The 56,902-nt window shown below is 60.8% G+C and carries 51 protein-coding genes and 2 pseudogenes; 19 read left to right on the forward strand and 34 right to left on the reverse strand.

Annotated features, from left to right (window positions below; translation table 11 throughout):
- Nucleotides 1-231: 231 nt before the first annotated feature.
- The gene (locus tag BLT00_RS25805) at nucleotides 232-1,578 is read right to left on the reverse strand and encodes a DEAD/DEAH box helicase (protein WP_092150853.1); all 1,347 of its coding nucleotides are present in this window, start codon (nucleotides 1,576-1,578) and stop codon (nucleotides 232-234) included.
- A gap of 193 nt (nucleotides 1,579-1,771) precedes the next feature.
- Here BLT00_RS25805 and BLT00_RS25810 point away from each other — a divergent pair, with 193 nt between their 5' ends.
- Entirely contained in the window at nucleotides 1,772-3,070 is a 1,299-nt protein-coding gene (locus tag BLT00_RS25810; RefSeq protein WP_092150850.1) for a mechanosensitive ion channel family protein, read from the forward strand.
- Between the two features lie 109 nt (nucleotides 3,071-3,179).
- On the opposite strand, the gene BLT00_RS25815 is transcribed toward BLT00_RS25810, so the two are convergent.
- From BLT00_RS25815 to BLT00_RS25830, 4 genes are all read right to left on the reverse strand, one after another.
- The gene (locus BLT00_RS25815) at nucleotides 3,180-4,046 is read right to left on the reverse strand and encodes a carboxylate/amino acid/amine transporter (RefSeq protein ID WP_092150847.1); all 867 of its coding nucleotides are present in this window, start codon (nucleotides 4,044-4,046) and stop codon (nucleotides 3,180-3,182) included.
- Between the two features lie 137 nt (nucleotides 4,047-4,183).
- Nucleotides 4,184-6,052, reverse strand: a complete 1,869-nt coding sequence (locus tag BLT00_RS25820; protein ID WP_092150844.1) for an ATP-binding protein — start codon at nucleotides 6,050-6,052, stop codon at nucleotides 4,184-4,186.
- A 302-nt stretch (nucleotides 6,053-6,354) separates the two neighbouring features.
- Complete coding sequence (locus BLT00_RS25825) at nucleotides 6,355-6,954, reverse strand: FMN-dependent NADH-azoreductase (protein WP_072341417.1); 600 nt, start codon at nucleotides 6,952-6,954, stop codon at nucleotides 6,355-6,357.
- 150 nt (nucleotides 6,955-7,104) lie between these two features.
- Nucleotides 7,105-7,419 carry a hypothetical protein gene (locus BLT00_RS25830; protein WP_063322469.1) on the reverse strand — a complete coding sequence of 105 codons (315 nt, stop codon included), beginning with the start codon at nucleotides 7,417-7,419 and terminating at the stop codon, nucleotides 7,105-7,107.
- Between the two features lie 50 nt (nucleotides 7,420-7,469).
- Here BLT00_RS25830 and BLT00_RS25835 point away from each other — a divergent pair, with 50 nt between their 5' ends.
- The 5 genes from BLT00_RS25835 to aqpZ all read left to right on the forward strand — a co-directional run bounded on the left by BLT00_RS25835 (nucleotide 7,470) and on the right by aqpZ (nucleotide 12,809).
- Nucleotides 7,470-8,393: a PA3225 family LysR-type transcriptional regulator gene (locus BLT00_RS25835; protein WP_060738713.1), complete on the forward strand. Its 924-nt coding sequence runs from the start codon at nucleotides 7,470-7,472 to the stop codon at nucleotides 8,391-8,393.
- Nucleotides 8,394-8,407: 14 nt separating this feature from the next.
- Nucleotides 8,408-9,211, forward strand: coding sequence for an alpha/beta fold hydrolase (locus tag BLT00_RS25840; RefSeq protein WP_092150841.1), 804 nt, complete (start codon nucleotides 8,408-8,410; stop codon nucleotides 9,209-9,211).
- A 4-nt stretch (nucleotides 9,212-9,215) separates the two neighbouring features.
- Nucleotides 9,216-9,779 (forward strand): peptidylprolyl isomerase, encoded by a 564-nt coding sequence (locus BLT00_RS25845; RefSeq protein ID WP_092150838.1) that lies wholly within the window; start codon nucleotides 9,216-9,218, stop codon nucleotides 9,777-9,779.
- Between the two features lie 85 nt (nucleotides 9,780-9,864).
- Nucleotides 9,865-11,697, forward strand: coding sequence for an ABC transporter ATP-binding protein (locus tag BLT00_RS25850; RefSeq protein ID WP_092150835.1), 1,833 nt, complete (start codon nucleotides 9,865-9,867; stop codon nucleotides 11,695-11,697).
- Nucleotides 11,698-12,119: 422 nt separating this feature from the next.
- Nucleotides 12,120-12,809, forward strand: coding sequence for an aquaporin Z (gene aqpZ / locus BLT00_RS25855; RefSeq protein WP_092150831.1), 690 nt, complete (start codon nucleotides 12,120-12,122; stop codon nucleotides 12,807-12,809).
- A gap of 17 nt (nucleotides 12,810-12,826) precedes the next feature.
- Here the strand turns inward: aqpZ and BLT00_RS25860 are convergent, their stop codons facing one another.
- The 10 genes and pseudogenes from BLT00_RS25860 to aceK form a co-directional block, all read right to left on the reverse strand.
- Entirely contained in the window at nucleotides 12,827-13,951 is a 1,125-nt protein-coding gene (locus BLT00_RS25860; protein WP_092150828.1) for a GNAT family N-acetyltransferase, read from the reverse strand.
- Nucleotides 13,952-14,127: 176 nt separating this feature from the next.
- On the reverse strand, nucleotides 14,128-15,171 hold the full coding sequence (locus tag BLT00_RS25865) for an RHS repeat-associated core domain-containing protein (protein ID WP_092150825.1): 1,044 nt from the start codon (nucleotides 15,169-15,171) through the stop codon (nucleotides 14,128-14,130).
- A 205-nt stretch (nucleotides 15,172-15,376) separates the two neighbouring features.
- A pseudogene (locus BLT00_RS25870) lies at nucleotides 15,377-16,043 on the reverse strand (peptidogalycan biosysnthesis protein); the annotation flags it as partial.
- Between the two features lie 66 nt (nucleotides 16,044-16,109).
- Complete coding sequence (locus tag BLT00_RS25875; protein WP_158265804.1) at nucleotides 16,110-17,174, reverse strand: RHS repeat-associated core domain-containing protein; 1,065 nt, start codon at nucleotides 17,172-17,174, stop codon at nucleotides 16,110-16,112.
- 194 nt (nucleotides 17,175-17,368) lie between these two features.
- The gene (locus tag BLT00_RS25880; RefSeq protein ID WP_063322477.1) at nucleotides 17,369-18,679 is read right to left on the reverse strand and encodes an OprO/OprP family phosphate-selective porin; all 1,311 of its coding nucleotides are present in this window, start codon (nucleotides 18,677-18,679) and stop codon (nucleotides 17,369-17,371) included.
- 222 nt (nucleotides 18,680-18,901) lie between these two features.
- Nucleotides 18,902-19,138 carry an anti-sigma factor family protein gene (locus tag BLT00_RS25885; protein WP_063322478.1) on the reverse strand — a complete coding sequence of 79 codons (237 nt, stop codon included), beginning with the start codon at nucleotides 19,136-19,138 and terminating at the stop codon, nucleotides 18,902-18,904.
- Complete coding sequence (locus BLT00_RS25890; protein ID WP_072341392.1) at nucleotides 19,132-19,743, reverse strand: RNA polymerase sigma factor; 612 nt, start codon at nucleotides 19,741-19,743, stop codon at nucleotides 19,132-19,134. The genes BLT00_RS25885 and BLT00_RS25890 overlap by 7 nt, the downstream gene beginning before the upstream one ends.
- 197 nt (nucleotides 19,744-19,940) lie before the next feature.
- Nucleotides 19,941-21,062: a beta-ketoacyl-ACP synthase III gene (locus BLT00_RS25895; protein WP_092150819.1), complete on the reverse strand. Its 1,122-nt coding sequence runs from the start codon at nucleotides 21,060-21,062 to the stop codon at nucleotides 19,941-19,943.
- A gap of 248 nt (nucleotides 21,063-21,310) precedes the next feature.
- Nucleotides 21,311-25,222 carry an ATP-dependent RNA helicase HrpA gene (gene hrpA / locus BLT00_RS25900; protein ID WP_092150816.1) on the reverse strand — a complete coding sequence of 1,304 codons (3,912 nt, stop codon included), beginning with the start codon at nucleotides 25,220-25,222 and terminating at the stop codon, nucleotides 21,311-21,313.
- A 638-nt stretch (nucleotides 25,223-25,860) separates the two neighbouring features.
- Nucleotides 25,861-27,582 carry a bifunctional isocitrate dehydrogenase kinase/phosphatase gene (gene aceK / locus BLT00_RS25905; RefSeq protein WP_092150813.1) on the reverse strand — a complete coding sequence of 574 codons (1,722 nt, stop codon included), beginning with the start codon at nucleotides 27,580-27,582 and terminating at the stop codon, nucleotides 25,861-25,863.
- A gap of 130 nt (nucleotides 27,583-27,712) precedes the next feature.
- On the opposite strand from aceK, the gene BLT00_RS25910 reads away from it, so the two are divergent.
- Nucleotides 27,713-28,621, forward strand: coding sequence for a DMT family transporter (locus tag BLT00_RS25910; protein ID WP_092150810.1), 909 nt, complete (start codon nucleotides 27,713-27,715; stop codon nucleotides 28,619-28,621).
- A 119-nt stretch (nucleotides 28,622-28,740) separates the two neighbouring features.
- Here the strand turns inward: BLT00_RS25910 and BLT00_RS25915 are convergent, their stop codons facing one another.
- From BLT00_RS25915 to cysK, 3 genes are all read right to left on the reverse strand, one after another.
- Nucleotides 28,741-29,604 (reverse strand): DMT family transporter, encoded by an 864-nt coding sequence (locus BLT00_RS25915; protein ID WP_092150807.1) that lies wholly within the window; start codon nucleotides 29,602-29,604, stop codon nucleotides 28,741-28,743.
- A 338-nt stretch (nucleotides 29,605-29,942) separates the two neighbouring features.
- Entirely contained in the window at nucleotides 29,943-30,881 is a 939-nt protein-coding gene (locus tag BLT00_RS25920) for an aspartyl/asparaginyl beta-hydroxylase domain-containing protein (protein WP_092150804.1), read from the reverse strand.
- A 353-nt stretch (nucleotides 30,882-31,234) separates the two neighbouring features.
- Nucleotides 31,235-32,209 (reverse strand): cysteine synthase A, encoded by a 975-nt coding sequence (cysK, locus tag BLT00_RS25925; protein WP_092150801.1) that lies wholly within the window; start codon nucleotides 32,207-32,209, stop codon nucleotides 31,235-31,237.
- 147 nt (nucleotides 32,210-32,356) lie between these two features.
- On the opposite strand from cysK, the gene BLT00_RS25930 reads away from it, so the two are divergent.
- Nucleotides 32,357-33,433: a DUF748 domain-containing protein gene (locus BLT00_RS25930; protein WP_092150798.1), complete on the forward strand. Its 1,077-nt coding sequence runs from the start codon at nucleotides 32,357-32,359 to the stop codon at nucleotides 33,431-33,433.
- Here the strand turns inward: BLT00_RS25930 and BLT00_RS25935 are convergent.
- Complete coding sequence (locus BLT00_RS25935; RefSeq protein WP_092150795.1) at nucleotides 33,430-33,930, reverse strand: DUF2442 domain-containing protein; 501 nt, start codon at nucleotides 33,928-33,930, stop codon at nucleotides 33,430-33,432. The two genes, BLT00_RS25930 and BLT00_RS25935, sit on opposite strands and share 4 nt — an antisense overlap.
- Nucleotides 33,918-34,149 (reverse strand): annotated as a pseudogene (locus tag BLT00_RS32255) (DUF4160 domain-containing protein). Before BLT00_RS32255 ends, BLT00_RS25935 begins: the two are co-directional and overlap by 13 nt.
- A gap of 199 nt (nucleotides 34,150-34,348) precedes the next feature.
- Here BLT00_RS32255 and BLT00_RS25945 point away from each other — a divergent pair.
- Both BLT00_RS25945 and BLT00_RS25950 read left to right on the forward strand, forming a co-directional pair.
- On the forward strand, nucleotides 34,349-35,194 hold the full coding sequence (locus tag BLT00_RS25945) for an AAA family ATPase (protein WP_003184225.1): 846 nt from the start codon (nucleotides 34,349-34,351) through the stop codon (nucleotides 35,192-35,194).
- A gap of 34 nt (nucleotides 35,195-35,228) precedes the next feature.
- A complete protein-coding gene (locus tag BLT00_RS25950; RefSeq protein WP_003198888.1) occupies nucleotides 35,229-36,407 on the forward strand; it encodes a vWA domain-containing protein in 1,179 nt (392 codons plus the stop codon).
- Between the two features lie 102 nt (nucleotides 36,408-36,509).
- Here the strand turns inward: BLT00_RS25950 and BLT00_RS25955 are convergent, their stop codons facing one another.
- From BLT00_RS25955 to BLT00_RS25985, 7 genes are all read right to left on the reverse strand, one after another.
- Entirely contained in the window at nucleotides 36,510-37,430 is a 921-nt protein-coding gene (locus tag BLT00_RS25955) for a 5-oxoprolinase subunit C family protein (RefSeq protein ID WP_092150793.1), read from the reverse strand.
- Nucleotides 37,427-38,131: a 5-oxoprolinase subunit PxpB gene (gene pxpB / locus BLT00_RS25960; RefSeq protein WP_092150790.1), complete on the reverse strand. Its 705-nt coding sequence runs from the start codon at nucleotides 38,129-38,131 to the stop codon at nucleotides 37,427-37,429. Before pxpB ends, BLT00_RS25955 begins: the two co-directional genes overlap by 4 nt.
- Nucleotides 38,128-38,880: a 5-oxoprolinase subunit PxpA gene (locus BLT00_RS25965; RefSeq protein ID WP_092150787.1), complete on the reverse strand. Its 753-nt coding sequence runs from the start codon at nucleotides 38,878-38,880 to the stop codon at nucleotides 38,128-38,130. Before BLT00_RS25965 ends, pxpB begins: the two co-directional genes overlap by 4 nt.
- A gap of 64 nt (nucleotides 38,881-38,944) precedes the next feature.
- A complete protein-coding gene (locus BLT00_RS25970; protein WP_092150784.1) occupies nucleotides 38,945-40,231 on the reverse strand; it encodes an MFS transporter in 1,287 nt (428 codons plus the stop codon).
- A gap of 746 nt (nucleotides 40,232-40,977) precedes the next feature.
- Nucleotides 40,978-41,520 carry a DUF2937 family protein gene (locus BLT00_RS25975; RefSeq protein ID WP_063322493.1) on the reverse strand — a complete coding sequence of 181 codons (543 nt, stop codon included), beginning with the start codon at nucleotides 41,518-41,520 and terminating at the stop codon, nucleotides 40,978-40,980.
- 12 nt (nucleotides 41,521-41,532) lie between these two features.
- The gene (locus BLT00_RS25980; protein ID WP_003198875.1) at nucleotides 41,533-42,309 is read right to left on the reverse strand and encodes a class II glutamine amidotransferase; all 777 of its coding nucleotides are present in this window, start codon (nucleotides 42,307-42,309) and stop codon (nucleotides 41,533-41,535) included.
- 32 nt (nucleotides 42,310-42,341) lie between these two features.
- Entirely contained in the window at nucleotides 42,342-42,839 is a 498-nt protein-coding gene (locus BLT00_RS25985; protein WP_092148533.1) for an MFS transporter, read from the reverse strand.
- A gap of 135 nt (nucleotides 42,840-42,974) precedes the next feature.
- Between BLT00_RS25985 and BLT00_RS25990 the strand changes: the two genes are divergently transcribed.
- On the forward strand, nucleotides 42,975-45,029 hold the full coding sequence (locus BLT00_RS25990; protein ID WP_092148536.1) for a S9 family peptidase: 2,055 nt from the start codon (nucleotides 42,975-42,977) through the stop codon (nucleotides 45,027-45,029).
- 160 nt (nucleotides 45,030-45,189) lie between these two features.
- Nucleotides 45,190-45,663, forward strand: coding sequence for a cyclic nucleotide-binding domain-containing protein (locus BLT00_RS25995; protein WP_092148539.1), 474 nt, complete (start codon nucleotides 45,190-45,192; stop codon nucleotides 45,661-45,663).
- Nucleotides 45,664-45,795: 132 nt separating this feature from the next.
- Here BLT00_RS25995 and BLT00_RS26000 read toward each other — a convergent pair whose 3' ends face one another.
- On the reverse strand, nucleotides 45,796-46,083 hold the full coding sequence (locus tag BLT00_RS26000; protein ID WP_063322496.1) for a hypothetical protein: 288 nt from the start codon (nucleotides 46,081-46,083) through the stop codon (nucleotides 45,796-45,798).
- Between the two features lie 72 nt (nucleotides 46,084-46,155).
- On the opposite strand from BLT00_RS26000, the gene BLT00_RS26005 reads away from it, so the two are divergent.
- The 4 genes from BLT00_RS26005 (at nucleotide 46,156) to BLT00_RS26025 (ending at nucleotide 49,992) form a co-directional block, all read left to right on the forward strand.
- Nucleotides 46,156-46,842, forward strand: a complete 687-nt coding sequence (locus BLT00_RS26005; RefSeq protein WP_003184244.1) for a spermidine synthase — start codon at nucleotides 46,156-46,158, stop codon at nucleotides 46,840-46,842.
- A gap of 48 nt (nucleotides 46,843-46,890) precedes the next feature.
- Nucleotides 46,891-47,265 carry a YajD family HNH nuclease gene (locus BLT00_RS26010; RefSeq protein ID WP_003184246.1) on the forward strand — a complete coding sequence of 125 codons (375 nt, stop codon included), beginning with the start codon at nucleotides 46,891-46,893 and terminating at the stop codon, nucleotides 47,263-47,265.
- A gap of 304 nt (nucleotides 47,266-47,569) precedes the next feature.
- On the forward strand, nucleotides 47,570-47,830 hold the full coding sequence (locus BLT00_RS26020; RefSeq protein WP_092148545.1) for a DUF2933 domain-containing protein: 261 nt from the start codon (nucleotides 47,570-47,572) through the stop codon (nucleotides 47,828-47,830).
- A gap of 2 nt (nucleotides 47,831-47,832) precedes the next feature.
- On the forward strand, nucleotides 47,833-49,992 hold the full coding sequence (locus BLT00_RS26025) for a copper-transporting P-type ATPase (protein WP_092148548.1): 2,160 nt from the start codon (nucleotides 47,833-47,835) through the stop codon (nucleotides 49,990-49,992).
- 77 nt (nucleotides 49,993-50,069) lie between these two features.
- Here the strand turns inward: BLT00_RS26025 and BLT00_RS26030 are convergent, their stop codons facing one another.
- Nucleotides 50,070-50,402 carry a DUF2790 domain-containing protein gene (locus tag BLT00_RS26030; RefSeq protein WP_063322500.1) on the reverse strand — a complete coding sequence of 111 codons (333 nt, stop codon included), beginning with the start codon at nucleotides 50,400-50,402 and terminating at the stop codon, nucleotides 50,070-50,072.
- A 185-nt stretch (nucleotides 50,403-50,587) separates the two neighbouring features.
- On the opposite strand from BLT00_RS26030, the gene BLT00_RS26035 reads away from it, so the two are divergent.
- Nucleotides 50,588-51,058, forward strand: coding sequence for an RNA methyltransferase (locus BLT00_RS26035; RefSeq protein WP_003198862.1), 471 nt, complete (start codon nucleotides 50,588-50,590; stop codon nucleotides 51,056-51,058).
- A 77-nt stretch (nucleotides 51,059-51,135) separates the two neighbouring features.
- Entirely contained in the window at nucleotides 51,136-51,513 is a 378-nt protein-coding gene (locus BLT00_RS26040) for a YgaP family membrane protein (protein ID WP_003198860.1), read from the forward strand.
- A 103-nt stretch (nucleotides 51,514-51,616) separates the two neighbouring features.
- On the opposite strand, the gene BLT00_RS26045 is transcribed toward BLT00_RS26040, so the two are convergent.
- Nucleotides 51,617-52,846 (reverse strand): hypothetical protein, encoded by a 1,230-nt coding sequence (locus tag BLT00_RS26045; RefSeq protein ID WP_092148551.1) that lies wholly within the window; start codon nucleotides 52,844-52,846, stop codon nucleotides 51,617-51,619.
- A 31-nt stretch (nucleotides 52,847-52,877) separates the two neighbouring features.
- Nucleotides 52,878-53,327: a YcgN family cysteine cluster protein gene (locus BLT00_RS26050; RefSeq protein ID WP_063322504.1), complete on the reverse strand. Its 450-nt coding sequence runs from the start codon at nucleotides 53,325-53,327 to the stop codon at nucleotides 52,878-52,880.
- A 160-nt stretch (nucleotides 53,328-53,487) separates the two neighbouring features.
- Between BLT00_RS26050 and BLT00_RS26055 the strand changes: the two genes are divergently transcribed.
- Nucleotides 53,488-54,081: a nitroreductase family protein gene (locus BLT00_RS26055; protein ID WP_092148554.1), complete on the forward strand. Its 594-nt coding sequence runs from the start codon at nucleotides 53,488-53,490 to the stop codon at nucleotides 54,079-54,081.
- A 235-nt stretch (nucleotides 54,082-54,316) separates the two neighbouring features.
- On the opposite strand, the gene BLT00_RS26060 is transcribed toward BLT00_RS26055, so the two are convergent.
- The 3 genes from BLT00_RS26060 to rnd form a co-directional block, all read right to left on the reverse strand.
- Nucleotides 54,317-55,249, reverse strand: coding sequence for a D-2-hydroxyacid dehydrogenase (locus BLT00_RS26060; protein WP_092148557.1), 933 nt, complete (start codon nucleotides 55,247-55,249; stop codon nucleotides 54,317-54,319).
- Between the two features lie 126 nt (nucleotides 55,250-55,375).
- Nucleotides 55,376-55,669: a YcgL domain-containing protein gene (locus BLT00_RS26065; protein WP_003198853.1), complete on the reverse strand. Its 294-nt coding sequence runs from the start codon at nucleotides 55,667-55,669 to the stop codon at nucleotides 55,376-55,378.
- Entirely contained in the window at nucleotides 55,666-56,799 is a 1,134-nt protein-coding gene (rnd, locus tag BLT00_RS26070; RefSeq protein ID WP_092148560.1) for a ribonuclease D, read from the reverse strand. Before rnd ends, BLT00_RS26065 begins: the two co-directional genes overlap by 4 nt.
- Nucleotides 56,800-56,902 lie beyond the last annotated feature (103 nt).

The raw sequence follows: 56,902 nt of genomic DNA on the forward strand, positions 1-56,902 counted from the left end.
CACCGCTTCGCTTTTGTGGCGAGGGAGCTTGCTCCCGCTGGGGTGCGAAGCGCCCCCCCAATAAACAAGTCTCGCCGCGCAATAATGGGTGAACACGCAACTTTGGGGCTGCTGCGCAGCCCAGCGGGAGCAAGCTCCCTCGCCACAGGTTCTGCATCGAACTTAAGGTCGAGTTTCACCCATAAAAAACCGGACCTTGGGTCCGGTTTTTCATGAGGCACTAGCGCCGCTTCACTCAGCCGCAGGCGCTTCTGGCTTGCGGCGCTTGAGCGGGGCCATGCCGTCCTTGCTGACCAGCGACGGGGCGTCGGCCTTCGGGCGGTTGGCGGTCTTGCGCTTGGTCGGGGCCTTGGAGCCGGTTTTCTTCTTGTCGCCCTTGGCGTCGACCTTTTTCTTCTTCACGCCAACGGCCTTGCCCGAGGCCTTGACCTTCTTCGGTCCGCCGTAGGTGCCTTTGACTTCCTTGATGGTGCGGCGCTCGAAGCTCTGCTTGAGGTAGCGCTCGATGCTCGACATCAGGTTCCAGTCGCCATGGCAGATCAACGAGATCGCCAGGCCGTCGTTGCCGGCGCGGCCGGTACGACCGATGCGGTGCACGTATTCGTCGCCGCTGCGGGGCATGTCGAAGTTGATGACCATGTCCAGGCCTTCCACGTCCAGGCCGCGGGCGGCGACGTCGGTGGCGACGAGGATTTTCACGCCGCCCTGCTTGAGGCGGTCGATGGCCAGCTTGCGGTCCTTCTGGTCTTTCTCGCCGTGCAGCACGAACGCTTTGTATTCCTGAGCCACCAGGCGACCGTAGATGCGGTCGGCCATGGCCCGGGTGTTAGTGAATACGATGGCTTTTTCGTAGGTTTCGTTGGCCAGCAACCAGTTCACGATCTGTTCTTTGTGCTGGTTGTGATCAGCAGTGATGATCTGCTGGCGGGTGGTGGAGTTCAGTTGGCTGACCGCGTTGAGCTGCAAGTGCTCAGGGTTGTTCAGCACCTTGGCGATCATCTCGCGCAGGCCCGAGCCGCCAGTGGTGGCAGAGAACAGCATGGTCTGCTGGCGATTGACGCATTCGTCCACCAGGCGCTGCACGTCTTCGGCAAAACCCATGTCGAGCATGCGGTCGGCTTCGTCCAGCACCAGTACTTCGACTTCCTTGAGGTCGAGGTTGCCGGCGTTCAACTGCTCGATCATCCGCCCCGGCGTGCCGATCAGGATGTCCGGCACCTTGCGCAGCATGGCGGCCTGGACCTTGAAGTCTTCGCCGCCGGTGATCAGGCCGGACTTGATGAAGGTGAATTGCGAGAAGCGCTCCACTTCCTTCAAGGTCTGCTGGGCCAGTTCGCGGGTCGGCAGCAGGATCAGGGTCTTGATGCTGACGCGCACCTTGGCCGGGCCGATCAGGCGGTTGAGGATCGGCAGCACGAACGCGGCGGTCTTGCCGCTGCCGGTTTGCGCCGTCACCCGCAGGTCACGCCCCTGGAGCGCGAGCGGAATAGCCGCTGCCTGCACCGGCGTTGGCTCGACAAATTTAAGCTCGGCCACGGCTTTGAGCAGGCGTTCGTGCAGGGCGAATTGGGAAAACACGGGTGCTACCTCGAAGAAATGCAAAAAAACAGCTGCATAGGGTAACGGTTTCGAGCGCGAAGGCCGAGTTTCTTTATACAAACGGCGGCAAATCAGTGCATTTTTATCAGCCGTTATTGCATCAACGGTCACTTGACCGGGCTTAAATGCTCTAATCGTCCCGTCGCGTCTTTATAGAAGAACCGTTTCGTCCATGGACATCAAACAACTCTGGGTCAACCTCCAAGACCTCTGGGGTGCCCTTGACCAGCACCCGCTCCTGCATTCCAGCCTCGCCCTGATGTTGCTGCTGGTCATCGCCCTGGTGCTTGGCCGTGTGGCGCGCTACCTGATCCTGCACGCCGCCAAGTTGCTGGGGCGCCAACCGGCCTTGAACTGGGTCAACGACCTGCGCCAGAACAAGGTCTTCCATCGCCTGGCGCAGATGACACCGTCGCTGATCATCCAGTTCGGCCTGCACCTGGTGCCGGAACTGAGCAAGACCAGCCTGGTTTTCCTCGGCAATGTCGCCCTGGCTTTCACCATTTTGTTCCTGGTGCTGGCTCTCAGTGCCTTGCTCAGCGCCCTGCTGGACGTCTATGCGCGCACCGAGCACGCCCGTACCCGCTCGATCAAAGGCTATGTGCAACTGACGAAGATGGTGCTGTATGTATTCGGCGCGATCATCATCGTCGCCACCCTGATCGACCGTTCGCCGCTGTTACTGCTGTCGGGCCTGGGAGCGATGTCGGCGGTGATCCTGCTGGTCTACAAGGACACCCTGCTGTCGTTCGTCGCCAGCGTGCAGCTGACCAGCAACGACATGTTGCGGGTCGGCGACTGGATCGAGATGCCCCAGGTCGGCGCCGACGGTGATGTGGTGGACATCACGCTGCACACGGTCAAGGTGCAGAATTTCGACAAGACCATCGTCTCGATCCCGACCTGGCGACTGATGTCCGAGTCGTTCAAGAACTGGCGTGGCATGCAGCAATCCGGCGGGCGGCGGATCAAGCGCAGCCTGTTCATCGACGCCAGCGGCGTGCGTTTCCTGCATGACGAGGAAGAACAACGCCTGACCCAGGTGCGCCTGCTGACCGACTACATCGGCCGCAAGCAGGCCGAACTCAAGGCCTGGAACGAGGCACAGGGCAACGTCGCGGCGATGTCGGCCAACCGTCGGCGGATGACCAACCTGGGCACCTTCCGCGCTTATGCACTGGCGTATTTGAAAAGCCACGCGGAGATCCAGCCGAACATGACCTGCATGGTCCGGCAGTTGCAGACCACCGCCCAAGGCATCCCGCTGGAAATCTACTGCTTCACCCGCACCACCGCGTGGACCGACTACGAGCGCATCCAGGGGGATATTTTCGATTACCTGCTGGCGGTGATGCCGGAGTTTGGGTTGAACCTGTATCAGCAGCCCAGCGGCACGGATTTGCGTTCAGGGTTGTTGCCGGCGGTGCTGGGGGCAAGCCACCTGCCGGAGCCGCAGAAGCAGGTGATCTGAAACCACCACAGATCCCCTGTGGGAGCGAGCTTGCTCGCGATAGCGGTGTATCAGAAACATAGATGCTGACTGACACTCCGCCATCGCGAGCAAGCTCCCACAGGGGTTTTCAGCGTGCAGGTAGCGGCTGGCGGATCCCCAACCGACTGATCCACACCGCCGCCAATATCACCGATCCCCCCAACAGCAACCGCCCCAACGCCTCGTGCTGGTTCCAGATGAGCAGGTTCACCAGCAGCCCCACCGGCACATGCAGGTTGTTCATCACCGCCAGCGTCCCGCCATTGACCAGGCACGCGCCTTTGTTCCACCAGTACAGCCCCAGCGCGGTGGAGACCAGGCCGAGGAACACCAACACGCCCCATTGCAGCGGCGCTTCAGGCCAGAAGTTGGCCTTGCCGAACAGCAGGAAAGCCGGCAACGCCACCATCAGCGCCCCAACATAGAAATAACCGAAACGCCGGTAATGCGGCAGGTCGCTCGGGTGGCGGGCCACCAGATGCTTGTACAGCACCTGCCCGGCTGCATAGGTGAAGTTGGCCAGTTGCAGCAGCAAGAAGCCCATGAAGAAATCCGGGTTGATCCGGTCGTAGCGAATCACCGCCGCGCCGGCCACGGCCACCAGCGCCGCGATCAGCGCCCAGGGGTTGAAGCGACGGTTCAGCGCGTCTTCGATCAAGGTCACGTGCAGGGGCGTCAGGATGGTGAAAAGCAGCACCTCGGGCACCGTCAGCACTCGGAAGCTCAGATACAGGCAGACGTAGGTCACGCCAAACTGCAAGGCACCGATCAACAACATGCCGCGCATGAACGCCGGCTCCACCTGGCGCCAGCGCGTCAGCGGAATGAACACCAGCCCGGCCAGCAACACCCGCACCAGCACCGCGAAATAACTGTCCACATGCCCAGCCAGGTACTCGCCGATCAGGCTGAAGGAAAACGCCTGGATCAATGTCACAAAAAGTAGATAGCCCATACCGCCCTCGTTTCGAATGGCGGCGAAGATAGCGCTTTTGAACGGTGGGAGCGAGCTTGCTCACGATAGCGGCGTGTCAGTCAGCATCTGTATTTCTGACCCTCCGCCATCGCGAGCAAGCTCCCACAGATACTCCACTAACTTGAAAGTTCATCCACGACCCAAGGAGTGGCCTGACGCTGGTGCCGATGGCTGGCGGCACGCTGAAGCACTCGGGTCAGCGCCTGGAAGTTTGCCGGTTTGGTCAGGACGTCATCGGCACCCCCGGCCCTGAAACGCTCTATCTCGCTGGAAAAAACACTCGCGGTGAAAGCAACGATGTAGCAAGTATCGCCCTGGGGTAACTCGCGAATTCTACGCACAGCCTCCATCCCATCCATCACGGGCATGTTGATATCCATCAGAATAATCTCTGGCGTCGAAGCCATGCAACGATTGACCGCTTCCAGGCCATCTGACGCAAGGTCGGGTGTATAACCCAACTCTTGTAGCATCGCCATGGCCACTTTCTGACTCACCGGATGGTTCTCCACCAGAAGGATATCGAGCGGATAATCCTCGGCAAAAGACGAGTCGAAGCCAACCGCCGCATGATCATCCTTGATGGGTATTTCCGAGACTGAAAAAAGCGCCAGGGGCAGAGAGAAGGAGAATGTCGAGCCTAAACCTGGCTGACTGGTGAACGTTAAAGTCCCCTGCTGCGCCTCGAGCAGATTCTTGCAGATAGAAAGACCCAACCCGCTCCCAGTGAAGCGTTGGCTAGCCGCCTCTTTAAACTGGACAAAGGGTTTGAACAGATTGTCTTGCCGTTCCGTGGGGATACCGATGCCGGTATCGCGTATGGAGAAGTCGAGCCACGCTTGAGAGCCGTAACCGCTGGTGGTGACCAGGAGCGATATTTTTCCGGCTTCGGTAAATTTGACCGCATTGCCCAGCAAGTTGATCAATATCTGGCGAAGGCAATCCATATCGGTCTTGACCAAAGGCGGTACGTCTGGGGAAAACTGCGCCTCCAGCACGATGGGTTTGTCCTGGATATTTTGCCGGATGAGTTCCATACAGGATGAAACCAGTGCTCTCACTTCGAAAACACGAGGTTTCAATTCAAGTTTGCCCGCTTCGATTTTGGCGAGATCGAGAATGTTATCGATAAGAGACAGCAGGGTCCGTCCACTGGAATGAATCGTTGTGAGAAGACGGCGTTGCTCGGGATCCAGGGCGGACCGGGCCAATAGTTCGGTCGCGCCAATGACACCGTACATCGGGGTGCGAATTTCATGACTCATGGTTGCCAGAAAGCTGGTTTTTGAACGATCAGCGTCTTCGGCGGCATTTTTAGCCTGATTCAATACCTGCTCATTGACTCGCAGTTGCTGAAGATGAGCGCGCATGCGTAAAAGGAGGAAAGCGAGAAATACCAGGATGGCCAGGATGATGTGGTACAGCGAGTCATGATTAAGTTGTTGGTAGTAGTCCGCCAAGGTAACTTCCGCCCCGACAACATACACCGTACCGTCTTGTGATTTTAAGGGGACAAAGACCGCGCGAAAATCACCCCAATGATCCGAGTAGTCGATCCAGGTTGGCTCGGTACGCTCAAAACTATCGAGTAAAGCCTGGCTGGCATCGGGATAAGGATCGAAAAAACGCACGAAATTCTTCTCTTGAATTTCTTCTTTCGATGCGCTGGAACTGATCAGGTAGGCCTTTGCACCTCGCTTGATCACGCTATAGACAAACGCAGTGCCCATGGACTCGTTGAAGCCGGAGAGGCGCTGAATGGTATCCCAGTCCTGCGCTTGCGATTTGGATTGCTTATCGACCAGATTGTCATGGTAACGGTCGCCGAGGATCGCCGAAGCCCCCAGCGCGGCATGCAGCAATTTATTATTAATGTTGTCAGTAAGGACGCTTTGCGTCTCGACATAGAGGTAGTAGATATAGCCACCTGCCCCTATGAGATAGGCTAGAAATAAGGCCCATGTTTGCCGTTTGATTTTTAACATATCACAGCCTCCCTACTGTAAATCGGCGCATAAATTACCACAGCCAGACGTCGACAGACTTGCCCAATCCGAGTGAGTTTGCCGCCAGCCTATCTCCCAGCCCTCAAAAGCTTGAGGGGCCGTTCATGTCAGGTAGTGGTTATTTCTATTTCCCCCAAAAAAAAGCCCGATCTCGCTAAAGCGTTCAATCGGGCTGATGCACTCAGGAGCAAAAAGTGCAAAGGGAGGTTCGATGCGCAAAACGATTTGAAGGGAAGCGCCAGGCCACTAGACCACCTGGCGATTATCCGAGGATTAACGGATCAGGCGACCTGGGACAGTTTGGCGTTGGCCTGATTCAGGCCCTTCTCCTGGAAGTCGCCGCCCAGGTTCATACCTTCGGCATGGATGAAGGTCACGTCGTGGATCCCGATGAAGCCCATGACCTGGCGCAAGTAGGGTTCTTGATGGTCAGTGCTGCCGCCGGCATGAATGCCACCACGGGCGGTCAGCACGAAGGCGCGCTTGTCGGCCAGCAGGCCTTGAGGTCCGGTGGGGGTGTATTTGAACGTCACGCCGGCACGCAGCACATGGTCGAGCCAGGCTTTCAGTGTGCTGGGGATGGCGAAGTTGTACATCGGTGCAGCCATTACCAGCACGTCCGCGGCCAGCAGTTCATCGGTCAGTTGGTTGGAGCGCTCCAGCGAGGCGTTTTCAACGTCGCTGCGCTGCTCGGCCGGCTTCATCCAGCCACCCAGCAGATTGGCATCCAGGTGCGGCACCGGATTGACGGCCAGGTCGCGAACGCTGATTTCATCGGCCGGGTGCGCTGCTTTCCACTGGCTGATAAAGGTCTGGGTCAGTTGACGGGACACCGAGTCTTGCTGGCGGGCACTGCTTTCGATGATCAGAACGCGGGACATGGCTTGTAGGCTCCATCTGAGAATGTTGTCAGTCGATGGAGTGAAGGTTAAACGCGATCATATCGATGAAAAAGCGCAAATAACTGCTGTAAAGCATCGATAAATTCGTTTATAAGCGGAGCAAGCAATATTGCCTGCCTCACTGCCGGGCTATTTCGGCTGACAGGTCAGCTTGATGCGCAGCTTGATGATGTTGCGGTTGAACTTGGCCGTGGCGTTCTTGAACTTGCCGGCGGCGACTTCGATCTTGCGGGTGCGCGGTGCCTCGGGGCCATTGTTGAAGACCACGGTACAAGCCGCGTCGGTGTTGCCATAGTTGTTGACCTGGATGGAACCGATATCGGCATCGGTGTCATAGGCGTTGTAGTCGATGCTCAGGCCGTTGAGGTGTTTTTCCACATCGATCGGGTAGGCAAACGCAGTCAGTGGCAGCAGGGCCAGCACCACACAACAGATTTTCTTCATTCGGCAGTCTCCACCAAGGGACTGCCAGCTTAGGACAAGAGGAGCTCGATATGAAAGCGCCCCGCGTAACCCTTGATCAATGGCGCACCTTGCAGGCCGTGGTCGACCACGGCGGCTTCGCCCAGGCCGCTGAAGTGCTGCATCGCTCCCAGTCGTCAGTGAGCTACACCGTGGCCCGCATGCAGGATCAGCTCGGCGTACCGTTGCTGCGCATCGATGGGCGCAAGGCCGTGCTGACCGAAGCCGGCGGCGTACTGCTGCGCCGTTCCCGGCAACTGGTGAAACAGGCCAGCCAACTGGAAGACCTGGCCCACCACATGGAGCAAGGCTGGGAAGCGGAAGTGCGCCTGGTGGTCGACGCGGCCTACCCCAACGCCCGCCTCGTTCGCGCCTTGACGGCGTTCATGCCACAAAGCCGTGGCTGCCGGGTGCGGCTGCGCGAAGAAGTGTTGTCGGGTGTCGAAGAAGTGCTGCTCGAAGGCGTGGCCGACCTGGCCATCAGCGGCTTCAGCATTCCCGGTTACCTGGGGGCGGAGTTGAGCGACGTAGAGTTCATCGCGGTGGCCCATCCCGAGCATGCCCTGCACCGCCTCAACCGCGAACTGAACTTCCAGGACCTGGAAAGCCAGTTGCAAGTGGTCATCCGCGACTCCGGCCGCCAACAGCCCCGCGACGTCGGCTGGCTCGGCGCCGAGCAGCGCTGGACCGTGGGCAGCCTGGCCACCGCCGCGAGTTTTGTCGGCAGCGGCCTGGGCTTCGCCTGGCTGCCCCGGCACATGATCGAACGGGAACTCAAGGAAGGCGTGCTCAAGCGTCTACCCTTGGAACAGGGAGGCAGCCGCAACTCGACCTTCTATCTTTTCTCAAACAAGGAAAAACCCCTGGGCCCGGCCACGCAGATCCTGATCGAATTGCTGCGCACCTTCGACACCGCGCCGCTGGATGCGCCGTTCGCCGCCCCTGAACAAGCCTGACAAGGACTTCGCCGATGGCCTATTTTGAACATGAAGGTTGCAACCTGCACTATGAGGAATACGGCCACGGTACGCCCTTGCTGATGGTCCACGGCCTGGGCTCGAGCACCCGCGACTGGGAAAAGCAGATCCCGGTGCTGTCCGCCCGCTACCACCTGATCGTGGTGGATGTGCGCGGTCACGGTCGCTCCGACAAGCCGCGCGAGCGCTACAGCATCGAAGGTTTCAGCGCCGACCTGGTCGCCCTGATCGAACACTTGGACCTCGGCCCGGTGCATCTGGTGGGTTGGTCCATGGGCGGCATGATCTGCTTTCAGCTGGCGGTGGACCAACCCAACCTGGTCAGGAGCCTGTGCATCGTCAACAGTGCTCCCGAAGTCAAAGTCCGCACGCCCGATGACTGCTGGCAATGGTTCAAGCGCTGGAGCCTGATGCGCATCCTCAGCCTGGAGACCATCGGCAAGGCCCTCGGCGCCAAGTTATTCCCCAAGCCCGAACAAACCGAGTTACGCCTGGAAATGGCTCGGCGCTGGGCAAAGAACGACAAACGTGCTTATCTCGCCAGCTTCGATGCGATCGTGGGATGGGGCGTGCAGGAACGACTGTCGCAGGTCGCCTGTCCAACCCTGGTCATTTGCGCCGACCATGACTACACCCCGGTGGCACTGAAAGAAGCCTACGTCAGGCTACTGCCCGATGCACGGCTGGTGGTCATCGCCGATTCGCGGCACGCCACCCCGCTGGATCAACCCGAACGCTTCAACCAAACCCTGCTCGACTTTTTGACCGCAACCGATTCCACCACTCAGGATCACTGACCCCATGCTGAAAAAAATCGCCCTTGCCGCCGGCACCGTATTGTTTGCCGCCAACCTGATGGCTGCGACTCCCGCCAAGGCACCCCATGTATTGCTGGAAACCACCAACGGCCAGATCGAAATCGAACTGGACCCGGTCAAGGCCCCCATCAGCACCAAGAACTTCCTTGAGTACGTGGACAGTGGCTTCTACACCAATACGATTTTCCACCGAGTGATCCCGGGCTTCATGGCCCAGGGCGGTGGGTTCACTCAAACCATGCAACAAAAAGACACCAAGGCCCCAATCAAGAACGAAGCCAGCAATGGCCTGCACAACGTTCGTGGCACCTTGTCGATGGCCCGCACATCCAACCCGGACTCGGCCACCAGCCAGTTCTTCATCAACGTGGCCGACAACGCCTTCCTCGATCCGGGCCGTGACGCCGGTTACGCAGTGTTCGCCAAGGTGGTCAAGGGCATGGACGTGGTGGACATCATCGTCAACTCCCAGACCACGACCAAACAAGGCATGCAAAACGTGCCGATCGACCCTGTGCTCATCAAGTCGGCCAAGCGCATCGACTGAAGCGGCACACGGCAAGCCTGGGCGGCGCGGGTCATCCCGCACCGCCCATTAGCAAAAAGGAGAGCCCCTGCCAGGGCATTTACAGATGGTTTTTCGCCGTTTCGAAACACTGATCGATATCTTCCGCGACGCCCCGAGCTCGGCCCCGCCGAACCGCGTCCTGCCCTTCTACACCTATTACCTGAAACAGGTCTGGCCCAGCTTCGTCGTGCTGCTGGTGGTGGGCCTGATCGGCGCGCTGATCGAAGTGGCGCTGTTCAGCTACCTGAGCCGCATCATCGACCTGACCCAGGGCACGCCGAATGTGGACTTCTTCAAGGTCCATGGCCTGGAACTGGCCTGGATGGCGGTGGTGGCGCTGGTCTTTCGGCCGATCTTCGTGGCCCTGCATGACTTGCTCGTGCACCAGACCCTGAGCCCCGGCATGACCAGCCTGATCCGCTGGCAGAACCACAGCTACGTGCTCAAGCAGAGCCTGAATTTCTTCCAGAACGATTTCGCCGGGCGCATAGCCCAGCGCATCATGCAGACCGGCAACTCCCTGCGCGACTCGGCGGTACAAGCCGTGGACGCCCTGTGGCACGTGCTGATCTACGCCATCAGTTCCCTGGTGCTGTTCGCCGAAGCCGACTGGCGCCTGATGATCCCGCTGCTGATGTGGATCGCCGCCTACATTGGCGCACTCTGTTACTTCGTGCCAAGGGTCAAGGAGCGCTCGGTGGTGTCGTCCGATGCCCGCTCCAAGCTCATGGGCCGGATCGTCGATGGCTACACCAACATCACCACCCTCAAGCTGTTCGCCCACACCAACTTCGAGCAGCAGTACGCCCGCGAAGCCATCCAGGAGCAGACCGAAAAAGCCCAGTTGGCCGGTCGCGTGGTGACCAGCATGGACGTGGTCATCACCGGCATGAACGGGCTGCTGATCGTCGGCACCACCGGGCTGGCGCTGTGGCTCTGGACTCAGTCGCTGATCAGCGTCGGCGCCATTGCCCTGGCGACCGGGCTGGTGATCCGCATCGTCAACATGTCCGGTTGGATCATGTGGGTGGTCAACGGCATCTTCGAGAACATCGGCATGGTCCAGGACGGCCTGCAGACCATCGCCCAGCCAGTCAGCGTCACCGACCGCGACCAGGCCAAGCCCCTGGCGGTCGCTCGCGGCGAGGTGCGTTTCGAGCACGTGGATTTCCACTATGGCAAGAAAAGCGGCGTGATCGGCGACCTCAACCTGACCATCAAGCCCGGGGAAAAAATCGGCCTGATCGGCCCGTCCGGCGCGGGTAAATCCACCTTGGTCAACCTGCTGCTGCGTCTTTATGACGTGCAAGGCGGGCGCATCCTCATCGACGGCCAGGACATCGCCGAGGTCGGCCAGGAAAGCTTGCGCGAGCGCATCGGCATGATCACCCAGGACACCTCGCTGCTGCACCGCTCGATTCGTGACAACCTGCTTTACGGCAAGCCAGACGCCACCGATGCGCAACTCTGGGAAGCCGTGCGCAAGGCCCGCGCCGATGAGTTCATTCCACTGCTGTCGGACGCCGAAGGCCGCACCGGTTTCGATGCCCATGTGGGCGAACGCGGCGTGAAGCTGTCCGGCGGCCAGCGCCAGCGCATCGCCATTGCCCGGGTGCTGCTCAAGGACGCGCCGATCCTGATCATGGACGAAGCGACGTCAGCACTGGACTCGGAAGTCGAAGCGGCGATCCAGGAAAGCCTCGAGACCCTGATGCAAGGCAAGACCGTGATCGCCATCGCCCACCGCCTCTCGACCATCGCCCGCATGGACCGCCTGGTCGTGCTGGAAAACGGCCGCATCGCCGAAACCGGCAGCCATGCCGAACTGCTGGCCCAGGGTGGACTGTATGCGCGGTTGTGGCAGCACCAGACGGGTGGGTTCGTGGGGATCGACTGAATCAACCAGACACCACTGACCCCTGTGGCGAGGGAGCTTGCTCCCGCTGAGGTGCGAAGCAGCCCCAATAAGGCTGAGCGTCCAACCTATTTATTGCGTTGAGGCTCAGATTGGAGGGGCGCTTCGCACCCCAGCGGGAGCAAGCTCCCTCGCCACAGGGTCTTTGCTTAAACAGTAGGGCCAGTGCAGCCCCAAGGCCTTTCTGAAAAAATCTGTCCAGAATCCATTTAGCCCATATAGCAACGACATACTCCCCGCCGACCACGGCCAAAACCGCCCCAGTCCATGACTCTGGCGGTTTTTTTGTGCCGCTGGATTTGTCGATAAACCCTGCTGTACTCAGCCCAGGTTCTGGAGATGAGCCTGTCGTAATGCTGCAGGATGCATAACCGATTATCACGACTGTTTTTTCAAGGATGCTTATGTCTTTACTCAAACGTTCAACGACTGAGTTGTTGGGTACGTTCTGGCTGGTGTTGGGCGGCTGCGGCAGCGCGGTATTGGCTGCCTCCGGGATTGGCGTGCTGGGGGTTGCCCTGGCATTCGGCCTGACGGTGTTGACCATGGCGTTCGCCATCGGTCATATCTCCGGCTGCCACCTGAACCCGGCCGTGTCGGTGGGTTTGTACGTGGGCGGGCGGTTTCCAGCCAGGGAATTGCCGGCCTACATCATCGCCCAGGTCATCGGCGGTGTGCTGGCCGCGGCGCTGATCTACTTCATCGCCAGCGGCAAAGAAGGCTTTGACCTGACCGCGTCCGGCCTGGCGTCGAACGGTTACGGCGAGCATTCACCCGGTGGGTATTCGTTGGCGGCCGGTTTTGTGACCGAGCTGGTCATGACGGCGATGTTCATCCTGATCATCCTCGGCGCCACCGATAAACGTGCCCCGGCCGGGCTGGCACCGATTGCCATCGGCCTGGCCCTGACGCTCATTCACCTGATCTCGATTCCAGTCACCAACACGTCCGTCAACCCGGCCCGCAGTACCGGTCCGGCGCTGATCGTCGGCGGCTGGGCCATCGAGCAACTGTGGCTGTTCTGGGTAGCACCGCTGCTGGGTGCTGTCATTGGTGGTGTCTCTTACCGCTGGCTGGGCAACGAAGACAGCTGAGTCACACCCGCGAAAAATCAGCACTGCCGATAAGGCAGTGCTGTTTTCGCCTCTTCGGCATAGGCCAGCACCCCCTCTTGCTCGCGCACGAGGAAATCCGCCACGGCCGCTTTCAACCCCGGATGCCGCAAGTAATGCCACGAACGGGTAATCACCGGTTCGAACCCGCGAATCAATTTGTGCTCGCCCTGGGCCCCGGCATCGAAACGCTGCAAGCCATGGGCAATCGCGTAGTCCATGCCCTGATAGAAACAGGTCTCGAAATGCAGGCGATCAAATTCCGCCAGGCAGCCCCAGTAACGCCCGTAGAAACTGTCGCCGCCCACCAGGCTGAACGCCATCGCCACCGGCCGTGAACCTTGCTTGGCCAAGACCACGCGAATGGCCTCAGGCATGCGCTCGGCCAGCAGGCTGAAGAACGCCCGGGTCAGGTACGGCGCCTGCCGCCGCACCGCGTAGGTGTTGGCGTAACAGGCGTAGACAAAGTCCCACTGGGCCTCGTCCAGTTGCTGGCCTTCGAGCCATTCGAACTCGATGCCCTGCCCCGCCACCTGTTCACGCTCCTTGCGCATCTGCTTGCGCTTGCGCGAACTGAGGGCATCGAGAAAATCCTGGAAGTCCCGATAACCACGATTTTGCCAGTGGTACTGGCAGCCAATCCGCTGCAGCCAACCCTCCTGCCCGGCCAGCGCCGCGTCGGTGAAGGCATCGGTGAAGTTGATGTGGGCGCTGGAAAGCCCTTCGATCTCAAGATAACCCGGCAGGCTGCCCAACAATTCCAGACCGTCCTCCACGCGGGCCGCCAACAATCGCGGACCGCTGACCGGACTGAACGGCACCGCTGTCAGCAGCTTGGGGTAATACTCGATCCCGGCCCGGGCGCAGGCATCGGCCCAGGCATGGTCGAATACGTATTCACCGTAGGAATGCCACTTGCGGTAACTGGGCAAGGCCGCCAGCAGACGACCGCCTTCGATGTGCAGCAAATGCTCAGGCTGCCAACCGGATTGCGGGCCGAGGCTGGCGCTGTCTTCCAGAGTGCTCAAGAAGGCGTGGCGCAGGAATGGTTGGTTGGCGGGCACCAGCGCGTCCCATTCTTGCGGCGCGATGGCGGATAAGCTGTCTAAGGCGTGGAGCGGCATGCGGTTCCCCGAAAATCCAAGCGGCGGATGAAGCGAGTATCGCCGATCTGGACTCCATAGGACGAGTAACAAAGTAGCTTTATGGGTTGCCGAATGGATAAGAAAAGGCACGGCAACTTAGGCTTCGTTGCTATCCCAAATAAAATGAGATTTAGCTAACGGCTGCCATCACCCAGCTAGCGCGCTCCATGCGTCCCCCGAATTGTGGCTTGCATTTCCTGTATCTCTTTTGCTGCTTGCTCTTTAAATTCACGAAGCGCCGCTAGTTCTTCAACTGCTCGTCTGAGATCATATTTTACTGCTTCCGTCTCAATTGTTTTTACGCTGTACCGAGTGATAGCCTTTTTCCCTTGATTTCGTGCGGCAAAGAGATAATCTTGCGCTGCTGAATTCGCGATAACAATCAAATTTTCGTAGTCCTCAATCGCAGCCGCCATCTTTACACTAGACGCTCCATTAGACATAAGTCTATCTATTTCTTTTTTTGTTGCTATAGCGTCCTCGGCACGAAGCTGCTGTATTTTTTTGAAACTCTCAACATGCTGGGGCCTTATAGTTTTTAACGAGGCCGCCTTGGTGTTTTCGTACGGATTAGTGGTGAAGCTCCGAGGAATACTTTTAGCAATAGGAGATGCGGTAGTTGGTCTAAACTTTCGAAGAAACGACCCCCAAGAAATATGCCCCGTCGGATCCACGCTATTTATCGGATCCCCCACGCAATACGTATACGCATTCAGCCCTCCCTTACCAAACGGACTCAAGCTGTCCGGACTGTGAAACCTCATCAACAGTGGGTTGAAGACCCGATAACCGTTACCCAGCATGTACCAACCGGTTTGTGTCTCACGTCGCTCGCCGTTATAACCCAAGGGACTACTCATTGTTGGGTCGTCCATGCGATGACCGTACGCCGAATAGGCAATTGCCTTGATAGCATCCTGACTCATTTCAACCAGCACACTGTTCTTGTCATCCCCCGCCAGCAACCGGGGCGCTGACGCTGCGCCAGCCCTCAGCTCGGCGAGCACGATACCCTCCGCCTTCAGAAAGGTACGGCTGACGCCTCCCAGAATCTCGTTCGCCAGCTCATCGTTTTGGTAGAACCTCTGCTCTTTACCGCCAGTGGCATCGAGGCCGACCAGCTTGTCCAGTGGGTCATAGTGAAATCTGACAACCGTTTCCAGAGACCCGGGCTGCCCTGTTTTATCTGGACCAGACATGTCGCTACCCCCGATCACCGATGACTGTAATAGGCTGTTTTCGACAAGCAGAACCTATACACCATCGGCTCTGCGATTGAACGATGTAAACACGCTTTGGTGATATGTCGAAACTGTCAGAGATGACAGGTGACTGCCCATACAGTGCTTCACCCAAATGCAGCTCAAAAAGAACCCGCTAAAGGCGGGGTCGAAATAAGGAGCACGCCGGACAGCCCCAATAGCGTCCGTAGGAACTGCCGCCGCCCACCTGGCTGAACGCCATCGCCACCGGCCGCGAACCTTGCTTGGCCAGCACCACACGAATGGCCTCGGGCATGTATTCGGCCAGCAGGCTGAAAAACGCTCGGGTCAAGTAAGGCGCCTGCCGTCGTATCGCATAGGTGTTGGTGTAACAGGCGTAGACAAATCCCACTGCGCCTCGTCCAACTGATGACCTTCGAGCCATTCGAACGCGATGCCCTGCCCCGCCACTTGCTCACGGTACCCCGGCAAGCTGCCCAGCAGCTCCAGGCCATCTTCCCCGCGCGCCGCCAGCAACCGCGGGCCAGTGACCGGGCTGAACGGCACCGCCATCAGCAGCCTGGGGTAGTAATCGGTCCTGGCCCGGACACAGGCATCGGCCCAGGCGTGGTCGAACAGGTACTCGCCGTAGGAATGCCACTTGCGGCAACTGGGCAAGGCCGCCAGCAGACGACCGCCATCGATGTGCAGCAAACGCTCAGGCTGCCAACCCGACTGTGGGTCGAGGCTGGCACTGTCTTCCAGGGTGCTCAGGAAGGCGTGGCGCAGGAATGGTTGGTTGGCGGGGACCAGGGTGTCCCATTCTGGCGGCGCGAGGCTGGATAAACTGTTAAAACGTGGAGCGGCATGCGGTTCCCCGGAGTGCAGGCGACGGAAGGGGCAGTATCGCCATAACAACGCATTTATTATAACTACTACACTTCCCCACGAATATTTTTCATCTCTTCCTCTCCTATTTTCCTTTTGCTGAAATACCGTTGCTGCTTCGACTCACTCACAAATGCAACTCTCTTTTTATAAGCTTTCGCAACCACCTTAAAATCTCTCAAACTTTCACTTGTAAAAGCCGGCCTATCTTTATTAGCAACCGCATACTCAAAATCCTTAACAGCACCTTCAAGTATTTTCGCCCTTTTAACATAGCTATCCAACGTGAGATTCGAACCCGGCCCTCCTAGCAATCTTCGGGTCATATAATCCGCCTGCTCAAAATTTGCAAGCTCCCGATAAAAACGCACTCTAGCTCCAAGCATTTTAATACGCCGAGAACTTATATCATGCACTTCTACCACACCACCTTCACCCATAACACCTCTTAAAAAAGAGGGCCGCACATCCGTTAAGGTAGCGAGATCAACGGCTGTAGCTGGCTTACTGGAAAACCCGAAAGAAACCAGTAATTTTCCAAAAAAACCATGACCTGTCGGGTCTACATTATTAATTGGATCCCCCACACAATACATATACGCATTCAATCCCCCCTTACCAAAAGGACTCAAGCTGTCCGGACTGTGAAACCTCATCAATCGCGGGTTGAAGACCCGGTAGCCATTGCCTAGAAAATACCAACCGCTTTGCGTTTCGCGCCGCTCGCCGTTGTAACCCAAATGACTATTCGCCGAGCTGCCTTCAACCCGATGGCCATAGGGTGAATACGCAATACTCGTGAGTCCCTGCCGAGTAACTTCACCCATCACGCTGTTCTTATCATCGCCCATCAGCAATATGGGACCGGCATCACCACCGGTTTGGCACTCGGCGAGCACCACGCCCTCTGCACGCACGAAGGTTGTGCTGACAGTCCCGCTGACTTCGCTCGCCAGCTCATCGTTTCGGTAGAACCGATGCTCTTTGCCCTCGGACGTAGTGCGCCCGATCAAGCTATCGAGTGCGTCATAGTGAAAGCGGGTGGTCGGTTCATCGGGCGAGGCAGCGAAGTTGGTAATGGGGTGATTGGACCCAAGAACTGAATCCGCCATGGTCGACTCTCCAGGTGAGCTATGGTGGCCTGAGGAAGTAAGCACGCTTTCTAGATACGGCGAAACTGTCAGGGTTGACAGGTGGCTACCCATACAGCGCTTACCCAAACGCGGCTCAAAAAAAACCCCGCCAGAGGCGGGGTTCAAAGGAGCGCTTTAACGGATGAAGTCAGAGCGGTATATCAAAGTGCGGTTTAGAATACGTACTGGGCGCGCATCACAAAACCGTCGCCATCGTCGTCGCCATTGGCGTTGGTCACTTTGTCGGTCTTGGCCTTGATGTAGGCAGCGGAAATTTTCACCGCTTCGTTGGCGTACCAGTTCACGCCCAGGTTGTGCACCTTGGCTTCGGCATCGCCCACGTCGCGGGTCGCCGAGGCAGTGGTGATGTTGTCGTCTTCGACGGTCAGGCTGTCGAAGCGATAGAACACTTCCCAGGCGCCGATGGATTTGTTCTGAGGTTTGATCGCGTCAAACTTGCCGACTTTATAACCACGGGACTCGCCGGTGAGGGTGTACGCGCCCTGTACGTAGAAGCCATGGCCTTTGATGTCTTCGAAACCATCGGCATCAGCCTTGGTCTTGCGAGTGATGTATTCGCCCTGGATCGACGCAGGCCCCATGGCGAAAGCGGCTTCCAGGCCGAAGGCGGTGTCGCGGTCGTACGAACCGGCTGGCGAGTTGTTCGCGCCGCCCAGTACCGGACGGTTGCCGTTAGGGCCGGCGTCGTTGCCACCCAGGGTTTCAACGCCACGCATGCCCAGGCGGGAGCGATAACGCGCATCGAAGACGGTGTCGGAGACGTCGCGCGAAGCCACGTTCACACCAAAGTGCAGCACGTTGCCGGCATCGTGCATTGGCGCGAATACGAAGCGACCGTTGACTTGCTTGACGCTGTCGCCGTCGGTGTCGTCGGTGTCCTTGCTGAATACACCGGCCGAGGCATAGAACGAATCGGCGAAGGTGCTGGAGGCTTGCAGGCCCAGGCCGTTCTGATGGCTGTTCGTCCAGTCGATCAGGTCGTAAGCGGCGTTACGCTCAGGTGCAGTGACCCACTTGGAGCTGGTGGCTTTTTCCAGGCCGAAGTCGGGGTCGAAGCGACCAACCTTGATCGAAACCGGCTTGAAGCCGTTGTAGGCCAGGGACGCTTCGTCGAAGTAGCCGTTATCGGAGTCGCCACTGTTGTGGGACATGTCGTAGTTGATGGTGTAGGCCCAATCCGTGTACAGCACGCCGGACAGTTCCAGGAACGCGCGGCGGATGTAAGCGGCATCGGCCGAGTTGCCGTTGTCGGTGTAGATACCATCGAACTGGCTGTAGTCAGCCTGCAGACGACCACCGAGCTTGAAGCTGAACTCTTTGTCAGTGGTAGCGACCTCAAGGCCGCCCTTGGTTTTGACCACGATATCGGCGCCGTCGGTGGTGACGGTGCCGGCGAAAGCCTGGGCGGTTACTGCCATTGCCAGTGCGCTGGCGGCAACACCTGCGAAGTGCTTGCGGATCATCGAAGAATTCCCCTGTTGGTAGTCTATGCGTTAGAAAACACGCGGAACTGGGCCCGCTGGTGTTGGGAGGGGATCTTGGCGACGGGTTGTGTCAGGCGAGTTGCTATCACATAAAGATTTTATGACAGCGGAACTTTTTACTTCGAAAGGGAATAACTGAGAAGCAGCTGCAAGGGGTGAGCTGCAAGCGGCAAGTTAGAGCAGTCGCAGGTGCATACGGAACTAGGGGTGGTGACGTTTACGTTCAGCCGCGAGTTTTTCGGCGAGGTGATCCAGGTCGGGAATGGGGGCTTCAGGAAGCTTTTTGAGGGTCGCCTGCATTAGCCGCATCTGGCGGATAAAACGCCGGCAGTTGGGGCAGAACATCAGGTGATGACGCACCATCAGGCGTTCACGAAAACTTAACTGGCCGTCGAGATAATCGCTGGAGCGCGCCACTTGTTCCTTGCAGGTCAGCATTCGCCGGTTTCCTCGAAATGTTCAACGGTCGCGAAGACTTTCAGCCGGGCGCGATGCAACAGCACTCGCACATTGGAGAGCGAAATATCCAGAAGATTACAGATTTCTTCCAGCTCCAGCCCCTGGCGTTCCCGCAGGTTCAGCACGCTGCCTTGCAGTTCCGACAGGCTGAGCAACGTGTGCTCCAGGCAATCGCGTAATTCCGCCATCGTGAGCAGCGCCTCAGGCGTGTCCTGGTGCCAGGCGAACGGCGCCAACAGCCAATGACCGTCGGCGGCGAAACGATCATCGCCGAGGGTGCCATGGGGTGACGGCAGATCGTCGAGCAACACCTCCCGACGGTTCTGTTTGTAGCGCCCTTTGGCAGCGTTGGCGGTGATGGTCAGCAGCCAGGTCTTGAGGCTGGAACGTCCCTGGAAACCACTGAGATTACGCACCACCGACAGCCACGCGTCCTGCACCACCTCATCGACATGGCGGCTGCCGACGATGGCATAGGCCACGGCGCGCATCGGGCTCTGGTAGGCGCTGACCAGCTCCTTATAGGCCTGCTGCTCACCGGCCAGGAGGCGTTGGAGCAGAAGGGTGTCATCGGTGACCGTCATTCAACGCCCCATTGCCTGGAAGACTGATGATTTTTCTGTTTGTGGCGAGGGAGCTTGCTCCCGCTGGGTTGCGAAGCGGCCCCAAGATTCTGCGGTCGCTGCGCAACCGAGCGGGAGCAAGCTCCCTCGCCACACAAAAGCTGAACCAGCCCAGATAGAAACTGAAAAGGCACAGATCAAAGCTGAGCCAGACCAGATCAATGCTTACGCAAAATCACACTGCCAATCGAATACCCAGCGCCGAACGAACTGAGCACGGCGACCGAACCGCTGGGCAAATCATCCTGGTATTTGTGGAATGCAATCACCGAGCCCGCCGAACTGGTGTTGGCGTAGCGGTCGAGGATCACTGGCGCTTCCTCTTCGGTCGCTTCGCGCCCCAGCAGTTTGCGCACGATCAGGTGGTTCATGCTCAGGTTGGCCTGGTGCAGCCAGAAGCGCTTCACCTCGCCGACGTTCAGCTGGTTTTCTTCCAGGTGGGCACCGATCAGCTCGGCCACCATCGGGCAGACGTCGCGGAACACCTTGCGGCCTTCCTGGACAAACAGCTTGTCACGGCTACCGATGCCTTCTTCGGCGGCGCGGTTGAGGAAGCCGAAGTTGTTGCGAATGTTGTTGGAGAACTTGGTCAACAGCTTGGTGCTGACCACGTCGAACTGGTACGGCGAGGTCGCCAGGTCCGCCCGCTCGATGATCACGGCGGTGGCCGCGTCGCCGAAGATGAAGTGGCTGTCGCGATCACGGAAGTTCAGGTGGCCGGTGCACACTTCCGGGTTGACCATCAGGATTGCCCGGGCCTGGCCCAGTTGCACGCTGTTGGCTGCTGCCTGGATGCCGAAAGTGGCTGAGGAACAAGCCACGTTCATGTCGAAACCGAAACCTTCGATGCTCAGGGCTTCCTGGACTTCGATGGCGATGGCCGGGTAGGCACGCTGCAGGTTGGAACAGGCGACGATGACCCCGTCGATGTCGGCGGCCGTGCGGCCGGCGCGCTCCAGGGCCTGTTTCGCAGCGCCGATGGCCATCTCGCAGAGCACCGACCACTCGTCGTTGGAGCGCTCGGGCAACCGTGGGGTCATGCGTTGCGGATCAAGAATGCCCTCCTTGTCCATGACAAAGCGGCTCTTGATGCCGGAGGCCTTTTCGATGAACGCGGCGTTGGATTCGGTCAACGCCTCGACTTCACCGCGCGCGATGGCATCGGCGTTGTCGGCGTTGAATTGCGCGACATAGGTATTGAAAGATTGCACCAGCTCTTCATTGGAGATGCTGTTGGCCGGGGTGTACAGGCCGGTGCCGCTGATGACGACGTTATGCATGGTCGTGTCTCTGATCTGTTCAGGCAGAAAGCATTGGCACCGACGTACCAATACACAAAGGGACTTTTCCCATCCGGGGAAGCAGCCCTGGCATCGCTTTATTCCGATCCGCCCGAGGCATTGAAGCTCAAAACCACGGGACCGGCATTTATAGCCGCGAAGTTTGCCATAAACGCTGGCGTTTGGCCCATTCTCCCTCACTTACTACATAAAACCTGTGGGTTACGGGCCTGCCCGTGATTCTGCGATCAGCCCTCCACCAGGCTCCACTGCTTGCCCAGGCGCTTGTCGGAAATCGGCACCTTGGTCCCCAGTTGCTGGGCGAACAGCGACACCCGGTATTCCTCCAGCCACCAGCGGTACAGTTCCAGTTGCGGATCGCGCTTGCCTTCCTGGGCGTGTTTGCTGGCGCGGGCCTGGTATTGGGCCCAGAGGTTCGACAGCTCGCCGCTCCAGACCCGGTCTTTCTGCACCTGGCTACCGAGCTTCTCGAAGCGTTGCTCGATGGCCTTGAGGTAGCGCGGCAGCTCCTTGAGCCACTGATGTGGGGTTTCGCGCACGAACCCCGGGTACACCAGGTGGCTGAGTTGCTGCTTGATATCGTTCAGCGCCACGGCCTGGGCCAGGTCGATCTTGCCCTTGAAGCGTTTTTGCAGGCCATGCCAGAGCTTGAGGATGTCCAGGGTCAGTTTCGCCAGACGTTCGGCGTGCTCGGTCCAGCCGCCGCGCTTGCGCTCGGCCAGGGAGGCCAGTGCGGCACCGTCGCGGGGCAGGCTCGCTTCGCCTTCGAGCACACAACTGTCGAGGCTGGCGAGCAGGATGTCTTCCACCAGGCCGTCGATGCGGCCCAAGTCGCGGTACAGCAGGCCCAGCTCCGTCAGCCCCGGCAGCTTGCCACGCAGGAACTTGGCCGATTCGGCCAATTGCTGCATGAGCAAGCGTTGCAAGGCGCGGCGATGCTGGAACTCGGCTTCGGCCGGGGTCGGGAAGCGGCCTTCCTTGACCACGCCGCCCTCTTCCACCAGCGCCGGATAGACCGTCATCGACAGCCCGGCGATCTTCTGCTGGGTTTTCTCGGCCACCGGCGCAAAGATTTTCGCCTCCACCGGCGCCTGGCTTTTCGCCGTTTGCGGCACGGCCAAGGCGGCCTGGCTGGCCTCGGCAAAGCGCGCCGTCAGCTCGGCCAAGTCCCGGCCCTCACCGAGGAACTTGCCCTGGCCGTCGACGATTTCCAGGTTCATGCGCAGATGGCTTTCCACCTGCTGCGCGGCTTCCGCCCAGGCTTCGTCGCTGACCCGCGCGCCGGTCATGCGCAACAACTCACGGCCCAGGGCTTGCGGCAACGAACCTTCGGCGAAGGTGATGCGTTGCAGCGCCGCCTTGACGAAGTCGGGCACCGGCACGAAGTTCTTGCGCAAGGCCTTGGGCAGGTTGCGCACCAGGGCGATGCACTTGGCTTCGATCACCCCTGGCACCAGCCACTCCAGGCGCTCCGGCGGTAGCATCGGCAGCAGTGGCGCCGGCACTCGCAACGTCACGCCGTCGCGTGGGCGGTTGGGCTCGAAGTGATAGCTCAGCGGCAAGGTCAGGTCGCCGACGCGCAAGGTGTCGGGGTAATGCGCGGCGGTGACTTCGCTGGCTTCGCGGGCCAACACGTCTTCTTCGCGCATGATCAGCAGTTGCGGGTCTTTCTGGCTGTTGATCCGGTACCAGCTGTCGAACGTCGCGGTCTGGTGGATCTCGGCCGGCAAGCGCGCGTCGTAGAAGGCAAACAGGGTTTCCTCGTCCGCCAGGATGTCGCGGCGACGGGCCTTGGCTTCCAGCTCGTCGAGTTGCTCCAGCAACCGGGTATTGGCACTCAGGCACTTGGCTTTGGACTGGATCTCGCCGCGCACCAGCGCCTCGCGGATGAACAGCTCCCGTGACACCACCGGGTCCACCGGCCCGTAATGCACTGGCCGTCGACCAACGACGATGAGCCCGAACAGGGTGATTTGCTCATAGGCCACCACCTGTCCGCGCTTCTTCTCCCAATGGGGTTCGAAGTGGTTTTTCTTGATCAGGTGCCCGGCCAGCGGCTCGATCCAGTCCGGTTCGATCTTGGCAACCATGCGCGCATACAGCTTGGTGGTTTCCACCAGTTCGGCGGTCATCAGCCATTGCGGACGCTTCTTGCCCAGGCCCGAAGACGGGTGGACCCAGAACCGCCGCTGGCGGGCGCCGAGGTAGTCGCCCTCTTCGGTTTTCTGGCCGATCTGGCTCAACAGGCCCGAAAGCACCGCTTTGTGCAGTTTCGGGTAATCGGCCGGTTCTTTGTTGAGGCTCAGCTGCATGTCGCGGCAGATCAGGCTCAACTGACGATGGGAATCGCGCCACTCGCGCAGGCGCAGGTAGTTGAGGAAGTTCTTGCGGCACCAATTGCGCAGCGGGCTGGCGGTCAGGGCCTGGCGCTGCTCTTCGAAACCGCGCCACAGGTTGACCAGCCCGGCGAAGTCCGAATCCGCGTCCTTCCACTGGGCGTGGGCCTGGTCCGCCGCCTGTTGGCGCTCCGGCGGACGCTCGCGCGGATCCTGGATCGACATGGCACTGGCGACGATCAACACTTCCTGCAAACTGCCCAGCTTCGCCGCTTCCAACAGCATGCGGCCCATGCGCGGGTCCACCGGCAGGCGCGCCAACTGGCGACCGAGCGGGGTCAATTGGCTGTTGCGGTCCACCGCCGACAATTCCTGCAGCAGGTTGAAACCGTCACTGATGGCCTTGCCATCCGGCGGCTCGATGAACGGGAAATCAGTGATCTCGCCGAGGCGCAGGTGCAGCATCTGCAGGATCACCGCCGCCAGGTTGGTGCGCAGGATTTCCGGGTCAGTGAACTCCGGCCGTCCAAGAAAATCTTCTTCGCTGTACAACCGCACGCAAATCCCCGGCTCGACCCGCCCACAGCGCCCCTTGCGCTGGTTGGCGCTGGCCTGGGAAATGGCTTCGATGGGCAGGCGCTGGACCTTGGCGCGATAGCTGTAGCGGCTGATGCGCGCGGTGCCGCTGTCGATCACGTAGCGGATGCCCGGCACGGTCAGCGAGGTTTCGGCGACGTTGGTCGCCAGCACCACGCGACGGCCCGGGTGGGACTGGAAGATCCGCTGCTGTTCGGCCGGCGACAGTCGCGCATACAGCGGCAGGATCTCGGTGTGCTTGAGCTGGGCCTTGCGCAGCATCTCCGCGGCGTCGCGAATCTCCCGCTCGCCCGGCAGGAACACCAGCACGTCCCCAGGGCTGCGGCGCTCGCTGCGCTCGTAGGCGGCGATTTCATCAAGGGTGGCGAGGATCGCCTGGTCGACAGTCAAGTCATCCTCGACCCGGTTGCCTTCCTCGTCCTGCTCCAGGGTCAGCGGGCGATACCAGGTTTCCACCGGGAAGGTGCGGCCCGAGACTTCCACGATCGGCGCATCATCGAAATGCTTGGAGAAGCGCTCCAGGTCGATGGTCGCCGAGGTGATGATGACTTTCAGGTCCGGACGGCGTGGCAGCAGGGTCTTGAGGTAGCCCAGCAGGAAGTCGATGTTCAGGCTGCGTTCGTGGGCTTCGTCGACGATGATCGTGTCGTAGCGCTCGAGGTAGCGGTCGTTCTGGGTCTCGGCCAGCAGGATGCCGTCGGTCATCAACTTGATCAGGGTGTTGGCGTCGCTCTGGTCCTCGAAGCGCACCTGATAACCCACCAGCGCCCCCAACGGCGTGGCCAGTTCTTCGGCAACACGGCTTGCGACGCTGCGGGCGGCGATCCGGCGCGGTTGGGTGTGGCCGATCAAGCCGTGCTGGCCGCGACCGATTTCCAGGCAGATCTTGGGCAACTGCGTGGTTTTCCCCGAACCGGTCTCGCCGGCAATGATCAGCACCTGGTGCTTGAGCAGCGCGTCCTTGATTTCGTCGCGCTTGGCGGCGATCGGTAGATTGTCGTCGTAGCGGATCACCGGCAGGCTCGCCTTGCGCGCCAACACCTGGTCGCACGACGCCTGCATGCGCGCCACCCACTGGGCCAGCTTGGCCTCGTCGGGTTTCTTGCGCAGCTCGAGCAACTGGCGCCGCAACCGGTGACGGTCGGCGAGCATGGCGTGGTCGAGGTTTTTCAGCAGCTTGTCGATAGCGGGGGCTTGGTCAGTCATCAGGTACGCAAGGGTCTTCGGTTTGTGCAGGGGGGCGATTGTCGCAGATTTGCGGCCATTGCGCCGAACGCGCAAAGCAGCCCACCGCCACACCCTTGTGGGAGCGAGCTTGCTCACGATGGTGGTGGTTCAGCCTGCATTAGATGTTGACTGAGATACCGCTATCGCGAGCAAGCTCGCACACAGGAGCTTTTCGTCAAAGCTGCTTGTGTGGCGAGGGAGCTTGCTCCCGCTGGGCTGCGCAGCAGCCCCTCTCAAGCTCACTCAATCAACCTGACCCACCGCGTCGCCGGGTTCTAGGGCCGCTGCGCGACCCAGCGGGAGCAAGCTCCCTCGCCACGGGAATTGGGCGCGGCGCGGGTTAAGGGAGTGCCTCGAATCAGTGTCAGTCTCAAGAGCAAATCGGTTGGTCGACCGGGATGCTTTTGAGCTTTTGAGCTTTTGAGCTTTTGAGCTTTTGAGCTTTTGAGCTTTTGAGCTTTTGTGGCGAGGGAGCTTGCTCCCGCTGGGCTGCGCAGCAGCCCCCTCTCAAGCTCACTCAATCGACCTGTTCCACCGCGTTGCCGGGTTCTAGGGCCGCTGCGCGCCCCAGCGGGAGCAAGCTCCCTCGCCACAGGGGGCTTCGTTTACCTGCTGGGTTATTCGTTGTCCAGGTCCTTACGCCGATACGGGAACACGTCGATCACCTTCCCCGCCCGGATTGCCTCTTGCAGGCCTTTCCAATAGTCGGCGTTGTACAACTCGCCGTGCAACTGGTCGAACAGCTTGCGCTGCCCGGCGTCGGCGAACAGGAACGGTGGAAATTCCTCGGGGAACACGTCCAGCGGCCCGATGGAATACCAGGGCTCGGAGGCCATTTCGTCTTCCGGTGTACGGGGCTGGGGGATGTGGCGGAAGTTGGCTTCGGTCAGGAAGCAGATTTCATCGTAGTCGTAGAACACCACGCGGCCGTGGCGGGTCACGCCGAAGTTCTTGAGCAGCATGTCGCCGGGAAAGATATTGGCCGCCGCCAGTTGCTTGATGGCCAGGCCATAGTCTTCCAGCGCCTCGCGCACCTGGTCCTGGTTGGCGTTCTCCAAATACAGGTTCAGCGGTGTCATGCGGCGCTCGGTCCAGCAGTGACGAATCAGCACCGTGTCGCCTTCCACCGACACCGTGGACGGCGCCACTTCCAACAGTTCCTCCAGGCACGCCGGCTCGAACTTGCCCAGGGGAAAACGGAAATCGGCGAACTCTTGGGTATCGGCCATGCGCCCGACCCGGTCGACGCTCTTCACCAAGCGGTACTTCTCGATCACCGTGGCCCGGTCAACGTTTTTCGACGGCGAGAAGCGGTCCTTGATGATCTTGAATACGGTGTTGAAGCCCGGCAGGGTGAACACGCTCATGACCATGCCACGCACACCCGGGGCCATGATGAACTGGTCGTCGGTGTTCGCCAGATGATTGATCAACGCTCGGTAGAACTCGGACTTGCCGTGCTTGTAGAAACCGATGGAGGTGTACAACTCGGCGATGTGCTTGCCCGGCAGGATGCGCTTGAGAAAGCCGATGAATTCCGCCGGCACCGGCACGTCCACCATGAAGTACGAGCGGGTGAACGAGAAGATGATCGACACCTGCGCCTCGTCGGTAATCAGCGCATCGATCTGGATACCCCGGCCCTCGCGGTGCAGCAGCGGGATCACCAGCGGCCATTGGTCATCGCGGGTGAAGATCCGGCCCACCAGGTAGGCGCCCTTGTTGCGGTAAAGCACCGAGGAAAACAACTCCACCGTCAGTTCCGGGTCCTTGCAGACCCAGTCCGGCAGGTTCTCGCGCAACTGCGCTTCGAGGCGCTGCAGGTCGCCTGGCAAGTCGCCGTAGTCCTCGCTGAAACGGTAATCGGCGAACACGCTCGCCAGCATCCGGTCCAACTGCCCCTGGGGTTTGTAGGTGCGGGTCTGGGCGGCACGGGCGCGGCGCAGGCTGGGCCGGGTGGTGTGGATGAACATGGTGCCATCGCTGATCAGGTCGTGGCTGAACAGCCCGCAAAAGATCGAGTTGTACCAGGTTTCCGACAGCTCATCGTCGAAGCGCAGGTCGATCAGGCTGATGTAGGCGCTCTTGACCAGCGGCCAGCAGCTCACGTCCATCAGGGTTTCGTCATCGAAGGCCTTGTGCAGCTTGGCAACGGTTTCGAAGACTTTTTCTTCATACAAGTTGATGCGCGCCGCCGAAGCCGCTTGCGCCTCCAGCCACAGCGCCTGTTCGAACCGGGCGCGGGCGCCGTCGGTGATCTGCCGGAAATGCTCACGATAATCGTCGAAGCCGTCGAGGATCGAACGGGCGATTTCGATGGCGGGCCATGGCTGCGGCATAGGGTAAACCTCGGCGGGTCATGCTTGTTATTGGCGACTGAGCTTAGAGGCCAATCACGCGCCAACGCAACCATTGCCATCGCTATTCAGGACGGCGACACTTGCCGCCCAATCAAGGAAGGAATGACTCGTGAACCTCGTCGATATCCTGCGCTTACTGTCACTGGCCGCTATCTGGGGCGCCAGTTTCCTGTTCATGCGCATTATCGCCCCCGTCATTGGCACAATTCCCACTGCCTTTTTTCGCGTGTCCATCGCCTTCGTCGGGCTGCTGGTGATCCTGGCCCTGATGCGCATCGACTGGAGTTTTCGCGGCAAGCTCAAAGTCGTGATGGGGCTGGGCCTGATCAACTCGGGCATTCCGGCCACCTTCTATTCGTTGGCCGCCCAGGTGCTGCCGGCCGGTTATTCGGCGATCTTCAACGCCACCACGCCGTTGATGGGGGTGCTGATCGGCGGCTTGTTCTTCAGCGAAAAACTCACTCCGGCCAAGGTCAGCGGTGTCTGCCTGGGGTTGTTCGGCGTCGGCATCCTGACCCGCGCCGGCCCGGTGGCGTTCGACCTGCAATTGCTGATGGGCGCCCTCGCCTGCCTGCTGGCCACGACCTGCTATGGCTTTGCCGGTTTCCTCACCCGTCGCTGGCTCGATCAGCAAGGTGGCTTGGACAGCCGTCTCTCGGCCCTGGGCAGTATGTTCGGCGCCACGGTGTTCTTGCTACCGCTGTTTGGCTACAGCGTCATCAGCCAACCACCGGCCAGCTGGGGTGGCTGGAGCGTCTGGTTGTCACTGTTGGGGCTGGGCCTGGTGTGTACCGCGCTGGCGTACATCCTTTATTTCCGCCTGCTCAGTTCCATCGGCCCGGTCAAATCCATGACCGTGACCTTCCTGATTCCGCCGTTCGGCGTGCTGTGGGGGGCGTTGCTGCTGGATGAGCCGTTGGGGATGGCGCATTTGTATGGCGGGGTGTTGATTGCGGCGGCGTTGTGGTTGGTGTTGAAACCTGGGGCGGCGAAACCGGTTCAAGCGTCCGCCCGGTAGTTCATCGGCGCGGTTAAAAATACCTTCGCGAGCAAGCCCGCTCCCACAAGGCCTGTACATAACCTGTGGGAGCGGGCTTGCCCGCGAAAGCAATGGTGCAGTCACTAAATATCCAAGGGCTAACGGCTTTTACGAAACACAAACACCAACCCCACGATGATCAGCACCATCCCCAACAAGCTCAACAACGCCAGCCGATTGCCAAACACCAGGTAGTCCATGATCGCCGTCACCGCCGGCACCAGGTAGAACAGGCTGGTGACATTCACCAGGTTGCCCCGGGCGATCAGTCGGTACAGCAGCAACGTCGCCAGCACCGACACCACCAGCGCCATCCACAACACCGGCACGATGAAACCCGTGTTGTACTCGAAGTGGAACGGCTGGAAGGGCACGAACACCGCGCACAGCACCAGCCCGGCCAGGTACTGCACCGGCAGCGTGCCCAGTGGGTTGTCGGTGATGCGCTTCTGCATGATCGAACCGGCCGTCATGCTCACCAGTGCCAGCAACCCACAGAGCATCCCGGCCAGGGACATGCCGGCCAGGCCGATGCCCTGGTACACCACCATGACCAACCCGACCAACCCCAGCGCCAGGCCGAACAGCCGCGACCAGGAACGCTGCCGTTCCATGAGCACCACGGTCAGGATCGGCTGCACGCCCATCAGGGTGGCCATCACCCCGGGGGTGACGTTCATTTGCAGCGCCAGCAGATAAAAAATCTGATAGGCGCCCAGCAGCACCAACCCGGTGGTCGCCGCGTACAGCATCGGCTTGCCAGTCTTGGGCAGCTTGAACTTGAGCAACGGAATCAACAGCACCAGCGCCGACAGGGCGATGGCAAAACGGATCAGCAGAAAAGCGAAAGGTGAAGCATGGGCCAGGCCCAGCTTGGAAAAGATCGCCCCACTGCTCCACAGCAAAACGAACAGGCTCGTGGAAGCCGCCGCCAACAAGGCGTTTTTAGAAAGGGAAAACATGAATACCACCTGTAGTCAGGCAAAAAGCCAACTCAGCCGAAGCTGAAGTCCAGTAGTTTTTTCAGGCAGGCACAGGGGACGGCAACCGTTGCCGATCAGCCCTGAACGCCAACACCCGGCGGTGATACGACGGCGTACACCGGTGGGCTACTGACAGGTGGAGGGTATTGACCGATCTGCGCAGGCTGCTGACTCCCACACGGCACGACGCCAGCGTTGAACGCTGGAACCACGACCGCGATGACAGGGGATGCAGGCATGAGCCGATCTCTTGAAGGGTGGGTTCGAAAACCCGAAGAGCGCCGACTATAACCAGCGCTCGATGGACTACGCAATATTTAAACGAACAACCAGTAGCCAAGCGCCGTCAGCACCGCCACCGCCAACACTGGCCGCATCACCCGGTAGGCCTTGGGATGCTTGCGCTTGAACTGCTTGACCCGGCCGCTGATGCCGTCACTGAACGACTTGCTCCAGGCATAGGCCCGGTTGATGCCACCGACGTGTTCTTCCTCCAGGTTTTGCGGCGCGGTGGCGCGCCCGAGGAACGCGCTGATGCTGCGGTTGAGGCGGGTCATCAACCGGCTTTTCAGGGGCCGCTCGACATCGCAGAACAGGATCACGCGGGTCTGCGGGGTTTCGTTCTTGACCCAGTGCACATAGGTTTCATCGAACATGACGTCTTCGCCGTCGCGCCAGGCGTAGATCTGACCGTCGACGAAGATCCGGCAGTCGTCGGAATTGGGGGTGGACAAGCCCAGGTGATAACGCAACGAACCGGCGAAGGGGTCTCGGTGGGGATTGAGATGGCTGTCACCCGGCAGCAGGGCAAACATCGCGCCCCGGACATTGGGGATCTGGCTGACCAGCGCGACCGTCCTGGGGCACAACAGCTCAGCCGACGGCAGCGGTTTGTCGTACCACTTGAGGTAAAAACGCTTCCAGCCCTTTTTGAAGAACGAGCCGAAACCCGCGTCGTTGTTCTTCTCGGCAGCGCGAATGTAGCCCTCGTCGAACAGGTGCATGGCCTCGTCGCGGATGACTTGCCAATTGTCCTTGAGCACATCCAGTTCGGGGAACTTGCTGCGGTCCAGGTAAGGTCTCGAGGGCACGCCGGAGAACAGGTACATCAAGGCGTTATAGGGGGCGAACAGCGCCGAGTGGTTGACGAACTGGCGCAGTACCGGCAAACGCGCCTTGCCACGCAGGTGCACGTACAGCGTACTGCCCAGGAACAGCAGCAACACCGAGGCCTTGGCGACAAACGAAACGGTCATTTTTACAACTCCTTGTCCAAAAACAACTGACGCAACGCCTACTGCCCGACGTAGCCGAAGGCCATGTTAACCACTCCAGGCCCGGGTAAAAACCATCTGACGCAACATTCTCTGTTGAGTGAAACGCAATAAACACTTTCTAACATGCGCCGCCTGAACCTTGGCTGACGCATCGAACAATCATTCAACCTACGATGGCGAGAGCTTTTGTGGCGAGGGAGCTTGCTCCCGCTGGCGTGCGAAGCGCGCCCCTACGATCTGGCGACCCACGCTGGAGTCCGGACGCCTGCTTCGCAGTCGAGCGGGAGCAAGCTCCCTCGCCACAAAGCTCCCATCACATCCTGTGCAGGCAGTTACTGCTGAATCTCCTGCTCGGTAAACAAATCACTGAACAACATGCTCGACAAGTACCGCTCGCCCGAATCCGGCAGGATCACGACGATGGTCTTGCCCTGCATCTCCGGTTTTTCCGCCAGGCGCACGGCCACGGCCATCGCCGCGCCACAAGAGATCCCGCAGAGGATGCCCTCCTCCTGCATCAAGCGCAGGGCCATGGCCTTGGACTCGTCGTCAGATACCCGCTCGACCAGGTCAACGATCGACAGGTCAAGGTTCTTCGGCACGAACCCAGCGCCAATCCCCTGGATCTTGTGGGGGCTGGGCTTGATCTCCTGGCCCGCCATCGCCTGGGTAATCACCGGCGAAACCTCGGGCTCGACCGCCACCGACAAAATCGGTTTGCCGCAGGTGTTCTTGATGTACCGCGAAACGCCGGTGATGGTCCCGCCGGTGCCCACACCCGCCACCAGCACGTCCACCGCGCCGTCGGTATCGTTCCAGATTTCCGGGCCGGTGGTTTTTTCGTGAATCGCCGGGTTCGCCGGGTTATCGAACTGCTGCGGCATGAAGTATTTGGCTGGATCGCCGGCCATGATCTCGGCGGCTTTGTCGATGGCCCCTTTCATGCCCTTCGCCGGTTCGGTGAGCACCAGTTCCGCGCCGAGTGCCTTGAGTACCTTGCGGCGCTCGATGCTCATGGAGGCGGGCATGGTCAGCATCAGCTTGTAGCCACGAGCGGCGGCGACGAACGCCAGGCCGATCCCGGTGTTGCCCGAAGTCGGTTCGACGATGGTCATGCCCGGCTTGAGTTTGCCCGAGCTTTCAGCGTCCCAGATCATGTTTGCGCCGATCCGACACTTGACCGAATACCCTGGGTTCCGCCCCTCGATCTTGGCCAGGATGGTCACGCCGCGCGGGGCAATGCGGTTGATCTGCACCAGCGGCGTATTACCGATGGAATGGGCGTTGTCAGCGAATATACGGCTCATGGCTGGGTCCTTGATGCAGCGGGAATGTAAGCCTTTAAAGGTATGCCTCTTGCCCATGGGCGTCCAGTTGCACCGAACGTTCCCATTGTTGCGACAGTCAATGGCATTAGAAGGCGCTCCCTCAACAAACGCTGGAGACTGACTGACATGAAGCGTCGATATCGCTGGCCATTGTGGGTGTTCGCCGCCCTCGTCGCGGTGCTGGTGGCCCTGCATTTCGCCCTGCCTTACCTGGTACGCGACTACCTGAACGACAAACTGGCCAACATGGGCGATTATCGCGGCCAGATCACCGACGTGGACCTGGCCCTGTGGCGCGGTGCCTACCGGATCAACGGCCTGGAAATCGTCAAGGTCGACGGCAAGGTTCCGGTGCCGTTCGTCACCGCACCGCTGGTGGACTTGTCGGTGAGCTGGCACTCGCTGTGGTACGACCATGCGGTGGTCGCCGAGGTGGAGTTCACCCGCCCGGAAGTGAACTTCGTCGACGGCGGCGCCAACCGACAGAACTCCCAGACCGGCCGGGGCACCAACTGGCGCGAGCAATTGGGCAAACTGCTGCCTATCACCTTCAACGAAGTGCGCATCCGGGATGGCAAGGTCACCTTCCGCAATTTCAACTCCAAGCCACCGGTCAACCTGCGGGCCACCGACGTCAACGCCAGCTTCTACAACCTGACCAACGTGGTCGACACCGAAGGCAAGCGCGACGCCCGTTTCGAGGGCAAGGCCCTGGTGGCCGAACACGCGCCATTGGAAATGCAGGCCACCTTCGACCCGTTGAGCAACTTCGAGGATTTCGACTTCCGCCTGCGAGCCAGGAACATCGAGCTCAAGCGCCTGAACGACTTCGCCGCTGCTTATGGCAAATTCGATTTCAATGCCGGTCACGGCGACCTGGTGATCGAGGCCGAAGCCGACAACGCCAAGCTCAGCGGCTACATCAAGCCATTACTGCGCGATGTCGATGTGTTCGACTGGCAGCAGGACGTGGAAAACCAGAACAAGAACATCTTCCGCTCGGTCTGGGAAGCGCTGGTCGGCACAGGCGAAACGGCCCTCAAGAACCAGCGCAAGAACCAGTTCGCCACCCGAGTGGAACTCAGCGGCAATGTCCACCAGCAGGACATCAGCGCCTTCGAGGCCTTCCTGCAGATCCTGCGCAACGGTTTCGTCCAGGCCTTCAACGCCCGTTATGAACAGCCACCGCCTTCGACCGACTAGGGTTTGCGCGTGACGGTGTAGCGGCCGATCGGTTCCGCCGCCGCGATGCCCGCGCCACGCTGCAGCGAGTCCCATCCCAAGCACGCGAGGGCCAGCGAACGAGGTACAGCCTCGCGCCCACTGCTATAGCGGCTGATGCTGCGAGCGCTGACCCCCAGTGCTTCAGCCGCCTGGTTCAGCGGTAGGCCGGTGCGGGCACGCCAACCAATGAAAATGCGGGTATTTTCATCCACGGCATTCTGCGCCAGCGCATCCAGATACAAGGTATCGGCACCGATCTGGATATCCAGTTCGGGCCATTCCACGCTCCAACCATCATCCCCCACGCTCGCGCCTCCAAACGCTGCCTCTTTCAGCAAAGGCTGCAAGCCTGGGTAACGTTGCACGTCGGCACTCAAGTCCAGCGTCAATTGCTGCCCGTCGATGAACGTCAGTTCAAGACTGAACGGCAATAAAGCCTGCACGGCCAATAGCCGCGGCCGTTTCATGGGTAACATCGTTTCCAATCCTCCAACAGTTGCGCCTGGTGGACCCTGACCCAGTCCAGCGCTTCCTTGATGATCAACGGCGGCGCACGGCCCATCATCACTTTCCACGGTTTCCAGGCTCAACATCACATCCACCCCACCACCCGTCAGGTGTACATGGGGCGGTGGATGGTCTCGTTCACGCAGTTGAATGCGGTAAGTATTTTTAAATCGATATTTAGTAGACATACACCAAACATATCGCCAAATTGGCGATATGCAATACTGGCAAGCCGCCGAGACTGAGTCAACATGTGACGCTCCATTCAGAGACTGAATACAGCGTCTGCGTTCACAGTCGGCGGGGCCTCGCGGTATAGTCGGGCACGCTCTTTATTTTCGCGCGCCCCGCCTCGCCAGGCCGGCGACACCGTTCGAGGAATTGCAGATGAAGTTCGAAGGCACCAGCGCCTACGTGGCCACCGATGACCTGAAACTGGCCGTGAACGCCGCCATCACCCTGGAGCGGCCGCTGCTGGTCAAGGGCGAACCGGGCACCGGCAAGACAATGCTCGCCGAGCAACTGGCCGAGTCCTTCGGCGCGCGCCTGATCACCTGGCACATCAAGTCCACCACCAAGGCTCACCAGGGCCTGTACGAGTACGATGCGGTCAGCCGCCTGCGGGACTCGCAATTGGGCGTGGACAAGGTCCATGACGTGCGCAACTACCTGAAGAAGGGCAAGCTCTGGGAAGCGTTCGAGTCCGAGGAGCGGGTGATCCTGCTGATCGACGAAATCGACAAGGCCGACATCGAGTTCCCCAACGACCTGTTGCAGGAACTCGACAAGATGGAGTTCTACGTCTACGAGACCGACGAAACCATCAAGGCCAAGCAACGGCCGATCATCATCATTACCTCCAACAACGAAAAGGAACTGCCGGACGCGTTCCTGCGCCGCTGTTTCTTCCATTACATCGCCTTCCCCGACCGCGTCACCCTGCAGAAAATCGTCGACGTGCATTACCCGGACATCAAGAAGGACCTGGTCAGTGAAGCGCTGGACGTGTTCTTCGACGTGCGCAAGGTGCCGGGCCTGAAGAAAAAGCCTTCCACTTCCGAACTGGTGGACTGGCTCAAGCTGCTGATGGCCGACAACATCGGCGAAGCGGTACTGCGCGAACGTGATCCGACCAAGGCCATCCCGCCGCTGGCCGGCGCCCTGGTCAAGAACGAGCAGGACGTGCAACTGCTCGAGCGCCTGGCGTTCATGAGCCGTCGCGGCACCCGCTGATCCTCTTCGTCTAACAAGAGCGAGGGCGATTGCCATGCTGCTTAACCTGTTCAATGAGATGCGCGCCGCCAAAGTGCCCGTGTCGGTGCGCGAATTGCTGGACCTGATCAACGCGTTGAAACAGCGGGTGATCTTCGCCGACATGGACGAGTTCTATTACTTGTCCCGGGCAATCCTGGTGAAAGACGAACGGCATTTCGACAAGTTCGACCGGGCGTTCGCTGCCTACTTCAACGGCCTGGAAAAACTCGACGATCACCTCCAGGCGCTGATTCCCGAGGACTGGCTGCGCAAGGAATTCGAGCGTTCGCTGACCGACGAAGAGCGGGCGCAGATCCAGTCCCTGGGTGGCCTGGACAAGCTGATCGAAGAGTTCAAGAAACGCCTGGAAGAACAGAAGGAACGCCATGCCGGCGGCAACAAATGGATCGGCACCGGCGGCACCAGCCCGTTCGGCTCCGGCGGCTTCAACCCCGAAGGCATCCGGGTCGGCGACGCCGGCAAGCGCCAGGGCAAGGCTGTGAAGGTCTGGGACCAGCGCGAGTACAAGAACCTCGACGACCAGGTGGAATTGGGCACCCGCAACATCAAGATCGCCCTGCGCCGCCTGCGCAAGTTCGCTCGCCAGGGTGCGGCCGAAGAGCTGGACATCGACGGCACCATCGACCACACCGCCCGGGACGCCGGCCTCTTGAACATCCAGATGCGCCCGGAGCGACGCAACACCGTGAAGTTGTTGCTGTTGTTCGACATCGGCGGCTCGATGGATGCCCACGTGAAGATCTGCGAAGAACTGTTCTCGGCCTGCAAGACCGAGTTCAAGCACCTGGAGTATTTCTACTTCCACAACTTCGTGTACGAGTCGGTGTGGAAAAACAACCTGCGCCGTACCTCGGAACGCACCTCGACCCAGGATTTGCTGCACAAGTACGGTGCCGACTACAAAGTGATCTTCATCGGCGACGCCGCCATGGCCCCCTATGAAATCACCCAGGCCGGCGGCAGCGTCGAACACTGGAACGAAGAGGCTGGCTATGTGTGGATGCAGCGTTTCATGGAGAAGTACAAGAAGCTCATCTGGATCAATCCGTATCCCAAGGACACCTGGGGCTATACCGCCTCGACCAACATCGTGCGCGAGTTGGTGGAAGACCGGATGTATCCGCTGACCTTGCGGGGGTTGGAGGAAGGGATGCGGTTTCTTTCCAAGTGATCTTTGGCGCCCTTTAGGGCCTCATCGCGAGCAAGCTCGCTCCCACAGGGGATCTCAGTGTGACGAAGATCCAGTGTGGGAGCGAGCTTGCTCGCGATGCTTTTAGCGGTCGAGAAAACTACGCAAACACTCCACCTGCTGGCGATACGCAACCTCCTGCACCACCGGCCGCAACCGCACCTGCGTCCCCGGCAGGCATTGCGCCAACCGGGCCAGGGCCAACGGAGTCAAGGCCCCCAGGCGTGGATAGCCACCGATGGTTTGCCGGTCGTTGAGCAGCACGATCGGTTGGCCATCCGGCGGCACCTGCACCGCACCGAGCGGAATGCCCTCGGAAATCATCGCCGGCCCCTGATACGCCAACGCCGTGCCCAGCAAGCGGATGCCCATGCGGTCGGCGCGACTGTCCAGTGTCCACGGAGTGTTGAACGCGTCGAACAGACTCTGCCCGCTAAATGCGCCATTCTGCGCCCCCAGGATCAGGTCCAGCGGCTGCGCTTGCTGGAAGTCCGGAATCCGCGTGTGTGGCATGGGCCGAGGCGTCGCCGCGCCTGAATAGCTCAGGCGCTCGCCACGACTCAGCGCTCGCCCTCGCCCATCCAGGCCACCCAGTTCCTCGCGCACTACCGTCGCCCGGCTGCCCAGTACCGCAGGCGCATTGAATCCGCCAGGGGCCGCCAGATAGGCCCGGGCACCGAGCACGGGCTGGGTGAGCGCCAGCACCTGGCCCTTGCGCAGACTGAAGAAGCGCCACGATGCCACGCCCTGGCCGTCTATTCGCGCGCCCAGGTCCGCCCCAGCCAGCGCCAGCACGCAATCCTCTTCGGCCACTACGGTAAAGCCGCCGAGGGTAATCTCCACCACCGCCGCGTCCAGGCCATTGCCGAGCATCCAATTGGCCCAGGCCATCGACAGCCAGTCCGCCGCCCCGCCCTGGGTCACACCCAGGTGCCTCACGCCGAAACGGCCGGCGTCCTGCAACAGGCACAGCGGTGTGCTGGCCTCGATCAACAAGCGGCTCATGCCTGGGTCTCCAGCGGTGTGTCGTCGCCACCCAGCGCGATGAATTCGGCAAGGTCCACGGGGGCGAAACGCACCGTGTCCCCCGGCTGCATCAGGCTGTAGCCATCGCGCTCGCGATCAAACAGTTTGGTCGGGGTGCGACCGATCAGGTTCCAGCCACCGGGCGACACCACCGGATATGCCGCGGTCTGGCGCTCGGCAATGCCAACACTGCCGGCGGCCACGCGCTTGCGCGGCGTGTCGAGGCGCGGTGAAGCCAATTCTTCATCCACCAGCCCCATGAAGGCGAAACCGGGGGCGAAGCCCAGGGCAAACACCTGATACTCGCGTTCACTGTGGCGACGGATCACCTGGGCGACCGTCAGCCCGCTGCGGCTCGCCAGCAGCTCCAGCTCCGGCCCGACACTGAGGTCGTACCACACCGGCAGCACGTGGCATTGGCCGGCGGACCGGGCATCCGGTGAAAGGTGATTCAACGCCTCATCGATCAATTCACGAGCCTGCACCGGGTTCAGGGCGAGCAAATCGTAGTGCACCATCAACGTGGTATAGGACGGCACCAGGTCAATCAGATGCTCGGCAAACACCGCTCGCAGGCGCTCGCTGGCGGCGAGCATCCAGGGCATGTTGGCCTCGGCGATCTCATCGAACAGGCGCACCATCAAGCAGTCCACCGCCACCACTTCCAAGCGTGGTCTCATGGTGCACTCTGCCGGTCCAGGGCTTCGCGGATGCGTTGCACGGCCGCCACGGAGCTGGCGTTGTCGCCGTGTACGCACAAGGTGTTGGCAACAAGGTGCAAGGCGCTGCCGTCACTGGCGGTCAACGCATCGCCGCGGGCGATAGCCAGGGCCTGCCCGACAATCACCTCGGGATCGTGGTGCACGGCACCCGGTGCTTGCCGCGAAACCAGGCGACCGGCACTGTCGTAGGCGCGGTCGGCAAAGGCTTCAAACCACAGGGTCAGGCCGTACTCATCGCCCAGGGCCTGGGCGGCGCTGTTGTCCCGGGTCGCCATGAGCATCAGCGGCAGTTGCCGATCATAGGCCGCAACAGCCTGGATCACCGCGCGCAGTTGCGCCGGGTTGGCCATCATGTCGTTGTACATCGCGCCGTGGGGCTTGACGTAGCTGACCCGTCCGCCTTGCGCCCGGCAGATGCCGTCGAGGGCACCGATCTGGTAATGCAGCAGGTCCTGCAATTCCTGGGCGCCGTAGGCCATGGAACGGCGGCCGAAGCCCGCCAGGTCCTGATAGGCCGGGTGCGCGCCGATTCGCACGCCATGGCTCAGGGCCAGGCTGACGGTCTTGCGCATGATGCTCGGGTCGCCAGCGTGGAAGCCGCAGGCGATGTTGGCGCAATCGATGAAGGGCATCACCTCGGCGTCCAGACCCATGGTCCAGCTGCCGAAGCTTTCGCCGATGTCGCAATTCAATAGCAGGCGGTTCACGGTGAACGCTCCTGTAGGTTCTTTCTTTGTTTAACTGTGGGGCACGCGCACCACAGGTTATCAGTTACTCGGCTTCCAACTGCTTGCCTTGGGTTTCCGGCAGACTCAGGGCCGCCAGGATCACCACGCCATAGGACACCGCGGCGAACGCTCCGATACCCACGCTCAGCGGCACCTTCTGGCTCAAAATACCAATCAACAGCGGGAACAATGCCGCCACCGCCCGGCCAATGTTGTAGCAGAAGCCTTGGCCCGAACCACGAATGCGCGTAGGGAACAGTTCGGTGAGGAACGAGCCCATGCCGCTGAACATGCCCGACGCGAAGAACCCCAAGGGAAAGCCCAGCCAGAGCATCACGTTATTGCTCACCGGCACCTGGGTATACAGCAGGACGATGGTGAAAGAGCCGACGGCGTACAGGACAAAGTTCTTTTTGCGCCCCAGGATGTCCGACAGGTACGCACTGATGACATAGCCCACGTAGGAACCGACGATCACCATCGCCAGGTAGCCGCCGGTACTCAATACGCTCAGGCCACGCTCATTTTTCAGGAACGTCGGCAGCCAGGACGTGATGGCGTAGTAACCGCCCAGGGCACCGGTGGTCAGCAGCGAGGCGCGAAAGGTGGTGAAAAGGATGCCGGGGGCAAAAATCTCGTAGAACTTCGCTGGGTTTTCCGGCGTCAGCCGGGCCTTGGTCTGGTTATAGACGTCCGGATCCTTGACCAGCCGGCGGACGAAAATCACGAACACCGCCGGCACGATGCCGAGGATGAACAGTGCGCGCCAGGCGTCTTCCGGCGGCAGCACCGAGAACAGCAGCGCATACAGGATCGCCGTCATGCCCCAGCCCAGCGCCCAACCCGACTGCACCATGCCCACCGCCTTGCCGCGATCCTTGGCACGAATCACTTCACCCATCAACACGGCGCCGGCGGTCCATTCGCCGCCAAAACCGAAGCCCATCAATGTGCGGGCGATCAGCAGTTGTTCATAGTTCTGGGCAAAGCCGCACAAAAAGGTGAAGAAGGCGAACCACAGCACCGTCAGTTGCAGGGTGCGCACCCGCCCGATGCGGTCCGAGAGAATGCCCGCCACCCAGCCGCCAATGGCCGAAGCGATCAAGGTACTGGTGTGAATCAGGCCTGCCTGGCCAGTGGTAATGCCCCACATCGCGATCAGGGTCGGCACCACGAAACTAAGCATCTGCGTGTCCATGCCGTCCAGGGCGTAGCCGATCTTGCAGCTCCAGAAGGTGCGACGTTCCTGCTGGTTGATGTTGCGGTACCAGTCGAATGGGCCGGAACGGGCCTGGGGTTGGGGGACGCCGAGCGTGTCGGGTGCACTCATGGTGGTTCTCCGCAGTTTTATTGTTGTAAGTCTCGACGACGCTGACGTGGAGACCGATGCGTCGATTCTTGAGCGCGCGGCCGATCCCGTCCAACGAATAAAACCTCGGTTGGGTCATAAGAAAAATTTGATTGGGTAACACGCAAGGCCTGGCTGAACACCGTTGTGGCCTAGCTGAACACCACTGTGGCGAGGGAGCTTGCTCCCGCTGGGCTGCGAAGCAGCCCAAAACCTGCTGGATACCATCTACCTGACACTGCGCGGTGTCTGGTTTTGGGGCCGCTTCGCGGCCCAGCGGGAGCAAGCTCCCTCGCCACGGGGTTTGTGTTTGGCGATGGCCTGGGTGAGTCAGACCGTTCGAGCCACTTTACCAACCACGAACCTGTGGCGAGGGGATTTATCCCCGCTGGGCTGCGAAGCAGCCCCAAACCTGCTGGATACCATCTACCTGACACTGCGCGGTGTCTGGTTTTGGGGCCGCTTCGCGGCCCAGCGGGAGCAAGCTCCCTCGCCACGGGGTTTGTGTTTGGCGATGGCCTGGGTGAGTCAGACCGTTCGAGCCACTTTACCAACCACGAACCTGTGGCGAGGGGATTTATCCCCGCTGGGCTGCGCAGCAGCCCCAAACCTACTGGATACCATCTACCTGACACTGCGCGGTGTCTGGTTTTGGGGCCGCTTCGCTGCCCAGCGGGAGCAAGCTCCCTCGCCACAGAAGCCGGTTGCGGTTTCGATCAGTCGTGCAATCAGAGCCCGCGCAAATCCCGCTCTTCAATCGGCCGGCTCTGGCGCAGGCGCTTGCCGCCCAGCACCACCCAGTCGATCAGGCGGAACAGGCACTCCAGGCCGAACGACAGCAACAACGCACCGCTGATGCCCCAGATCATGGCCTCGGGAGTCAACAGGATCTGGTAGCTGTAGCCGTTCCAGGTTTCCTTGCGGATGTCCGGATCGGCGGCCAGCGCCACTTGCAGCAAGCGGATGTACCACGGGCCCTGCATGGCCTGGAATTGCTTGTCGAGGGCCTGCTGGCGCACGAGTAAGGTGTTCAGGCTGTCGGCGTCGCTGCGAAAGATCGGGTCTTCGCTGGCGCGGTAATGGGCCACCAGGGCTTGCATGTCGCCCTTGAAGAACTGATTGGCGGTGCCCTGGAACCCTTGCAGGCCGGTCTGCGCCTCGATCAGGTGGGCCTCGACCCGCTTGGCGTAATCGTTGATGAAGCCCGGCACCTGGACCCCAACCAACAGGCCCACCGCGAACAACACCAGCCGTAGATAACTGAGCAACATAACGTGACGTCCTTATTCGGTCCGGCCGTGGCTGACGCATTCGCCGCGTCGCCACAGGCTCCATTGGCCCGGTTCGTAGCGGGTCCAGGTTTCGTTTTCGGTCAACGGTTCGGTGGCGATCACCGTGACCACGTCGTTGGGCGTGGTTTCAGCCTGGAAATCGACTATCACATCCACATCCTTGAGCCGAGCCGGGCCGAACGGCGCGCGACGGGTGATCTGGGCCAGTTTGGTCGAGCAATAGCAGAACAGCCAGTCGCCATCGCTGAGCAAGCAATTGAACACGCCTTTGCTGCGGTATTCGGCGCAGGCCTCGATCAGCGACGGTAGCAATTGTTCCACCTCCACCGGTTCGGGGAAGGCCTGGCGCACACGGTTGAGCAGATCGCAGAAAGCCGCTTCGCTGTCGGTATCGCCCACCGGGCGGTAGAAGCTCACGCCCGGCTGGAAATCGGCGAGTTGGCCATTGTGGGCAAAACACCAGTTGCGGCCCCACAACTCACGCACGAACGGGTGCGTATTGGACAGGCAGACCTTGCCGACGTTGGCTTGGCGAATATGCCCGATCACCACTTCGCTCTTGATCGGATAGCGCTGCACCAGGTTCGCCACTTCCGATTCGCTGCTGGCGGCCGGGTCCTGGAACAGGCGCAGGCCACGGCCCTCGTAGAAGGCAATGCCCCAACCGTCCCGATGCGGCCCGGTCTTGCCGCCGCGCTGCATCAGCCCGGTGAAGCTGAACACGATGTCGGTCGGCACATTGGCGCTCATGCCCAATAACTCACACATGCTCGAACTCTCGCTTCAAGGGGCAGGCCCGGTTACAGGCGCGGTTCGATACGCGAACGCTGGGGGTTGCTCGGCACGGGCGGGCGACCGTAACGGTCATCACCGGCCACGCCAAACGGTGCCTCGTCCTCCGGCTCATCGACCGCAGCGGCGGCTTTTGCGGCGGCGGCCCGTTCCTTGCGAGCGTTGGCGGCCCGCTCGATGGGAAAGCGGATCAGCACCAAAATGAAGTAGAGACCGAAGGCGATCATGCCGTACATGAGCAGATCGGAAGCCGCCCGCCAGACGTTGTTGCCGACTTTGAACAGCACGTCCAGGGCAACAATAGCCAGGGCCGGGGCGACCTTGTCCTTCACCGGATCTACGATGGTAGGGCAAAATAGCAGCACCGCCAGCAGCAACCGCAGCGATTCGCGCAACCAGCGCCACATCCAGCGGGTCATGCGCATCCATACCAACAGGCAGCCCAGGGCGGCGAAGGCGTAGAGGCCCCAGGCGATCAGATAGTCATTCTCGGTCATGGTGTCCATGGCAAGGCAGGCAAAGAGGCGCTTATAGTAACGGCTTTTCGCTCGTCAGGCTGCCCCGGCGTCTGGCGAATGGCCTGTGTGGTTGGTTCTGTCCAGGCCATGTGTCCCTTTTCGTACAACGTTCGAGAGCCTTTCATGTCCCTATCTGCCCACGTTTCCAACGCCCCGATTGCCCGCAAGGACCCCGGTGTTGACCCATACGCCTGGCTGCAGGAACGCGACACCGACGCCGTGCTCGACTACCTCAAGGCGGAAAACAGCTACCAGGAGGCGCAACTCGCCGACCAGGCCGAACTGCGCGAAACCCTGTTCCAGGAGATCAAGGGTCGGATTCTCGAGACCGACCTGTCACTGCCCTCGCCTTGGGGCCCGTACCTGTATTACACCCGTACCACGGCCGGTGACGAATACCCGCGCCACTACCGCTGCCCGCGTCCGGCCGATGACAGCCTGAACGTGGATGAAAGCCGTGAACAACTGTTGCTGGACCCGAACGTGCTGGCCGGCGGCGGCTTCTTTTCCCTGGGCGCTTTCAGCATCAGCCCTGACCACCAGCGCCTGGCCTACAGCCTGGACACCACGGGCGATGAGATCTACACCCTGTTCGTGAAGGAATTGTCCAACGACAAGGTCAGCGAACTGTCCTTCGCCGATTGCGACGGCAGCATGACCTGGGCCAACGACAGCCTGACGCTGTTTTTCGGCGAGTTGGACGACACCCATCGCCCCCACAAACTCTGGCGCTATCGCCTGGACGGCACTGCCGCCGAAGAGGTGTTCCACGAGCCGGACGGGCGTTTCTTCCTGCATTGCTATCGTTCGAGTTCGGAAAAGCAGTTGATCCTGTCCCTGGGCAGCAAGACCACCAGCGAAGTCTGGGTACTGGACGCTGCGCAACCGCAGCGCCCCTTTACCTGCCTGGCGCCCCGCGTGGAAAACCATGAATACGACGTCGACCACGGCCTGCTCGATGGCCAATGGACCTGGTTGATCCGCAGCAACCGCGACGGAATCAACTTCGCCCTGTACCAGGCCGCCGACACAGGCGTGGCGCCGACCGAGGCCGACTGGCAGAACCTGATCCCCCACAGCGACACGGTGATGATCGACGGCCTGAGCCTGAACGCCGGGGCCATGACCTTGAGCTTGCGCGAAGGCGGCCTGCCGATCATCGAGGTTCACCCGCAAGGCTTGCCGGCCTATCGGGTGCAACTGCCGGACGCGGCCTACAGCCTGCATGTGCAAAACAGCCTGGAGTTCGTCAGCGAGCGCATTCGCCTGCGCTACGAGGCCCTGAACCGTCCGGCGCAGATCCGCCAGTTGGACCTGGCCAGCGGCGCACAGGTCGTGCTCAAGCAAACCCCGGTACTGGGCCCGTTCGACGCCGATGCCTACGTCAGCCAACGGCTGTGGGCCACGGCGCCAGACGGCACACAAGTGCCCATCAGCCTGGTGGTCAAGCGCGAAGCCCTCGGCCGGCCGGTACCACTGTACCTGTACGGCTACGGTGCCTATGGCGAAAGCCTCGACCCGTGGTTTTCCCATTCGCGGCTGAGCCTGCTTGACCGCGGCGTAGCGTTTGCCATCGCCCATGTGCGCGGCGGCGGCGAGCTGGGTGAAGCCTGGTATCGCGCCGGCAAGCAGGAACACAAGCACAACACGTTCGGCGATTTCATCGCCTGTGCCGAGCATTTGATCGCCAACGGCTTCACCACCGCCGAACAACTGGCGATCAGCGGCGGCAGCGCCGGTGGCCTGCTGATCGGCGCGGTGCTCAATCAACGCCCGGAGCTGTTCAAGGTTGCGATTGCCGAGGTGCCGTTCGTCGACGTGCTCAACACCATGCTCGACCCGGACTTGCCGCTGACCGTCACCGAGTACGATGAATGGGGCAATCCAGAGGAGCCGGACGTTTATGATCGGATCCGAGCCTACGCCCCGTACGAAAACGTCAGCGCCCAGGCGTACCCGGCGCTGCTGGTGATCGCCGGTTACAACGACAGCCGTGTGCAGTACTGGGAAGCGGCCAAGTGGGTGGCGAAATTGCGCGCCACCAAGACCGACGACCACCCCCTGCTGCTCAAGACCGAACTGGGCGCCGGCCACGGCGGAATGAGCGGGCGTTACCAGGGATTGCGTGACGTAGCGCTCGAATATGCATTTGTCTTGAAGGTTTTGGGGGTGGTCTGAGGAACTCTGTGGGATGGCCGGGTCTTAGCTCCATGCGCCGGGCATCCCGGATCAAATAACGGTGGGAGCAAGCTCGCTCCCACAGGGGATCTACCATGGATCTTTTTACACCCGGGCCAAACTGAACCTGCAACACACACAAGAAAAAGACCGTGCCAACATGTCAGAACCGACCTTACTGAACAAAGAAATCCGCGACTGGCTGATGGACTGCGGTCTGTTCGACCAGTTGCTGCCTGTGGACTTCGCCGCGGCGTCGGGCTATTTCAGCATCAGCGCCATCGCCCAGGGCGAAGCGATTTTCCACGAGGGCGATGCCGGCAGCTTCATGTGCATCATCCACACCGGCCAGGTGGCCGTGCAGAAAACCGGCCCCGACGGCCACCCCGTGACCATCGCCACGCTGCGCAGCGGCCGGGCATTCGGCGAAATGGCCGTGCTCGACGGCGAACGGCGCTCGGCCAGTTGCATCGCCGCCAGCGATTGCCAGTTGCTGAACCTGGGCAAGGACTCCCTGGAAAAAATGCTCAACGACGCCCCCAAGATCGCCGCCAAGATCATCCGCGCCCTCGCCGTCTCCCTGTCCAAGCGCCTGCGCATGGCCGATGGGCAGTTGTTGTCGCAGCAGGTCTGACAACAACACATAAACCCAGTGGGAGCGAGCTTGCTCGCGCGATGGCGGCGGATCAGCCAGCATTGAAGCCGACGGACACACCGCTATCGCGAGCAAGCTCGCTCCCACAGGTGAATGCGTCGTCTTGTCGATTTATCCTCCCGGCGACTTGGCCTTCACTGGCTTGGGCTCCATGCCCGGTATCGGCTGGTCCTTGGGCGGCTTGGGCATTTCGATGGGGGGCAGCAAGGGCGGTCCGCCGCTTCCGGGGCCAACCTTGGGCACCCCGTTGGGCGTGACCGGCGGATAGGGCATGGGAGTGGCGGTGCCAGGCGATCCGGGGATGCTGGGCGGGTTGACTGGAATCGTCGGTTGTTGAGCCTGGGCGCAACTTATTGAGAGCGCCGCCAGGGCAATGGCCGTTAGAATGATGCACTTCATCAATGGCTCCGTGGCTATTGTCTGCTTTAAGGCTAGTCGTTACCGCGCGGTTTGCCCTCCTACGAGATTTCCATGAAACGTTTCGTTCTACTCGACACCACGCCCATCCCTGATAACGGCGGTGCCCTGTGCCTATTCGAGTACGGGGAAGACTTCGTCATCAAGATCCAGGGCGGTGACGGCGGGCAGTTGATGAACACCCGCATGCACGGTTCCGAAGACGCCCTGGCAGAGATTCCTTGCCGCAAGGTCGCCGGTCGTCCCGGCTCGCGCGTGCTGATCGGCGGCCTCGGCATGGGGTTCACCCTCGCCTCGGCCCTCAAGCACCTGGGCAAGACCGCCGAAGTGGTGGTGGCCGAACTCGTGCCCGGCGTGGTGGAGTGGAACCGTGGCCCCCTGGGTGAAAAGGCCGGGCGGCCGTTGTCGGATCCACGCACAGTGATCCGCATGGAAGACGTCGCCAAGGTCCTGCAAGCCGAACCCCAGGGTTTCGACGCGATCATGCTGGACGTCGACAACGGCCCGGAAGGCCTGACCCAGAAAGCCAACAGTTGGCTGTATTCGGCTGGAGGCCTGGCCGCCTGCGCCAAGGCCCTGCGGCCCAAGGGCGTGCTGGCGGTGTGGTCGGCCAGCGCTGACCGGCAGTTTTCCGACAAGCTGAAGAAGGCCGGCTTCAAGGCCGAAGAGGTGCAAGTGTTCGCCCATGGCAACAAAGGCACCCGCCACACCATCTGGATTGCCGAGAAGCTCAAGGGCTGAGCTAAACTCTGTCCAACCGTCATCCGTCTTGTCTACAAAGGTGAACCCATGAGTTCGTCAACGCCACCGTCCAACACCGCCAAGCTGGACCGCATCCTCGCCGATGCCCAGCGCGACCGGGAGATGGGCTACCGCGACAAAGCCCTGAAAATGTACCCCCATGTCTGTGGCCGCTGCGCCCGTGAGTTTTCCGGCAAGCGCCTGAGCGAACTGACCGTTCACCACCGCGACCACAACCACGACAACAACCCGCAGGACGGTTCCAACTGGGAACTGCTGTGCCTGTACTGCCACGACAACGAACACTCGCGCTACACCGACCAGCAATATTTCGGCGACGGCTCCCTGAGCACTCCGAAAATCGCCAAGGCGACCCACAACCCCTTCGCCGCACTGGCCGGGTTGATGAAGAAGGACGAGTAATTAGCCGTTGTGCGAGTGGGTTTATCTTGCGCTGCAAAGTGTTGCTCCACAGATCAAATCCCCTCGCCAAAAGTGGCCTGCTCGACTGTGGGGCGGCTGCCTGTGCCGCTTTCATGGTCCAGCTGACAAATCTGCAATGCCCCCGTCAGGTCGCTGACAGCTTCGCACCTTTAGCATGCCCGTTACTTCCCTCATTTGCAGGTCAAGTAAGCCAAGGTTGATGAATATCAACCTGCCAAAGCCCTCCCTGCCTATTCTGTGGTTATCGGTGGCGGTGGCTCGCCCGGCCTGAAGGAGCGACACCATGAACACTCATCAACCCCCAGCGGGCGCAACGCCATTCTGGCGGGGCAAGACCGGCATTGTATTGATCATGTTGTTGGCCATCGGCCTCTTCTATCTGGCGCGAGAACACTTCAGCCACATTGCGGCGAATTGGCCGTACCTGATTCTCCTGATATGTCCCTTGATGCATATCTTCGGACACGGCCACGGCCACGGCCATGGCGGTCATGGACAACATGGCCAACCACCCGTCAACCGCAGGGATCAGGAAGGCCCCTAGCCATGCCCAACGTTCCAGCGCACCTTCACCACAGTGCTCCAGCGCCCAGCGGCGACATGGCGACTGAATACACCTGCCCCATGCACCCGGAAATCCGCCAACCCGGCCCCGGCACCTGCCCCAAGTGCGGCATGACGCTGGAGCCGGTGATGCCCGCGCTGGAAGAAGAGGACAATCCAGAACTCAAGGACTTCACGCGCCGCTTCTGGTGGTCACTGCCGTTGACGGTGATCGTCACGGTGCTCGCCATGGCGGGGCACGCTTTGTCGCTGTTTCACGGTGCAACGCAAAATCTCATCGAGTTTTTCCTGGCGACACCCGTGGTCCTGTGGGCAGGCTGGCCGTTTTTTGTACGGGCAGTGGCCTCTGTTCGCCAGCGTAGCCCGAACATGTGGACCCTGATTGGCCTGGGCACCGCGGCGGCCTATCTCTACAGTGTCGCCGCCACGTTTTGGCCGGGAGGATTCCCCACCACATTCGTGCAAGAGGGGCGTATCGGCGTCTACTTTGAAGCCGCCGCAGTGATCATCTCCCTTACCTTGCTGGGGCAGATGCTGGAGCTCAAGGCACGCTCGCAGACGTCGGCCGCCATCAAGTCGCTGCTGGGGCTGTCCCCCAAAACCGCGCGCCGGATCAATGCCGATGGCCAGGAACAAGACATTCCCTTGGCCCACGTCCATCAGGGTGACCACCTGCGGATCAGGCCCGGTGAAAAGGTCCCGGTCGATGGTACGGTACTCGAAGGAGAAAGCGCCGTTGACGAGTCGATGCTCACCGGCGAGCCGGTTCCGGTGATCAAACGCGCCGGGGACAACCTGATCGGCGCCACGATCAACTCCCACGGTAGCTTGGTGATGACGGCGCAGAAGGTCGGCGCCGAGACCGTCCTGGCGCAAATTGTCCAGATGGTCGCCCGGGCCCAGCGCTCGAAAGCGCCTATGCAGCGCATGGCCGACGTGATCGCTGGCTATTTCGTCATGGGCGTGATTGCCATCGCCGTACTGACCTTTTTCGGCTGGGGGCTGTTAGGCCCCGAACCTGGCTGGGTCTTCGGGCTGATCAACGCCGTCGCCGTGCTGATCATCGCCTGCCCCTGCGCGCTGGGACTCGCAACCCCCATGTCGATCATGGTGTCCACCGGCAAGGCTGCCAGCCTGGGCGTGCTTTTCCGGGACGCCAGCGCCATCGAGAACTTATGCAGGATCGACACGCTGATCGTCGATAAGACCGGCACCCTGACCGAAGGGCGCCCGGCCTTTCACAGCGTGAAAGCCACCCAGGGCTTCGACGACCGCCAGGTGCTGCTGTTGGCCGCCAGCCTCGACCAGGGCAGCGAACATCCCCTGGCCCACGCCATCGTCGATCACGCACGAGCCGAGCATCTTGAACTGATCAAGCCGGCTTCATTTGAATCCGGCAGCGGCATCGGTGTCAGTGGCCAGGTGGACGGCAAACAGATCCACTTGGGCAATACCGCCCTGATGAACGCCGCCAGCATCAGCGTCAGCCCACTGCAACAGCAGGCCGAGCAGCTACGCGCGCAAGGCATCAGCATTATCTACATGGCGGTCGACGGAGTACTGGCCGGGCTGCTGGGCGTCTCGGACCCGATCAAGCCAACCTCCAGGGAAGCGGTCAGCCGGCTCAAGGCTCACGACATCACAATCATCATGGCCACCGGCGACGGCCTCACCACGGCACGCGCCGTGGCCAGGGAGATGGGCATTGAAGAGGTCCATGGCGAAGTCAAACCCGAGGACAAGGAACGTCTGGTGGCGGACCTGCAGCGCGATGGCCGCCAGGTCGCGATGGCGGGTGACGGAATAAACGATGCGCCCGCCCTGGCTCGGGCGAACGTAGGCATTGCCATGGGTACAGGCACGGACGTGGCAATGAACAGCGCCCAGCTGACCTTGGTAAAAGGCGATTTGATGGGGATCTTGCGGGCCCGCACCCTTTCGGTGGCAACCGTTAGAAACATGCGCCAGAACCTCGGCTTTGCCTTCCTCTATAACTCGATGGGTATTCCGTTGGCGGCCGGCCTGCTGTACCCCCTGACCGGTCACCTGCTCTCGCCCATGATTGCCGCCATCGCCATGAGCGTGAGTTCGGCATCGGTGGTGTTCAATGCCTTGAGGTTGCGTAACACGCCAGCACAATAATCCGGCGCCCATAAAAAACAGGCGCCACCAGGGCGCCTGACCGTCTCAAAACCAAAGGAGAACAAACGAGACGGTAATCAGCCGCCATTCGGACAGTTATCACCCAGGAGCCTATATTCCAGGGTATTGAGCTTGCCGTTCGAGTCTTCGTAGGTCATGCGCGACGGTCCGACACCACAGCCTTTATTGGCCGGTGTAATGCTCACCACTTTTTTAACATCGAGTTTCATGCCGTATTCGTAATGAACGATTTCGGCGATGGCTTTGCCGTTTTCGACGGCGTATTGCGCCATGGCTTGTTGATTGTTCTGGATCATCTGGCCATAAACCCGGTCACCTCCGCCTTCCGCCAAGGCAAGGGAAGAAAGGGACAGGATCGAAACGGCGAGCAAGGCATCAAGGGTTTTCATGAGGAACTCCGGCAGTCATTTGTCAGGCAAACCATAACGACTGGTGCCTGTCACGACGCTGGCGGGGACGTTACCGATTGGTCAGGTTCGTGAACAGGTAACCGACCATCACCCCCCACTCACAAACTGAACACGCAGCCCCATTCCCCGTATAATCGCGCCTTTTCCCCAAAGGCACCCCGCCCGTGGCCAACAAACGCTATAGCTGCATCGGTCTGTTCAACCCCAAGTCACCGGAAAACGTCGGTTCGGTCATGCGTGCCGCCGGCTGCTACGGCGTGGCGTCGGTGTTCTACACCGGCAAGCGCTATGAGCGAGCCGCCGACTTCGTCACCGACACCAAGAAAGTCCACTACGACATTCCGCTGATCGGTATCGACGACCTGAAGAAAATCCTGCCCCTGGGCTGTGTGCCGGTGGCCGTGGAACTGGTGGAAGGCGCTCGCCCACTGCCCGAATACACTCACCCGGACCGAGCGCTGTACATTTTTGGCCCGGAAGACGGCTCGCTGGACAAGGACATTCGCGATTGGTGTGAGGATGTGGTGTACATCCCCACCACCGGCTGCATGAACCTGGCCGCCACCGTCAACGTCGTGCTGTATGACCGCATGGCCAAAGGCAACAACACCCGTTCGGGGCCGCAATTCCGCTGATCGGTGCAACATTCGATTGAACAAGGCAATCGCTCGGGCAGTCAGCTTTATACCAATCCCCATACTGGAGACAGATCATGAGCGATAACAATCCGTTCGAGCCGATTGAGACCACCCCTTTCCAATCCCATCCGCCACAAAACGTGCATGGTTGGGAACGCATTGGCTCGCTGGCCGGCGGTGTGCTGATGATGGGCAAGGGCTTGCGCCGTGGCGGTGTGCTCGGCCTGGCTCAACTGGCGATCGGCGGCATGGCGCTGGCGCGGGGGATCACCGGGCATTGCTCGGCCAAGGCCTTGTTGGAAAAGAACCGGCAGAACCTCAGCAACGCCCGCGCTCGCATCGAACAGGCCGGTGATGAGCTGAGCCGCCTGAAGGCCAATGCCGAGGCGGCAACTGGCACGGCTACGGTGACGGGGAATGATTCGTTGGATTCGCCGAAGGTTGGGCTCTGATTTTTGCAGCGCCGCTGATGGCCCCTTCGCGAGCAAGCTCGCTCCCACATGTTTTGTGAACGCCGAAAACCCAATGTGGGAGAGCTTGCTCGCGATGGCGGTGTCACTGAAGTAACCGGGTATCCAGCACAGTAGAGGCCCCACCCAGAACGCTCTCACTGAGCTGCACAAACTCTTTGGTATCGACCGTTTCCAACCGCATCGCCGCCTGCAACACATCATCCAGCGAACGTTTGTTACGGGTTTTCAGGCGAATCTCGCGGTCCAGTTCCTGCAACAGCAACACCGCCTGGGCCACCGCCGCCGAGCTGATCTGTTCGCCGCGCAAGGTGGTGATGCCCTTGCTGTCGCGGGCGAGCCGGTCGTTCAAGGTCTGATAGCGCTCATCACTCAGGCCGCCGGCGCGGCGCAGCAGTTCGATGGCGTAGTACTCGGTCAGCCCTTCGCTGATCCAATCGCTGCGATCATGATCGTTGACCCGGGCCAGCGCCTGCACCAACTCCCGCAGCAATGGGCTACTGCCCCGCTCGCTGACCAGCGGCGGACGGCTGTGCAGGTAGATCGAGTCATGACCGGCCTGGGCGCCACGCCACAACGGATCGCCGGCGCCGACAATCAGCAACTTGGCCGGATGGCGCGGCACCAGTGCTTGTACCTGCGGCCAGACGAATGTCAGCAGCGTCAGCACATCCATCCGGCGCATGCCTTGGCCCTGGGGCGAGGCGACCGTCACCTCAGTTTCGCCCAGGCGGGTGCGGCGGCTACCCAGTTTGCCGGCGAGCATCCAGCCCGTAGGGCGGTCGAACAGGCGCGAGGGGTTGTCGATGCGAAAGCGTTGCTTGCCGATGCGCGGCCAGGGCGTCTCGATGCTTTTCCAGTCATTGGGCAATTCAACTTCAAGACGGGCCACCAGTTCTACGCCGTCCTGCTGGTCGAGCCTGGCCGATGGCACCAGGTCGTCGCCGCGCAGCAACGCCCACGTCGGGGTCATGCGGGTTTCGAAGGTGGCGTTCTTGCGCGCATGGCTGATGCGCACGCGGTAGCTCAGGCTGGCCTTGTCCGCTGCCGGCCGCCAGACACCTCGCGCCTCTTTGCCGGGAGTGAGTTGCCATTGGCCGTCGGCCTTGAAATCGCTGTAGCGACTGCCGTCGCCGAGGTCGAAATCCAGGCTACGCACCGCCGCCCCCCGGGCCAGGGTCAGACGCACCTCGGCCTGATCGCTCAGGGGCAACAGGTGCACGTGATAATCCAGATCGACTTTCTGCGCCGCCCACAGCGGCCCGCACATCGCCAGCAGCCCGGCGGCCAGCATCCGTTTCAATCCTGCAGCCATGGGTTCTCCCTGGGGCGCGCCGCCCGACGGCTCAGCCGGCGCGGAAAATCAGATGATCTTCCCAATCGTCTTCCGGCACGCTGCCTTCGGCCAGCATACGCCCGGACTGGGAAATGCGTTCGTGGTGCACCGCATCGCGATCACCGCAGACCAGGTGGTGCCACAACGGCAAGTCCTTGCCCTCGCTAACCAGCCGATAACCGCAGGTCGGCGGCAGCCATTTGAACTCATCGGCCTTGCCCGGCGTGAGCTGGATGCAATCGGGGACAAAGTCGCGGCGGTTGGGATAGTCGGAGCACTGGCAGGTTTTCAGGTCCAGCAGTTTGCAGGCGATGCGCGTGTAGTAAACGCTGTTGTCGTCTTCGTCTTCGAGTTTTTGCAGGCAGCACAGGCCACAGCCGTCGCACAGCGATTCCCATTCCTGCAGATCGAGCTGATCGAGGGTTTTGCGTTTCCAGAACGGTTCGACTTTGGCGGCCATGGCTCAAGCATCAACATCAGGTGGTGAAAAGGCCGACAGTCTAGTGCCCGGGCCTCTTCAGGCCAAGCATTGGCGACTGTCGGTAGGCCGGGACTTGTCAGCCCGGGCGGCGGGACGTAGGTTGTTTCATTGACTTTCCAAACCCCAGCCAGGTAAGCCCATGAGTGCCAATCCCCGCATTGCCGATTACGCGATTCACCCTCAATTCATCGAGCGCTGGTCGCCCCGTGCCTTTACCGGCGAGACCATTGCCGAAGAAACCCTGCTGGGCTTCTTCGAAGCTGCACGCTGGGCGCCGTCGGCGTACAACTCCCAGCCATGGCGCTTCCTGTATGCGCGCCGCGACACGCCGAATTGGGAGCGTTTCCTGGGCCTGCTCAATGAATTCAACCGCAGCTGGGCCCAACACGCCTCGGCGCTGGTGATCATTGTTTCGAAAACCACCTTCGCCATTCCCGGCGCCACCGAAGAAACCCCTGCGCAGTCCCACACCTTCGATACGGGGGCGGCCTGGGGCCACCTGGCGCTGCAAGCCAGCCTCAGCGGCTGGCACACCCATGGCATGGCCGGTTTCGACCAGGCGTTGACCCGCAAGGAACTGAAGATCCCGGAAGGCTACGCCCTGCACGCCGCCGTGGCGATTGGCAAGCTGGGGGACAAATCGACACTGGCCGAATACCTCCAGGCCCGCGAAACCCCAAGCCCGCGCCGGCCGTTGAGCGAACTGGTGGCTGAGGGCGACTTCACCCTGTAACCCTGCCCCTTCATGTGAACAAACCATTCACATAAGAACGGCACTTCCCGTGACGAGGGAGCTTGCTCCCGTTGGGCTGCGCAGCAGCCCTGAATCAGCCGGCTCGGACAATCTGATGCATCGCGTGCTTAGGTTTTGGGGCTGCTTCGCAGCCCAGCGGGAGCAAGCTCCCTCGCCACAGGGTTGGGTTCACACAAACCTTAAGTGAACGGCGCAACCCGGAGCGGGAAGAAAGTCAGTAACCCCGGCTGAAATCCACTTCCCCGCGTAGCGCCTCACCGGCCTGATAGGCCCGCAGGTTTTCCAGGAACAACTGCACCATCATCGGCGGCGAGGTCGGTGCCGAGCTGTGGCCGGTCAGCAGCAGGCCCCAGGCGGTCCAGAAGGGGTGGCGCTGTGGCAATGGCTCCTGACGGCAGACGTCGATCACCGCACCGGCCAGGTGCCCATCCTTCAGGGCTTGCACCAGGTCCGCATCCACCACCGCCACGCCGCGGCCGACGTTGATGAACAACCCGGTCGGCTTGAATTGCTTGAATAGCGCCGCGTCGTACACATCATGGGTATCGGGTGTGTTGGGCAGCAAATTGATCACGTAATCCGCCTCACCCACCAAGCGCGGCAGATCCTTCAGCGCCCCGACTTCGATGAACGGCGCCAACGCTCGCGCTTCACTGGCCACACCGTACAGTTGCACACCAAACGGCACCAGGAACTGCGCTACCCGCTGACCGATATCACCGGTCCCGACGATCAACACCTTGCGCCCGGCCAGGCTTTGCCCCTGGCGGTTGTCCCACTTGCGCTCGACCTGGCTGACCAGCCGCGCCAGCACCTCACGTTCGTGGCCGAGCATGTAGGTCAGCACGTATTCGGCCATCACCTGGCCGAAAATGCCCACCGCACGGGTCAGGCGGTAGTTGCGCGTCAAGCCTTCGGCCAACAACGGCGTGATACCCGCCCAGGTCGATTGCAGCCAGCTGGGTCTATGGCCCTGACGCAACAAGGTGGCCAGCAGATCAGGCTGACCGAGCCAGACCGGGCAATCGGTGGCCAGTCGCGACAATTCGGCGGAGTCGCCGCTGGTCAGGACTTCAATATCGGGTGCCGCCTGACGCAGAAGCTGGGCGTACACCGGGTGGTCGTGTTCGGCAATCAGAACGCGCATGAATCAAACCTTTCAAAAACAGTGCAGACAACCGCCGATAGAGTGTCGCTCCATCCATACGATCGTCGTCAATAAACCCTTCCAGTGTTTTTCCAGAGGCACCCAGAACAGGTGCCTCAGAGACCGTCAGACCGGGTCGTTGCGGCGCAACAACTCTTCGGGCAAATGCTCGATGTACTCGTCTTCGGCCGGCGGCATTTGCAAGTGATAGCCCTGGGTGTCGAGGTTTTCCAGCACTTTGTTGATGTCCTCCCGTGACAGCGCCCGCTCGGGGCTCAGGACCAGGTCGAAGGCATGGATCGCCTTGCCAAAGGCGGCCATCAACGGCTCAGGCACGCGCTCCAAGGCATCGCTCTTGAGCACATACAGGTACATCTCGTTTTTCTTCGAGCTTCGATAGATGGAGCAGATACGTTTCAAGGCTGTTCTCCGGCAGTGGCCAGGCTGTCGAGCAGCGCCTGGCCCATCAATTCGCGGCGCCAGCCACGCAGCGAATCGGGCAATTGGTAAGGGCCCTCGGGGAAGCCGCTCTTGATCAGCGCTTCGAGGGTTTTCTTGCGCAGCATCAGCTCCGGGGCGATGTCCAGGCGCTCGGCTTCAGCCTGCCCCAACGCCCGCAGACGCTTGACCAGGGCCGAGGCCTCGATGGGCAGTGGCTCGGCCACGGCCGGCGGCCATTGCTCGGGCGGCACGCTGGCGGCGCGCTGGATCAGGTCCAGCAGAAACTGGCCGTCCTGGCGCACGGTGCGCGGGTGCATGTCTTCGATTTTCGCCAACGCGCCAAGGTTATCCGGCTGGGTACGGGCCAGGGGCCACAGCGAATGCTCGCGAATGATGCGATTGCGCGGCAGGTCACGGGCCCGCGCCTCGCGTTCGCGCCAGGCGCACAGCTCGCGCAGCACGGCCAATTGGGCGCGGGACAGTTTCCAGGCGAGCTTGGCCTCGCGGTAGACCTCGTACGGGTCGACCTCGCGACGCAGGTTGGCCACCAGTTCGGCGCCGTCTTCCAGGACCCAACGGTATTTTTCGTCGGAAAGCTTCGGGCGCAGCAGTACGAAAACTTCTGCCAGGTGCACGGCATCCTCTGCCGCGTAGCTGATCTGCGTCTCGGACAGGGGCCGTTGCAGCCAGTCGGAACGGGTCTCGCCCTTGGGCAACTCGATACCCAGCACTTCCTGCACCAGCCGCGAATAGCCCATGGAGAAACCCAGGTTCAGGTAGGCGGCGGCCAATTGCGTATCGAACAGCGGCGCAGGCAGGCTGCCGGTCAGGCGCAGCAGCACTTCAAGGTCTTCGCTGCAGGCGTGCAACACCTTGAGCACCGCCGGGTTTTCCAGTAGTGCGGCCAAGGGTTGCCAATTGTCGATGGTCAAGGGGTCGATCAGGTAGGCACGCTTGCCGTCGCCGATCTGCAATAAACCGGCAATAGGGTAAAAAGTGTCGACCCGCATGAATTCGGTGTCGAGGGCGACGAATGGCAACTGCTGCCACTCGGCGCAAAACTGACCGAGGCTATCGTTGTCGCGAATCCAGTGAATATCGATGGCCACACGGCTCTCCCTTGAAGAATGGCGCGCAGTATATATCGCCGCCGGCGATTGCGAGCATCCATAGAGCAGCCGCCTGAGAGAAATCGCCTGCGAAAAAGCAAGA

It is taken from the genome of Pseudomonas sp. NFACC51, assembly GCF_900103575.1.
GTDB classification, from domain to species: Bacteria; Pseudomonadota; Gammaproteobacteria; order Pseudomonadales; family Pseudomonadaceae; genus Aquipseudomonas; species Aquipseudomonas fluorescens_Q.

Bases quoted from the DNA above. Each gene is read 5' to 3' on its own strand.
- hrpA (WP_092150816.1), bottom strand. From the start codon at position 25,222: ATGACTGACCAAGCCCCCGCTATCGACAAGCTGCTGAAAAACCTCGAC.
- BLT00_RS25810 (WP_092150850.1), top strand. From the start codon at position 1,772: ATGGACATCAAACAACTCTGGGTCAACCTCCAAGACCTCTGGGGTGCC.
- BLT00_RS25840 (WP_092150841.1), top strand. From the start codon at position 8,408: ATGGCCTATTTTGAACATGAAGGTTGCAACCTGCACTATGAGGAATAC.
- BLT00_RS26000 (WP_063322496.1), bottom strand. From the start codon at position 46,083: ATGAAGTGCATCATTCTAACGGCCATTGCCCTGGCGGCGCTCTCAATA.
- cysK (WP_092150801.1), bottom strand. From the start codon at position 32,209: ATGAGCCGTATATTCGCTGACAACGCCCATTCCATCGGTAATACGCCG.
- BLT00_RS25935 (WP_092150795.1), bottom strand. From the start codon at position 33,930: ATGTTACCCATGAAACGGCCGCGGCTATTGGCCGTGCAGGCTTTATTG.
- BLT00_RS25995 (WP_092148539.1), top strand. From the start codon at position 45,190: ATGTCAGAACCGACCTTACTGAACAAAGAAATCCGCGACTGGCTGATG.
- BLT00_RS25950 (WP_003198888.1), top strand. From the start codon at position 35,229: ATGCTGCTTAACCTGTTCAATGAGATGCGCGCCGCCAAAGTGCCCGTG.
- BLT00_RS26020 (WP_092148545.1), top strand. From the start codon at position 47,570: ATGAACACTCATCAACCCCCAGCGGGCGCAACGCCATTCTGGCGGGGC.
- aceK (WP_092150813.1), bottom strand. From the start codon at position 27,582: ATGCCGCAGCCATGGCCCGCCATCGAAATCGCCCGTTCGATCCTCGAC.
- BLT00_RS25825 (WP_072341417.1), bottom strand. From the start codon at position 6,954: ATGTCCCGCGTTCTGATCATCGAAAGCAGTGCCCGCCAGCAAGACTCG.
- BLT00_RS25865 (WP_092150825.1), bottom strand. From the start codon at position 15,171: ATGTCTGGTCCAGATAAAACAGGGCAGCCCGGGTCTCTGGAAACGGTT.
- BLT00_RS26040 (WP_003198860.1), top strand. From the start codon at position 51,136: ATGAGCGATAACAATCCGTTCGAGCCGATTGAGACCACCCCTTTCCAA.
- BLT00_RS25980 (WP_003198875.1), bottom strand. From the start codon at position 42,309: ATGTGTGAGTTATTGGGCATGAGCGCCAATGTGCCGACCGACATCGTG.
- BLT00_RS25880 (WP_063322477.1), bottom strand. From the start codon at position 18,679: ATGATCCGCAAGCACTTCGCAGGTGTTGCCGCCAGCGCACTGGCAATG.
- BLT00_RS25845 (WP_092150838.1), top strand. From the start codon at position 9,216: ATGCTGAAAAAAATCGCCCTTGCCGCCGGCACCGTATTGTTTGCCGCC.
- BLT00_RS25890 (WP_072341392.1), bottom strand. From the start codon at position 19,743: ATGACGGTCACCGATGACACCCTTCTGCTCCAACGCCTCCTGGCCGGT.
- BLT00_RS25830 (WP_063322469.1), bottom strand. From the start codon at position 7,419: ATGAAGAAAATCTGTTGTGTGGTGCTGGCCCTGCTGCCACTGACTGCG.
- aqpZ (WP_092150831.1), top strand. From the start codon at position 12,120: ATGTCTTTACTCAAACGTTCAACGACTGAGTTGTTGGGTACGTTCTGG.
- BLT00_RS25875 (WP_158265804.1), bottom strand. From the start codon at position 17,174: ATGGCGGATTCAGTTCTTGGGTCCAATCACCCCATTACCAACTTCGCT.
- BLT00_RS26055 (WP_092148554.1), top strand. From the start codon at position 53,488: ATGAGTGCCAATCCCCGCATTGCCGATTACGCGATTCACCCTCAATTC.
- BLT00_RS26025 (WP_092148548.1), top strand. From the start codon at position 47,833: ATGCCCAACGTTCCAGCGCACCTTCACCACAGTGCTCCAGCGCCCAGC.
- BLT00_RS25850 (WP_092150835.1), top strand. From the start codon at position 9,865: ATGGTTTTTCGCCGTTTCGAAACACTGATCGATATCTTCCGCGACGCC.
- BLT00_RS25985 (WP_092148533.1), bottom strand. From the start codon at position 42,839: ATGGACACCATGACCGAGAATGACTATCTGATCGCCTGGGGCCTCTAC.
- BLT00_RS25930 (WP_092150798.1), top strand. From the start codon at position 32,357: ATGAAGCGTCGATATCGCTGGCCATTGTGGGTGTTCGCCGCCCTCGTC.
- BLT00_RS25955 (WP_092150793.1), bottom strand. From the start codon at position 37,430: ATGAGCCGCTTGTTGATCGAGGCCAGCACACCGCTGTGCCTGTTGCAG.
- BLT00_RS25820 (WP_092150844.1), bottom strand. From the start codon at position 6,052: ATGTTAAAAATCAAACGGCAAACATGGGCCTTATTTCTAGCCTATCTC.
- BLT00_RS26010 (WP_003184246.1), top strand. From the start codon at position 46,891: ATGAGTTCGTCAACGCCACCGTCCAACACCGCCAAGCTGGACCGCATC.
- BLT00_RS25975 (WP_063322493.1), bottom strand. From the start codon at position 41,520: ATGTTGCTCAGTTATCTACGGCTGGTGTTGTTCGCGGTGGGCCTGTTG.
- BLT00_RS25990 (WP_092148536.1), top strand. From the start codon at position 42,975: ATGTCCCTATCTGCCCACGTTTCCAACGCCCCGATTGCCCGCAAGGAC.
- BLT00_RS25860 (WP_092150828.1), bottom strand. From the start codon at position 13,951: ATGCCGCTCCACGCCTTAGACAGCTTATCCGCCATCGCGCCGCAAGAA.
- BLT00_RS25895 (WP_092150819.1), bottom strand. From the start codon at position 21,062: ATGCATAACGTCGTCATCAGCGGCACCGGCCTGTACACCCCGGCCAAC.
- pxpB (WP_092150790.1), bottom strand. From the start codon at position 38,131: ATGAGACCACGCTTGGAAGTGGTGGCGGTGGACTGCTTGATGGTGCGC.
- BLT00_RS26045 (WP_092148551.1), bottom strand. From the start codon at position 52,846: ATGGCTGCAGGATTGAAACGGATGCTGGCCGCCGGGCTGCTGGCGATG.
- BLT00_RS25835 (WP_060738713.1), top strand. From the start codon at position 7,470: ATGAAAGCGCCCCGCGTAACCCTTGATCAATGGCGCACCTTGCAGGCC.
- BLT00_RS25915 (WP_092150807.1), bottom strand. From the start codon at position 29,604: ATGTTTTCCCTTTCTAAAAACGCCTTGTTGGCGGCGGCTTCCACGAGC.
- BLT00_RS26030 (WP_063322500.1), bottom strand. From the start codon at position 50,402: ATGAAAACCCTTGATGCCTTGCTCGCCGTTTCGATCCTGTCCCTTTCT.
- BLT00_RS25815 (WP_092150847.1), bottom strand. From the start codon at position 4,046: ATGGGCTATCTACTTTTTGTGACATTGATCCAGGCGTTTTCCTTCAGC.
- BLT00_RS25945 (WP_003184225.1), top strand. From the start codon at position 34,349: ATGAAGTTCGAAGGCACCAGCGCCTACGTGGCCACCGATGACCTGAAA.
- BLT00_RS25885 (WP_063322478.1), bottom strand. From the start codon at position 19,138: ATGCTGACCTGCAAGGAACAAGTGGCGCGCTCCAGCGATTATCTCGAC.
- BLT00_RS25920 (WP_092150804.1), bottom strand. From the start codon at position 30,881: ATGACCGTTTCGTTTGTCGCCAAGGCCTCGGTGTTGCTGCTGTTCCTG.
- BLT00_RS26050 (WP_063322504.1), bottom strand. From the start codon at position 53,327: ATGGCCGCCAAAGTCGAACCGTTCTGGAAACGCAAAACCCTCGATCAG.
- BLT00_RS26005 (WP_003184244.1), top strand. From the start codon at position 46,156: ATGAAACGTTTCGTTCTACTCGACACCACGCCCATCCCTGATAACGGC.
- BLT00_RS26060 (WP_092148557.1), bottom strand. From the start codon at position 55,249: ATGCGCGTTCTGATTGCCGAACACGACCACCCGGTGTACGCCCAGCTT.
- BLT00_RS25970 (WP_092150784.1), bottom strand. From the start codon at position 40,231: ATGAGTGCACCCGACACGCTCGGCGTCCCCCAACCCCAGGCCCGTTCC.